Annotated in this window: 53 protein-coding genes and 1 tRNA gene (1 of these 54 running past the window's edge); 27 read left to right on the top strand and 27 right to left on the bottom strand. The window is 67.3% G+C overall.

What is annotated here, in order from left to right; all coding sequences use genetic code 11:
- Both EJ903_RS04945 and EJ903_RS04940 read right to left on the bottom strand, forming a co-directional pair.
- Positions 1-705, bottom strand: partial view of an efflux RND transporter permease subunit gene (locus EJ903_RS04945; protein WP_126612718.1) — the start only. It extends 2421 nt beyond the left edge of the window; the window shows 705 of its 3126 coding nt (coding positions 1-705); its start codon is at positions 703-705; the stop codon falls past the left edge of the window.
- Positions 702-1859 (bottom strand): efflux RND transporter periplasmic adaptor subunit, encoded by a 1158-nt coding sequence (locus EJ903_RS04940; protein ID WP_246015197.1) that lies wholly within the window; start codon positions 1857-1859, stop codon positions 702-704. The genes EJ903_RS04945 and EJ903_RS04940 overlap by 4 nt, the downstream gene beginning before the upstream one ends.
- 91 nt (positions 1860-1950) lie before the next feature.
- On the opposite strand from EJ903_RS04940, the gene EJ903_RS04935 reads away from it, so the two are divergent.
- The 13 genes from EJ903_RS04935 (at position 1951) to tssG (ending at position 18064) form a co-directional block, all read left to right on the top strand.
- Positions 1951-2607: a TetR/AcrR family transcriptional regulator gene (locus tag EJ903_RS04935; RefSeq protein ID WP_246015195.1), complete on the top strand. Its 657-nt coding sequence runs from the start codon at positions 1951-1953 to the stop codon at positions 2605-2607.
- Between the two features lie 149 nt (positions 2608-2756).
- Positions 2757-3320, top strand: coding sequence for a helix-turn-helix domain-containing protein (locus EJ903_RS04930; RefSeq protein WP_126612717.1), 564 nt, complete (start codon positions 2757-2759; stop codon positions 3318-3320).
- A 135-nt stretch (positions 3321-3455) separates the two neighbouring features.
- The gene (locus EJ903_RS04925) at positions 3456-4040 is read left to right on the top strand and encodes a hypothetical protein (protein WP_126612716.1); all 585 of its coding nucleotides are present in this window, start codon (positions 3456-3458) and stop codon (positions 4038-4040) included.
- A gap of 64 nt (positions 4041-4104) precedes the next feature.
- Positions 4105-5466: a type VI secretion system baseplate subunit TssK gene (gene tssK / locus EJ903_RS04920; protein ID WP_126612715.1), complete on the top strand. Its 1362-nt coding sequence runs from the start codon at positions 4105-4107 to the stop codon at positions 5464-5466.
- A 23-nt stretch (positions 5467-5489) separates the two neighbouring features.
- Positions 5490-6326, top strand: coding sequence for a DotU family type IV/VI secretion system protein (locus EJ903_RS04915; protein WP_126612714.1), 837 nt, complete (start codon positions 5490-5492; stop codon positions 6324-6326).
- A gap of 3 nt (positions 6327-6329) precedes the next feature.
- Positions 6330-10622 (top strand): type VI secretion protein IcmF/TssM N-terminal domain-containing protein, encoded by a 4293-nt coding sequence (locus EJ903_RS04910; protein WP_126612713.1) that lies wholly within the window; start codon positions 6330-6332, stop codon positions 10620-10622.
- Positions 10619-11827, top strand: a complete 1209-nt coding sequence (tssA, locus tag EJ903_RS04905; RefSeq protein WP_126612711.1) for a type VI secretion system protein TssA — start codon at positions 10619-10621, stop codon at positions 11825-11827. Before EJ903_RS04910 ends, tssA begins: the two co-directional genes overlap by 4 nt.
- Before the next feature lie 128 nt (positions 11828-11955).
- Positions 11956-12504 (top strand): type VI secretion system contractile sheath small subunit, encoded by a 549-nt coding sequence (gene tssB, locus EJ903_RS04900; protein WP_126612709.1) that lies wholly within the window; start codon positions 11956-11958, stop codon positions 12502-12504.
- An 81-nt stretch (positions 12505-12585) separates the two neighbouring features.
- On the top strand, positions 12586-14070 hold the full coding sequence (gene tssC, locus EJ903_RS04895) for a type VI secretion system contractile sheath large subunit (RefSeq protein WP_126612707.1): 1485 nt from the start codon (positions 12586-12588) through the stop codon (positions 14068-14070).
- Positions 14071-14191: 121 nt separating this feature from the next.
- Positions 14192-14692, top strand: a complete 501-nt coding sequence (locus EJ903_RS04890) for an Hcp family type VI secretion system effector (RefSeq protein WP_126612704.1) — start codon at positions 14192-14194, stop codon at positions 14690-14692.
- A gap of 9 nt (positions 14693-14701) precedes the next feature.
- The gene (tssE, locus tag EJ903_RS04885; protein ID WP_158627876.1) at positions 14702-15169 is read left to right on the top strand and encodes a type VI secretion system baseplate subunit TssE; all 468 of its coding nucleotides are present in this window, start codon (positions 14702-14704) and stop codon (positions 15167-15169) included.
- A complete protein-coding gene (tssF, locus tag EJ903_RS04880; RefSeq protein WP_158627875.1) occupies positions 15159-16982 on the top strand; it encodes a type VI secretion system baseplate subunit TssF in 1824 nt (607 codons plus the stop codon). The genes tssE and tssF overlap by 11 nt, the downstream gene beginning before the upstream one ends.
- A complete protein-coding gene (gene tssG, locus EJ903_RS04875; protein WP_158627874.1) occupies positions 16979-18064 on the top strand; it encodes a type VI secretion system baseplate subunit TssG in 1086 nt (361 codons plus the stop codon). The genes tssF and tssG overlap by 4 nt, the downstream gene beginning before the upstream one ends.
- Positions 18065-18127: 63 nt before the next feature.
- Here the strand turns inward: tssG and EJ903_RS04870 are convergent, their stop codons facing one another.
- The 7 genes from EJ903_RS04870 to EJ903_RS04840 form a co-directional block, all read right to left on the bottom strand.
- Positions 18128-18874, bottom strand: coding sequence for a TlyA family RNA methyltransferase (locus EJ903_RS04870; protein WP_126612696.1), 747 nt, complete (start codon positions 18872-18874; stop codon positions 18128-18130).
- Positions 18875-18879: 5 nt separating this feature from the next.
- Complete coding sequence (dxs, locus tag EJ903_RS04865; protein WP_126612694.1) at positions 18880-20793, bottom strand: 1-deoxy-D-xylulose-5-phosphate synthase; 1914 nt, start codon at positions 20791-20793, stop codon at positions 18880-18882.
- Between the two features lie 17 nt (positions 20794-20810).
- A complete protein-coding gene (locus tag EJ903_RS04860) occupies positions 20811-21740 on the bottom strand; it encodes a polyprenyl synthetase family protein (RefSeq protein ID WP_126612692.1) in 930 nt (309 codons plus the stop codon).
- Positions 21703-21993, bottom strand: a complete 291-nt coding sequence (locus tag EJ903_RS04855) for an exodeoxyribonuclease VII small subunit (protein ID WP_126612690.1) — start codon at positions 21991-21993, stop codon at positions 21703-21705. Before EJ903_RS04855 ends, EJ903_RS04860 begins: the two co-directional genes overlap by 38 nt.
- A gap of 125 nt (positions 21994-22118) precedes the next feature.
- On the bottom strand, positions 22119-23048 hold the full coding sequence (locus EJ903_RS04850; RefSeq protein WP_126612689.1) for a histone deacetylase family protein: 930 nt from the start codon (positions 23046-23048) through the stop codon (positions 22119-22121).
- Between the two features lie 148 nt (positions 23049-23196).
- Positions 23197-23424, bottom strand: a complete 228-nt coding sequence (locus EJ903_RS04845; RefSeq protein WP_126612687.1) for a sulfurtransferase TusA family protein — start codon at positions 23422-23424, stop codon at positions 23197-23199.
- A gap of 97 nt (positions 23425-23521) precedes the next feature.
- Positions 23522-24421 carry a hypothetical protein gene (locus tag EJ903_RS04840; protein ID WP_126612685.1) on the bottom strand — a complete coding sequence of 300 codons (900 nt, stop codon included), beginning with the start codon at positions 24419-24421 and terminating at the stop codon, positions 23522-23524.
- Positions 24422-24746: 325 nt separating this feature from the next.
- On the opposite strand from EJ903_RS04840, the gene EJ903_RS04835 reads away from it, so the two are divergent.
- On the top strand, positions 24747-25133 hold the full coding sequence (locus EJ903_RS04835) for an ArsR/SmtB family transcription factor (protein WP_126612683.1): 387 nt from the start codon (positions 24747-24749) through the stop codon (positions 25131-25133).
- Positions 25134-25184: 51 nt separating this feature from the next.
- Here EJ903_RS04835 and EJ903_RS04830 read toward each other — a convergent pair whose 3' ends face one another.
- Positions 25185-25577 (bottom strand): DUF423 domain-containing protein, encoded by a 393-nt coding sequence (locus EJ903_RS04830; protein ID WP_174237247.1) that lies wholly within the window; start codon positions 25575-25577, stop codon positions 25185-25187.
- Positions 25578-25737: 160 nt separating this feature from the next.
- Between EJ903_RS04830 and EJ903_RS04825 the strand changes: the two genes are divergently transcribed.
- Entirely contained in the window at positions 25738-26619 is an 882-nt protein-coding gene (locus EJ903_RS04825; protein WP_126612681.1) for a response regulator, read from the top strand.
- A gap of 33 nt (positions 26620-26652) precedes the next feature.
- Here EJ903_RS04825 and EJ903_RS04820 read toward each other — a convergent pair whose 3' ends face one another.
- The 4 genes from EJ903_RS04820 to petA form a co-directional block, all read right to left on the bottom strand.
- Complete coding sequence (locus EJ903_RS04820) at positions 26653-27207, bottom strand: DUF924 family protein (protein WP_126612679.1); 555 nt, start codon at positions 27205-27207, stop codon at positions 26653-26655.
- Between the two features lie 108 nt (positions 27208-27315).
- Positions 27316-28077 carry a cytochrome c1 gene (locus EJ903_RS04815; protein WP_126612677.1) on the bottom strand — a complete coding sequence of 254 codons (762 nt, stop codon included), beginning with the start codon at positions 28075-28077 and terminating at the stop codon, positions 27316-27318.
- A complete protein-coding gene (locus EJ903_RS04810; RefSeq protein WP_126612675.1) occupies positions 28077-29324 on the bottom strand; it encodes a cytochrome b in 1248 nt (415 codons plus the stop codon). Before EJ903_RS04810 ends, EJ903_RS04815 begins: the two co-directional genes overlap by 1 nt.
- Positions 29325-29352: 28 nt before the next feature.
- Positions 29353-29919, bottom strand: a complete 567-nt coding sequence (gene petA / locus EJ903_RS04805; RefSeq protein ID WP_126612673.1) for a ubiquinol-cytochrome c reductase iron-sulfur subunit — start codon at positions 29917-29919, stop codon at positions 29353-29355.
- 272 nt (positions 29920-30191) lie between these two features.
- Between petA and EJ903_RS04800 the strand changes: the two genes are divergently transcribed.
- From EJ903_RS04800 to EJ903_RS04790, 3 genes are all read left to right on the top strand, one after another.
- Complete coding sequence (locus EJ903_RS04800) at positions 30192-30668, top strand: tRNA (cytidine(34)-2'-O)-methyltransferase (protein ID WP_126612671.1); 477 nt, start codon at positions 30192-30194, stop codon at positions 30666-30668.
- Positions 30669-30683: 15 nt separating this feature from the next.
- Positions 30684-31595, top strand: a complete 912-nt coding sequence (gene hemF, locus EJ903_RS04795) for an oxygen-dependent coproporphyrinogen oxidase (protein WP_126612669.1) — start codon at positions 30684-30686, stop codon at positions 31593-31595.
- 202 nt (positions 31596-31797) lie between these two features.
- Positions 31798-32649 carry a DUF4238 domain-containing protein gene (locus EJ903_RS04790; protein WP_126612667.1) on the top strand — a complete coding sequence of 284 codons (852 nt, stop codon included), beginning with the start codon at positions 31798-31800 and terminating at the stop codon, positions 32647-32649.
- Between the two features lie 104 nt (positions 32650-32753).
- Here the strand turns inward: EJ903_RS04790 and EJ903_RS04785 are convergent, their stop codons facing one another.
- The 3 genes from EJ903_RS04785 to EJ903_RS04775 are packed head-to-tail and all read right to left on the bottom strand — an operon-like array spanning position 32754 to position 35361.
- Positions 32754-34061: a CCA tRNA nucleotidyltransferase gene (locus EJ903_RS04785; RefSeq protein ID WP_342772056.1), complete on the bottom strand. Its 1308-nt coding sequence runs from the start codon at positions 34059-34061 to the stop codon at positions 32754-32756.
- A 44-nt stretch (positions 34062-34105) separates the two neighbouring features.
- Entirely contained in the window at positions 34106-34780 is a 675-nt protein-coding gene (locus tag EJ903_RS04780; protein WP_246015193.1) for a CoA pyrophosphatase, read from the bottom strand.
- Positions 34777-35361 (bottom strand): DUF1285 domain-containing protein, encoded by a 585-nt coding sequence (locus EJ903_RS04775; protein WP_126612663.1) that lies wholly within the window; start codon positions 35359-35361, stop codon positions 34777-34779. Before EJ903_RS04775 ends, EJ903_RS04780 begins: the two co-directional genes overlap by 4 nt.
- Positions 35362-35534: 173 nt before the next feature.
- Between EJ903_RS04775 and EJ903_RS04770 the strand changes: the two genes are divergently transcribed.
- From EJ903_RS04770 to EJ903_RS04750, 5 genes are all read left to right on the top strand, one after another.
- Positions 35535-36524, top strand: a complete 990-nt coding sequence (locus EJ903_RS04770; RefSeq protein WP_126613042.1) for an AAA family ATPase — start codon at positions 35535-35537, stop codon at positions 36522-36524.
- 44 nt (positions 36525-36568) lie between these two features.
- Positions 36569-37468: a DUF58 domain-containing protein gene (locus EJ903_RS04765; RefSeq protein ID WP_126612661.1), complete on the top strand. Its 900-nt coding sequence runs from the start codon at positions 36569-36571 to the stop codon at positions 37466-37468.
- A gap of 62 nt (positions 37469-37530) precedes the next feature.
- Complete coding sequence (locus tag EJ903_RS04760; RefSeq protein ID WP_126612659.1) at positions 37531-40257, top strand: DUF4159 domain-containing protein; 2727 nt, start codon at positions 37531-37533, stop codon at positions 40255-40257.
- Positions 40254-42356, top strand: a complete 2103-nt coding sequence (locus EJ903_RS04755) for a hypothetical protein (protein WP_126612657.1) — start codon at positions 40254-40256, stop codon at positions 42354-42356. Before EJ903_RS04760 ends, EJ903_RS04755 begins: the two co-directional genes overlap by 4 nt.
- Before the next feature lie 119 nt (positions 42357-42475).
- Positions 42476-42550: transfer RNA gene (locus EJ903_RS04750), tRNA-Gln, on the top strand.
- 283 nt (positions 42551-42833) lie between these two features.
- Here EJ903_RS04750 and EJ903_RS04745 read toward each other — a convergent pair.
- Both EJ903_RS04745 and EJ903_RS04740 read right to left on the bottom strand, forming a co-directional pair.
- Positions 42834-44144: an MFS transporter gene (locus EJ903_RS04745; protein WP_126612655.1), complete on the bottom strand. Its 1311-nt coding sequence runs from the start codon at positions 44142-44144 to the stop codon at positions 42834-42836.
- A gap of 124 nt (positions 44145-44268) precedes the next feature.
- The gene (locus tag EJ903_RS04740) at positions 44269-45678 is read right to left on the bottom strand and encodes a M20 family metallopeptidase (RefSeq protein WP_126612653.1); all 1410 of its coding nucleotides are present in this window, start codon (positions 45676-45678) and stop codon (positions 44269-44271) included.
- Positions 45679-45900: 222 nt separating this feature from the next.
- Between EJ903_RS04740 and EJ903_RS04735 the strand changes: the two genes are divergently transcribed.
- The 4 genes from EJ903_RS04735 to EJ903_RS04720 all read left to right on the top strand — a co-directional run bounded on the left by EJ903_RS04735 (position 45901) and on the right by EJ903_RS04720 (position 49868).
- Entirely contained in the window at positions 45901-46794 is an 894-nt protein-coding gene (locus tag EJ903_RS04735; RefSeq protein ID WP_126612651.1) for a LysR family transcriptional regulator, read from the top strand.
- 188 nt (positions 46795-46982) lie between these two features.
- A complete protein-coding gene (kynU, locus tag EJ903_RS04730; RefSeq protein WP_126612649.1) occupies positions 46983-48176 on the top strand; it encodes a kynureninase in 1194 nt (397 codons plus the stop codon).
- Entirely contained in the window at positions 48173-49009 is an 837-nt protein-coding gene (kynA, locus tag EJ903_RS04725) for a tryptophan 2,3-dioxygenase (RefSeq protein ID WP_126612647.1), read from the top strand. The genes kynU and kynA overlap by 4 nt, the downstream gene beginning before the upstream one ends.
- A 25-nt stretch (positions 49010-49034) precedes the next feature.
- On the top strand, positions 49035-49868 hold the full coding sequence (locus EJ903_RS04720; RefSeq protein ID WP_126612645.1) for an alpha/beta hydrolase: 834 nt from the start codon (positions 49035-49037) through the stop codon (positions 49866-49868).
- A 79-nt stretch (positions 49869-49947) separates the two neighbouring features.
- On the opposite strand, the gene EJ903_RS04715 is transcribed toward EJ903_RS04720, so the two are convergent.
- From EJ903_RS04715 to EJ903_RS04680, 8 genes are all read right to left on the bottom strand, one after another.
- Positions 49948-50574 (bottom strand): LysE family translocator, encoded by a 627-nt coding sequence (locus EJ903_RS04715; protein WP_126612643.1) that lies wholly within the window; start codon positions 50572-50574, stop codon positions 49948-49950.
- 114 nt (positions 50575-50688) lie between these two features.
- Positions 50689-51570: a shikimate dehydrogenase gene (locus tag EJ903_RS04710; RefSeq protein ID WP_126612641.1), complete on the bottom strand. Its 882-nt coding sequence runs from the start codon at positions 51568-51570 to the stop codon at positions 50689-50691.
- A gap of 55 nt (positions 51571-51625) precedes the next feature.
- Positions 51626-53536: a bifunctional sugar phosphate isomerase/epimerase/4-hydroxyphenylpyruvate dioxygenase family protein gene (locus EJ903_RS04705; RefSeq protein ID WP_126612639.1), complete on the bottom strand. Its 1911-nt coding sequence runs from the start codon at positions 53534-53536 to the stop codon at positions 51626-51628.
- Between the two features lie 42 nt (positions 53537-53578).
- A complete protein-coding gene (gene aroQ, locus EJ903_RS04700; RefSeq protein ID WP_126612637.1) occupies positions 53579-54034 on the bottom strand; it encodes a type II 3-dehydroquinate dehydratase in 456 nt (151 codons plus the stop codon).
- Between the two features lie 71 nt (positions 54035-54105).
- A complete protein-coding gene (locus EJ903_RS04695) occupies positions 54106-54891 on the bottom strand; it encodes an amino acid ABC transporter ATP-binding protein (RefSeq protein ID WP_126612635.1) in 786 nt (261 codons plus the stop codon).
- A 109-nt stretch (positions 54892-55000) separates the two neighbouring features.
- Entirely contained in the window at positions 55001-55849 is an 849-nt protein-coding gene (locus EJ903_RS04690; protein ID WP_126612633.1) for a transporter substrate-binding domain-containing protein, read from the bottom strand.
- A gap of 78 nt (positions 55850-55927) precedes the next feature.
- On the bottom strand, positions 55928-56584 hold the full coding sequence (locus tag EJ903_RS04685) for an amino acid ABC transporter permease (RefSeq protein WP_126612631.1): 657 nt from the start codon (positions 56582-56584) through the stop codon (positions 55928-55930).
- 11 nt (positions 56585-56595) lie between these two features.
- On the bottom strand, positions 56596-57268 hold a 673-nt coding region (locus tag EJ903_RS04680; protein ID WP_210211377.1), incomplete at its 5' end, for an amino acid ABC transporter permease.

The following is a 57268-nucleotide window of genomic DNA, read 5'->3' as shown; positions in this document are numbered from 1 at the left end:
GCGGACGAAGACGCGCTGCGACCCGGTGTCGACGTCGCCCGCCGCCGCGACGGCGTTTTCGCGCTGAAGCGCCTGGATCACCGCATCCACCGGCAGGCCGAAGCTGGCCAGCCGCTGGCTGGAGATCTCGACGTAGATCCGCTCCTCCTGCGGGGCGATGGCCTCCACCTTCTCCACGCCGGGCAGCTTCAGCAGCCGCATCCGGGCCTGATCGGCGATCTTCTTCAATTGGGCCGGGGTGAAATCCTCGCCCATGAAGGCGTAGATGGCGGAATAGACGTCGCCGAACTCGTCGTTGAAGAACGGCCCCTGAACCCCGTCGGGCAGGGTGTAGCGGATGTCGCCGATCTTCTTGCGCACCTGATACCACAGGTCCTGGACCATCTTCGGCGGGGTGTAATCCTTCAGCTGGACGAAGATAACCGACTCGCCGGGCTTGGAATAGCTGCGGGTGAGGTCGTAATAGGGGACCTCCTCCAGCTTCTTTTCCAGGCGGTCGGTGACGAACTGCTCGACCTCGCGCGCGGTGGCCCCCGGCCATTGGGTTTGGATGACCATCACCTTGAAGGTGAAGGACGGATCCTCCGCCCGGCCCAGATTCTTGTAGGCGAGCGCGCCAGCCAACACGCTGGCCAGCATCATGAACAGCACGAGCGTCCGGTGGGACAGCGCCCAGGCGGACAGGTTGCCCCGGTGGTGGTTCATCGCGTCGGCTCCGTCCAGACGCGGACCTTCTGCCCGGCGTCGAGTTTGTGCACGCCCGCCGTGACCACCCGCTCACCCGCCTTCAGCCCGTCGGCCACGATGGCCAGATCCCCGGCGTAGGCGGCGATGGCGACCGGGCGCAGTTCCAACGTGTCGTTGGGGCTGCCCACCACCCAGACGGCGGGTTTCTGGTCGCGCTGGGTCAGGGCGCTGATCGGCAGACGCGCCACCAGCCCGCCGCGCTCCAGCGTGGCGGTGACGGTGGCGGTCATGCCCAGTTGCACGCCCGGCGGCGGGTTGGCCAGGGTGATCTTGGCCTGAAAGGTGCGGGTGTTGGGGTCGGCGCTGGGCGAGGTTTCGCGCAGCTTGCCCGCGATCGCGGTTCCCGGCTGCGCCCACAGCTCCACCGACAGGTTGCGTTGGGTGAGGGTGCCGACCTGCTGTTCGGGGATGTTGGCCACCGCCTCCACCGTGCCCAGCTTGGCGACGCGCAGCGCGGTTTGCCCCTGCGCCACCACCTGACCCGGCTCGACCAGCGCGGCGGTGACGACGCCCGCCTCGTCCGCCACCAGGGTGGCGTAGTGGGACGCGTTGTTGAGGACGCGCAATTGCGCCTCGACCTCGCGCACTTTCGACTCGGCCTTGTCCAGCGCGGTCTTGCGGCGGTCGTACTCCTGGCGGGTGGTCCATTCGCCCTGGCGCAGGGTGGCGTAGCGGGAAAAATCGCTGCGGGCGTTTTCCGCGTCGGATTGGGCGGAGGCGAGTTGCGCCTGCGACGCCCGAATCTGCAAATCGAGATCGGTCGGGTCCAGCCGGGCCAGCACCATGCCGGGTTCCACGCGGGATCCCACCTCCACCGTGCGGGCCACCACCTTGCCCGCCACGCGGAAACCGACGTCGGCCTCCACCCGTGGCCGGATCACGGCGGGGTAGCGCACGCTGTCGCTGGCGGGTTCCAGCGCCACGGTGGCGACGCGCACCGGGCGGATTTGCACCTCCGGCTGTGTGGCCGACTGGGATTCGTTGCAGCCGCTCAGGCTGGCGGCCAGCAGCAGCGCGCCGACCGCTCCCCCGACCGCTCCCCCGAACCCGCGCCCGATGATCCGCTTGCCGCGATAGGGCATTCCCTGGCTGGACATCACCCGACTGGCCATCGCCGTTAGCTCCCGCTGGACTGAACTGTATCGTACTGATAGACTCCTACCCCTGAGACCCATTCTCGTCAAGTGTGAACGGTACAGTTCAGTGCAGTCAGAAAACGACCCGGCCCAGCCCTCGGGGACCATGGTGACGGAGGCCCCGGCGAAGGACGCCAAAACGGCCCAGATCCTGGAGGCCGCCCGCGACATTTTCCTGGAGTTGGGCTATGCCGCCACCTCGATGGATTTGGTGGCGCAGCGGGCGCGGGTGTCCAAAACCACGCTCTACACCCGCTTTCCGTCAAAGGACGATCTCTACACGGCGACGATTTCCAACGAATGCGAACGGCATGGTATGCGCTTTTCACCGGAGTGCTTCGATGACCTGCCGTTGCGTGAGGTGCTGATCCGAGTCGGGACCCGCTTTGTCGAACTGATCTGGTCGGAGGCGGCGATCCGGGTCCATCAATCGGTGATGGGCGAGGCGCAGCGCGTGCCCGAAGCCGCCCGCCTGTTCGTGAAGGCCGGACCGGAGCAAGGCACAGCGGTTCTGGTGGCGCTGTTCGAGCGCCTGACCCAACGTGGACTGATTGCGGTCGACGATCCCGCTTTCGCCGCCCGACAGTTCTTGGCCGCGATGCAAGGCGGGCCGTACTGCCTGATGGCGGTCAGCCTCGCCCCCTCCCCGACGGCGGAGGAGCGCAGCGCCTTTGTCGCCAAGGCGGTTGATCTGTTTATCCGGGGCGTGGCACCCGGTCGTTGATCGCCGGTGCGTTGATCGGTGTCCAACCGGGGAGTCTGGTGTCCGGCGCGTGAATCGCGCTAGACTGTTGGCCGGACAACGCGAAGCACCGATTCCCGAGCTGTGCGAAGGCACGGTCGGGTGAGCGGTGACGACGGAGGGGTGCGGGGATGCAACGGGGCGACGGCGGGTACATGCGGGTCGTTGCCGGGATGCCCGACGCGAACGCCCGTTTGCCGGCAAGCGCCAACCGCCGTTTGAAGGAGGAGGAGCGCCGCGCCCTGGTGATCCGCCTGCGCGAACAGGGGTGGAGTTACCGCCGCATCTCCGATGAACTGAACATCAGCTACGCCGTGGTGTCGCGTTGGCTGGATGGCGATGACATGGCGACCCCGCCTTTGACCCCGTTGCCCATCCGCGTGACCCTGGTGTCGTCCCCTCAGACGGGAGACACGGTGCGGGAGGGGACGCACACAGCCCTCGTTCCCCAAACAGCGCCACCGCGTCCGATGGCTCCCGAGTCGCCCGCTCCTTTGCTGGAGCATCTGGTGGCGCAGAACCGCGCGCTGATGCATCGCGTGGATCAACTGGTGGCCGCCGAAGCGGCGCGCAAACAGGCGATGAACGACCTGGAGTTGCGACTCGTCGCCAACATCGAAGAACAGCACAAGAGATTGGGCGAGCGGCTCTTCGATTCCATCAAGTCCTTGTTGCGCAAGTTTTCTCGCGGCTGATGCCGTTCACGATCCGGTCATGCCGCCTTTCGGTTGCGGCGACTCGGGGTAAACTCCCACGCGAAAATCCGGGTGCGAAAAATTGCTGGCGGCCATGGACTCTTCGCGCGTTCTTCCCTAGCCTTGGCGTCCCGGATGAGCCGCATGCCGGGGCTGGTGATCGGTCGGGAAACCCGCGCAAGGGGGGAGGAACGCTTGGAGGTTCACGCCGCAATCCGACGGGCGGTCCACGGGACCGACGGTTCGGCTCTGGCGCTGGGGCGTTGGGCGCGGGGGACGGTGGGGGTCGTGTTGGCCTCGGTCGTGCTCCTGGCCGGATGCTCGACCTCCGAGCCCCGGATCAAGACGGAAACCATCCAATTCGTGGTTGCCCCCAACGCCAACGCCGACAACGCCGTCGCGGTTGACCTTGTGTTGGTCTACGAAACTCCGCTGCTGGCTTCCTTCCTCGATCTGGCCTCCGCCGCCTGGTTCCGCAATCGTGACCAGTTGAAGCTGGCGAATCCAACCGGGATCGAGGTGCTGTCCTTCGAGGTGATGCCCGGGCAGCGCGGGCCGCAGCACATCATCAGCGGTCGCGGTGCCAACGCCGTCGGGGCCTTTCTGTTCGCCAGCTACGACACCCCTGGCCCGCACCGCGCCCGTATTGACGGTCTGCCCACCGTGCTGCTGCGGTTGGGGGAAAAGGACTTCACGGTGTCGGCCCCGCCGCCCTCCTGATCGCACACACCAAATCTTCACCTTCGCCAATCCATAAAATACGCATCAAAACAGTCGAGACGGCATGAGCCACCCACCCCCCGATCCGATCCAGTGGTACGAGGGCATGCTGCTGACCCCGCAGCATTTCCAACAGGCGTGGCTGCGTCAGGACGCCGTGCAGCACTACCACATGGCCCGCCTGTCCCCGTTCCATTACGGGGTCGGACGGTTGAAGGTGGATCCGGCGACGCTGGTGGTGGGCATCTTCCGCGTGCTGGCGCTGGACGCGGTGCTGCCCGACGGGCTGATCGTGACCCATCCGGCGGAGGGGGCGGGGGATCTGCAACTCAGCCTCGTGCCTCACGCCGAGGCGTTGAAGGACGCGCCCGCCACCATCCATCTCGCGGTTCCGGCCTACAAACCCGGTTCGGCGGCGGGCGGGGAACTGGCGCGCTTCCGTTCGGTCGATGGTGCTCCGGCGGTCGATGAGAACACCGGCGACAACGAGCAGTCGATGCCGCGCCTGCAACCCCGCCCGATCCTGCTGATCGGGGAGGAGGTGCCGCAGAAATACACGGCCATCCCCATCGCCCGGGTCGTTTACCGCAACGAATCCTTCCAGCTCACCGACTATCACCCCCCCTGCTGCGCGGCGGGGCCGGAGTCGGCCCTGGTCGATGCCGGACGGGCTTTGGCCAAGCGCCTGCGCGAAAAGGCGTCCTTCCTGGCTGGGCGGATGCGGGCACCGGGCGGGGCGATGCAACCGGCGATGCTGGCCGACAGCCGTCACGCCGTGCAATGCATGGTCGCCGGGCTGCCGCCGCTGGAAGCGCTGCTGGGGGCCGGACCGCTGCATCCCTTTGCCTTGCACGGCGCCTTGTGCGCGGTGGCCGGGCATGTCTCCACCCTGGGGCCGGGCCTGCTGCCCCCGCTGTTCGACCGGTACGATCACGCCGATCCGCTGGGGTCGCTGCGCCCGGTGATCGATTTCATCGAACGGATGATCGACACGGTCAGCGAAAGCTACGCCACCATCCGTTTTGCCGTCGATGAGGCCGGATTCCGGCTGAAGATCGAAACCCCGTGGCTGGAGGGGGCGACCGGTTTGCTGGTCGGCGTCCGCCTCGCCCCCGGCCAGACGGAGGCGGAGGCCGAAAGCTGGATGACCGACAGCCTGATCGCGTCGACCGGGACGATGGGGGTTCTGCGCGAACGCCGCCTGCGCGGGGCCGCGCGCGCGCGGGTGGAGCGCGATGACCGGCTGGAAGTGACGCCCGAACGTGGCGTCCTGCTGTTCCGCATCACCGCCGACCCCGCCTTCCTCGAAGCCGGTCAGGTGCTGGAGATCGCCAACCCGAACGAACGCCACGGCGGTCGTCGCCCCTCGGAAATCGCCCTGTTCGTCGCACCGTCGGGCAGCCGCCCGGCGGGTGCGTCCGCCTGATCGCAGGCAGGGAGGAACCGCCCGTGCGCAGGCCGGACCAAGGTCAAGACGACGCCGACACGCCGGACGCAGGATCCGCCGTCGCCACGTTGCTGATGGGCAACCGGGGCGGCGACACCCTGCTGGCGCAGTTCGGCGACTTCTTTGCCGAGCTGCTGCGCCTGAAATACGCCCTGTCCGCCGGGCGTCTCGGGGCGGGGGAGGGCTTGACCCCGGTTGATCTGGCCGGGCTGGTCCACCAGCGCCTGCGCACCCTGCTGGAGGCGCAGGCGGTGCGTGCCCGTCATTGGGGCGGTGCCTATGGCGAGGCGCTGTACCACGAGGCGCAATACGTCATGGCCGCGCTGGCCGATGAAACCATGCTGCTGCGGGTCCATTGGGACGGGCGCACGATCTGGCAGGACCGGTTGCTGGAAACCGCCCTGTTCGGCACCCGGGTGGCCGGGGAACGGGTGTTCGAGCGGTTGGACGCCCTGCTGGCCGACGGGCCGCGCGCGTCCTCCGATCTGGCGACCATCTATCTCGTGGCGCTGGCTCTGGGCTTCCGGGGGCGTTGCTGGCGGGCGGAGGATGACGCCCAACTGGCCAACTACCGCACCGCTCTGTCGCGCATCATCGCGCGCGAGGATCCGGCCATCGCGCGGGAGGGGGGACCTGTCTTCGAACAGGCTTACGGCCATCTCATCGAACGGGGGCGGGCGGTGCGGTTGCCGCATCTGCGCCCCTGGTACATGGTGATGGCGGTGGTCTTTCTGTTTTTCCTGGTCAGCAGCCACGCCCTGTGGATCTCGCTCACCGCCGACCTCAACGACGCCCTTCTGCGCATCGAGCAGGCCGGGCGCGACGTGAACGGGAGGTAGGCGGTGCGGCCAGCCATCGATCTGCCCTTCCTGTTGCAGTACCCGCTGCTGTTCAGCGCCGTCCTGGTGACGCTGGCGGTGTCGGTGCTGTCCTTGGTCGTCTGGCTGTTCCGCCGGTCGGAACGGCTGGCGGAGGACGCCGCGAACCAAAGCGACGATGACATGGTGGCCGGTCCGAAGGGATGGCGGCGCTTGCGTCCGATTGACACGCGCGCCTTGTCCGCCAGCTTTGCCGCCGCGATGCGGGGCTTGAAGGCGGCGGTTCCCGGATCGGGCTGGCGTTACGAAGCGCCGTGGGTGCTGCTGTTGGGTGATCATGGGGCGGGCAAGACGACGCTGGCCTCCGCCATTGGTCTGAATCGCCCCTTTGACATCGACACCGATCCCGAATTGGCCGCCCAGGGCTGCGGTTGGCATGTGTTTGAGCGCGGAATCGTGCTGGATCCGGCGGGTTCGATCCTGTGGGGCGAGGAAGGCGCGAAGGGCAAGGCGACGGAAGCCGGGTGGCGCAAGCTGGTGGCGTTGCTGCTGCGCAACCGGGCTGAACGTGGCCTGGACGCTGTGGTGATCGCCATCCCTTGCACCGATCTGATCGGGCCTGACCGGTTGGACACGACGGCGCTGTTTGCCAAGGCCAAGAAGCTGCGGGCACGCCTGCGCGAGCTGCAACAGCAGTTGGGCCTGCGCCTGCCGGTGTATCTGGTCGTGACCAAATGCGACGCGATGCTGGGCTTTGCCAGCTATTGGAAGCCGCTGGCCGCCGAGCATGGGGTGGAGATGTTCGGCTGGTCGAACGGGCAGACTCTGGAAACCGGCCACAGCCCGCAACTGGTCAGCGAGGCGTTCGACATCATCGGGCGGGAACTGCACCGGACCCTGATCGGCACGGCGGTGTCCACCGGGGCCATCAGCGACATGGCCTTTCTGTTTCCGGCCGAATTCCAGAAAATGGCGCTGCCGCTGACTCGGTTGGCTGACGCCCTGTTCCGCGCCGACGCCTATCAGGACCCGCATTTCTTCCGGGGCCTGTATTTCACCGGCGACGGCAGCGCCCTTACCGGTGCTGCGGCGGGAAGCGCGGCGGGGGAACCGGTCCGCCGCGCGCTGCCGGTGCCGTTGATGGCGCAGGGGCCGGGGCCGTTGATCGACGACGCGGCGGACGCTCCGCCGTCGGTCCACCCCATCTTTGTGACCGGCCTGTTCAGCGACAAGATCTTCCGCGAGGGACGGATCGTTCAACCGGCGCGGCGCAGTCTGGTGGTGCGCAGCCGGGCGGTGCGCAACATGCAGCTCGCCACCGTCGCATTGGCGGTGTTTCTGGCGTTGGGTCTGCGCATCTCCGCCCGGATGGTCGATGCCGCCCAGCAGGATTTGGCGCAGCCCCTGACGGTGATCGAAAACGCCGACCGGATGATGAGCCAGGCGCGGCTGACCGGCGACACCCTCAACGCCTACAAGAAGCTGCGCGACGTCGCTCCCCAGATCCTCGGGGCCTTCAAGACGGTCAGCGGGCGGGAATTGCTGGTCCCCTTCATGCCAAGCTCCTGGTACAGCGGCTTGGCCGACGCGGTGAAGGGGGAGTTGGTCCAGGGCTTCCGGCTGGTCGTGCTCGACCCCATGCGGTTGGAACTCATCAACCGGTGGAAAGCGGTGCAGGACCGCTACGCCGGGCCGATGCCGCCCGGCACCGGGGATCTCGCTGCCTTCCAGCGCGTGCGCAACTATCTGGACGATCTGGACCGCGTGGCGAATGACATCACGCTCTACCGCAACGCCAAGGCTCTGCCGGTCCAGGAGTTTGCTGCGCTCGTCTCATCGCTGCTCGCCATCGATCTGGGGTCGACCTTGCGCAGCGACGAGAAGCTTTACGCCGACGTGATGAACGCGGTGGTCGTCCGCCCGCTCGACACCGATCAGAATCTGGCCCCATCGCTGGAAACCCTGACCCGGCTGGCCAACGATGCCGACACCCTGACCAACCGCAACGGCCCGATGGTCCGCCCGATGAGCACGCTGGCCTCCGCACTGGAGCGGGTGGAACTGGCCCGTTTCGCGGCGGCGGACGGTGCGGGGGCGGCGTTGCTGGATCTGAGCCAGGCGTTCCAGGAGGTTCAGGCGACCTTGGCCGATCCGGCGTTGCGCTGGTTGTTCGTCCGCCACCCCGACCAGGATCCGTTGTGGCAGCGCGTGCTGCCGCGCATTCGCAGCAATCTGTTCCTTGGCGATGCGGCGGCGGAGAGGGTGCTGAAGATCGCCATTGACGATGTGGACGATCTGCGCAAGGCGCTGCTGTCGATCCGCACCCCGGTGATGGGGCCGCTGATGGTGGAGGATGAGAGCGCGGACGGTTTGCTGCGGTTGTCACCCGCCCTGTCCGGTCTGGCGGCGGCGTTGCCCGAGATCCTGCGCTATGACTTCATGGCCGACGCACCGGTCAAGCAGCCCGAAGCGCTGGGGGTGCGCGGCGGCAGCATCATGTGGATGCCCGAACCGCTGGAAAAGGCGGTGCGCCAATACCGCGCTTTCGAGGCGATGGAGGCCGGTCCGATGACCCGCGTGCCGGAAACCCTGCGCCCGATGCTGCAGGCGCTGGTGGCTCAACGGCTGCAAGCCACCATGCTGACGGCGGTGGCGGACTCCCAGGTGATCGAACGGCGTGGCCAGGATTTCCGATTGACCGCCGACGAAACCGGTTTGCTGCGCGAGGTGCGGCAGTTCGCGCGCGCGTCCCGTCCGATGGGCGATCTGCTCACCGCGTTCAGCCGTCGCGGTTTCGAGCAGGGCTACGCCACCGTGTCGGCGATCTTCAGCCAGCATGTGCTGAGCATGATGGAGCAGGCCGACCGCATCGCCGAGGAGGGCGCGCCCTACCTGCCCGTGAACGAGTTCCGCGACTGGGAAGGGACCCTGCCGCTGAACGCCGAAGGTTGGCAGGCGTTGAGCGATGTGGAATTGGCGCAGTATCTCGACAACACGCGCGGGCGGTTCGATTGGCTGGGAACGGAGATCGCCGCCCCGCTCATCAATTTCGCCCTGCGCGAACAGATGCCCGCCACTCTGCGCAACGACCCGCACGTCACCAAATGGCAACGCATCCTGATTGAGCAGCAGCGTTACAAGGCGGGCAACCCGGGCAGTTCGCTGGCCGTGCTGGAGCGCTACATCCGTTTTGATCTGGGCGACGCGGTGAAGCCGGACAATTGTCTGGTGCAGTTGGCGGGTGGACCCTCCGCCTTTGGCAGCGGGGCCGATTTCTTCCTGCAACGGCGCGACAGCCTGCGGCGGATGGCGCTGGCGCAGTGCCAGCAGTTGGCGGCGCGCAACACCTCCACCGACTACGCGCGGTTGGCCGCCGACTTCAACAGCCTGTTGGCCGGGCGGTATCCCTTCGCCGATTACCAGGGAGCCGACACCGCCGAAGCCGATCTTGACGCGGTGACGGCCTTCCTGGAGCGGATGACCGCCGCCGAGCCGGGAATCCGCCGGGGGCTGGGCCACCCGACGCCGGGCAGCGCCAGTGCCCAAGCGCTGGAGTTTCTGAACCGTATGGCGGCGGTGCGGGAGTTTCTCTCACCCTTCCTCGGCGCGACCTCGGCGGCCCCGGCCGGGTACGACGTGGCTGCCGAGTTCCGGGTGAACCGCCCGCACGAAAGCGGCGGCAACCAGATCATCGACTGGACGATGGCGGTGGGCGATCAACGCCTGACACGCGGGGGCGAGGTGAAATCGGCCCGCTGGTCGCCCGGCCTGCCGGTGTCGGTGACGCTGCGCTGGGCCAAGGACGCGCCGGTCGTTCCCCTGTCGATCCTCAGCCCGGACGGCACGGTGGAGGCTGACCGCGCCATCACCGTGTCCTTCGGCAACCGATGGTCGCTGCTGCGGCTGTTGCAGGCCCAGCGCCCGGCCCCGGCCGATCTGCCGAAACTGACCGATCCGCAGCCGCACACGCTGAAATTCTCCGCCGACACCGCGACCGTTGCCGTGCCCGGACAACCGCCGGGGGGCGGCGCGCCCGCTGCGGCGGGCGGACCGGCGGTGGCCAAACCGGTGGCGGGGGGGCGGACCACGGTCTTTCTGCGCGTCACCCTGTCCACGCCGAACCCCGACGGCAAGAGCAAGACGGCGCGGGTGATGCCGGTCTTCCCTTACGCCGCGCCGCGTCTTGATGTGGGCGGGTCGATGGGGGCACGCCTGTCCTTCGCCCCGACCGACGGTTACGACGACGAGATTTACGACAGCGGCAAGCCGACCCGGCTGGTGCCGCGCAAACCCGTGGTGCGGAGGGCCAGCCGATGAGCGCCGAAACGACGACCACCGCCGGGCCGTTCGATGCCACCCTGTCGCTTCAACCTTTCCCCGGCGAGTCGCCGGTCGGTCCGTCGCTGCGCTACGATCCGGTCTATGACGCCATCCGCGAAGCCCGGCGTCAGGACGACCCTTCCCTGCCGATGGGCGTGTGGCAGAGCGCGCCCAAACGCGCCGATTGGGATCTGGCGATCCGCCTGTGCCGCGAGGTGCTGGAACAGCGGTCCAAGGATCTTCAGGTTGCCTGTTGGTTGACCGAAGCCCTGCTTCACCGCCATGGCTTTGCCGCGCTGGCCCCGTCGATCCGGCTGTTGGCCGATCTGTGCGAAGCCTTTTGGGACGATGGCCTGCACCCGGAGATGGATGAGGACGGCGACGTCGGTGCCCGGGTTGCTCCGCTGGAGTGGTTGAACGACAAGCTGCCGACGCTGTTGCAGACCTTGCCGCTCACCCGGTCGGGGGGGCCGCCGCCGGTTGGCCATTCCTTTGCCGAGTATGAGAACGCGCAGCGCAATCAACTGGCGGCGGTGCGTGACCCGCGCGGGGTGGTCGCCGCGCTCGCCCGGAGCGGTGGTCCGACCCTGGTCGAGATTGAGGCCAGCGCACAGGCCACGCCGGTGGCGTTCCACCGTGCCCATCACGATTGGTTGGGGCAGGGGTTGGTCGCCATCGACATTCTGGCGGCGGTGCTGGACGAACGTTGCGGGCGGCAGGCGCCGGGGGTGACCGGGCTGCGGGACACCTGTCTGGCCTTGCAGGCGTGGGTGGACACCGCTCTGCGCGCCAAGGGGGAGGAGCCGGTGGTGATGTTTGCGGCAGCGACTGAGGGGACGGAATCGAGTGGGGATGATGCGATGGCGGAGGACGGTTTGGGACCGGCCTACGACGCCTACGCCGACCCGAACGGGACGACCGGCGACCCAGCCGATGCGCCGATGTTCGGAGGCGGACCGATCCGCACGCGGGAGGAGGCCTATTTCTGGTTGGCGGAAGCCGCAGACTTCCTCATCCGCCACGAGCCGCACAGCCCGACCCCCTATGTGATTCATCGGGCCTTGAGCTGGGCAAACATGCCGCTTCATGAAGTTTTGATGGAAGTCAGCCGGGGGCGAAACGATTTGTCCACCATTTTTGACTTTCTTGGATTCAATTTCGCCGAATTGTCGCAACAGAAGGGAGGAAAATCGGGAACATGACCTGTGTCGTGGCGGGAATCATTCTTGTCACCGCGTGTAACTGCTTATAATCTTAGTTAAATTCTCTGGTTATCGCGCCTGATAGTCTCGTTGGGCGTGCGTCGCAACATTTGGCAGAGGTCAACATCATGGCCGAGAGCACTCAGCACAAACTCAGCCGAGTCCGCCCGCCGCGCGTCCAGATCACCTATGATGTGGAAATCGGTGACGCGATCGAAAAGAAGGAGCTTCCCTACATTGTCGGCATGATGGCCGATTTGTCGGGGAAACCGGCGGAAGCCTTGCCGCCGGTCAAGGATCGCAAGTTTGTCGAGATCGACCGCGACAACTTTCAGGATGTGTTGTCCTCCATCAATCCCCGCGTTGCCTTCCGCGTTCCCAACCGGCTGCAACCCGGAAGCGCCGATTCGCTGAACGTCGAGTTGAAGTTCAAGCATCTCGATGATTTCGGCCCGGTGGAGGTGCTGAAGCAGGTTCCGGCGCTGAAGCGGCTGTTTGAAGCCCGTTCGCGGCTGCGCGATCTGCTGACCAAACTGGATGGCAACGACGATCTCGACGCCTTGCTGAAGTCGGTGATGGCGAGCACGGAGGATCTGGCCGCGCTGAAGAAGCAGTTGGCTGGCCCTTCGGCGGCCCCGGCGGCGACCGAACCGCCCGCCGAACCGGCGGCTGAGTGACCGCTGATCCGGCCCATCGAGACAATCATGAGACGCCGTGGGTGGCACGACCCGACGGCATCCGCGTGAGGAGAGGATTCCATGGCTGACGAGACCGAAACGGCGGGCGGCGCGGCGGCGCAGACGCAAACCCTGTCCATCCTTGACCGCATCATGGTCGAGGGCAAGCTGGCCCGTGACGAAACGCAACGCGGTTACGCCCGCGATCTGGTGGGTGAGTTCGTCAATTCGGTGTTGGAGGAAACCGGCGGCACGGTCCCCGGCGACGTGGTCGCCGCGATTTCCGACCGCATCGCCGAGATCGACGATCTGATCTCGCTGCAGCTCAATGACATTCTGCACCACCCGGACTTCCAGAAGCTGGAAGCCTCCTGGCGCGGTCTGGCCTATCTGGTGTCCAACACCGAAACGGGCAGCATGCTGAAGCTGCGCCTGATGAACATCACCAAGGCCGAACTGCTGAAGGACCTGGAAAAGGCTGTCGAGTTCGACCAGAGCGCCTTGTTCAAGAAGGTGTATGAGGAAGAATACGGCACCTTCGGCGGCTATCCCTACAGCGTGCTGATCGGCGATTACGAGTTTGGCCGTCACCCGCAGGACATGGCGTTGCTGGAGAAGATCTCCAACGTCGCGGCCGCCGCGCACGCGCCCTTCATCGCCTCGGCCAGCCCGATGCTGTTCGACATGGGCAGCTTCACCGAACTGGGCGTGCCGCGCGACCTGTCGAAGATTTTCGAAAGCGCCGAACTCATCAAATGGCGCTCCTTCCGCGCCAGCGAGGATTCGCGCTACGTCACGCTCTGCCTGCCGCATGTTCTGATGCGTCTGCCCTACGGCCCGGACACCGTGCCGGTCGAGGGTATGAACTTCGTCGAGGACACCGACGGGCGTGAACACAACAAGTATCTGTGGGGGAACCCCGCCTGGATGCTGGGCGCGCGCATCACCGACGCGTTTGCCAAGCATGGCTGGACCGCCGCGATCCGTGGGGTTGAGGGTGGCGGCAAGGTCGAAGGTCTGCCGACCCACACCTTCCACACCGACGAGGGCGACATCGCCCTGAAATGCCCGACGGAAATCGCCATCACCGACCGCCGCGAAAAGGAGCTGAACGATCTCGGCTTCATCGCGCTGGTCCATTGCAAGGGCACGGACTACGCCGCGTTCTTCGGCGGTCAGACCACCAACAAGCCCAAGATCTACAACACGGCGGCGGCCAACGCGAACAGCCGCCTGTCGTCGATGCTGCCCTACATCCTGAACGCCTCGCGCTTTGCCCATTACATCAAGGTCATCATGCGCGACAAGGTCGGCAGCTTCATGACCAAGGAAAATGTTCAAAGCTATCTGAACAGCTGGCTGATGGATTACGTCCTGGGCAAGGACGACGCCGGTCAGGCGCTGAAGGCGCAGTATCCGCTGCGCGACGCCCGCGTCGACGTCACCGACATTCCGGGCAAGCCCGGCTGTTACAACGCCACGGTCTTCCTGCGGCCGCATTTCCAATTGGAAGAGCTGACCGCGTCCATCCGTCTGGTTGCCGAACTGCCGCCGCCGGCGGCCTAAGGCCTTCTCGTTCGCTTTCCTGTACCCCGGCGGTGTGATGCCAAAGGGGTGCGGGGGCTGCATCCGCGTTGAGTTTCGGCGCGCGGGCCTCCGGCCCCGCCAGCACTAGGGAGATGTGACCGTGGCCACCAATATGTTCATCGCTTTCAAGACCCCGGACATCGTGGGTGAAAGCCTCGACAGCAGCAACACCAACTCGATTCAGGTTCTGTCCTGGAGCCACTCCTTCAACCAACCGACCTCGCCAACCCGCAGTTCCGCCGGTTCGGGCACGGTCGAACAGGCCAACCACTCCGATTTCTCCTTCACCAAATACATCGATGCCTCGACCGATGATTTGCTGAAGATGTGCTGGAGCGGCAAGCAGATCGGATCGGCGACTTTTGCGGCCTACCGTTCCGACGGTGACAACAAGGCGATCAAGTATTTGGAAGTCGTAATGACCGGCGTCGTCGTCTCCAACTTCTCGATTGGTGGCGGAACCGGTGACATTCCGACAGAAACCGTAACCTTGAGCTACAACTCGGTCCAATACACCTACATCCAGCAAAAGACGGCGGACGGCACGGCGGGCGGCAACCAACCGGTCAAGCACGACCTCGGCGCGCAGACCGTTTCGTAACGGCTGGCCGTGTCGGGGCCTCGGGCCACGCAGGGTGTCCGGGCACCGCTGTTCGACCGTCTGGCCGCTCCGAATGGGGCGGACGGGCGGCGTGATCCGCGCCTGCTTGACCGGGACGGGTTGCTGGCCTCGATCCGGCGGGAGTTGGATCGTTTGCTGAACACGCGCACGCCGCTGGCCGCCGACCAACTGGGTCAGCGGCCACGCGGCACGCTTGATTACGGCATACCCGATTTGTCGCTGTTCTGGCCGTTCGACGCCGACAGTGAGTCCCGGTTGGCGACCCTGATGACCAGCACCATCGCCGCGTTCGAACCGCGCTTGCTCCGCCCCTCCGTCGCGCTGGAGCGGGTGGGCAACGAGCGGTCGCGGCTGCGCGCGCGGGTGACGGGGGCCATCGCGCTTGACGAAGTCGTCGAATCCGTCAGTTTCCCCATCCTGCTGAGCGACAGCGTGGGGGATGGCGATGAGCGGTGATGATCGCAGCGATCTGCTGGACTATTACCAGCGCGAGTTGGACTATCTGCGGCATGAAGGGGCGAATTTTGCCGCCCGTTACCCGCGTGTCGCGGCGCGGCTGGACCTGTCCGGGGCCGAATCGCCCGATCCGCATGTGGAACGGCTGCTGGAAAGCTTTGCCTTTCTGACCGCGCGCATCCAACGCACGCTGGATTCCGATTTTCCGCAAATCCCGGCGGCGCTGTTGGGGGTGCTCTACCCCCATTTGGTCGCTCCGGTGCCGAGCATGGCGGTGGCCCAGTTCCTGGTCGATCCCGATCAGGCCCGCGCGTCCACCGGCTTCACCCTGCCCGACGAAACCCCGCTGTTCGCCGAGGCGACCGACGGTTTGACCTGCCGTTTCCGCACCGCCTACCCGGTGGAGCTGTGGCCGATCGAGGTGGCGGAGGCGACGATCCAGGCGCCGGCGGCCTTTCCCTTTCTCGACCGACGGTCGGACGTGGGCGCGGTGCTGCGCCTGACCCTGCGCGCCCAAGGCAAGCTGACCTTCGCCGACATCGCCCCGAGTCGACTGCGCCTGCATCTCAGCGGGGCGGCGGCGGGGGTGCTGTACGAGGCGTTGTTGAACGAGGCGCGCGGCGTTGCGCTGCGTCCGGTCGGCGCGCCCGCCCCGTTGCGGGAGCTGCCCGCCGGGTGCCTGCGCGCCGTCGGTTTCGCGCCGGACGAGGATGTGCTGCCGTGGCCGCGCCACGCCCATCAAGGTTATCGGCTGATCCAGGAGTATTTTGTTTTTCCGGAAAAATACCTGTTCATTGACGTGGAGGGGCTGGGCGACGGCGTGACCGCCGGGCTGGGGCAGGGCAAGGAGGTCGATCTCCTGATCCTGCTGGGCAATCCGCCGCGCCGGTCGGTCACGGTGGATCGCAGCGCCTTCCGGCTGAATTGCGCGCCCATCGTCAACCTGTTCCGCAAAACGTCCGAACCGGTGCGGCTGGACCAGACCCAGGTCGAATACCGCCTGCCGCCGGACAGCTACCGCGAGCGCTCGACCGAAATCCACTCGATCCTCAAGCTGTCGGCCAGTTCGGCCTATGAGGACGACAGCCGGGTGTTCCAGCCCTTCTACTCCTTCGATCACGACAGCCAGCGTACCGACGCCCGCGCCTTTTGGCTGGCCCGGCGGCAGCCGACCGGGCGGGCCGACCTGCCCGGCACCGATCTGATGCTGTCCTTCCTGGATTTGGATTTCAAACCGACCCGTCCCCCGGCCCAGGTGGTGTTCGCGCACACGCTGTGCACCAACCGGGGGGTGGCGGAGCAGATGCCCGCCGGGGCGCGGATGGAGATCGAGGTGGACGCCCCCTTGCAGGGCATCGTCTGTCTGACCAAACCGACGCGGCAGGCCGCCCCGCCGCTGGGCGGACAAACGCTGTGGCGGCTGGTGTCGCACCTGTCGCTGAACCAACTGTCGCTGGATGGCGACGCCGGTCTGGCCGCGCTGCGCGAGATCCTGCGCCTCTACGCCGTGTTCGACGACGCGACGGTGACGGGGCAGGTCGCCGGTCTGTCGGGCCTGTCCAGCGGCCCTGTGGTTCGGCGGGTCGGCGGGGAGGCGTGGCGCGGTTTCTGCCGGGGCACCGAAATCCGCCTGGAACTGGACGAGGAGCGCTTCGTCGGCAGCCACCCCTTTCTGCTCGCCTCCGTCCTCAACCGCTTTTTCGGGCTGTACGCGGCGGTCAACTCCTTCACCCAACTGGTTCTGACCAGTCGGCAACGCAACGGGATCTGGAAGACATGGCCCCCACTGGCTGGCGATCGACCCGTTCTGTGATCGAACAACTGGCCGCCGAAGCCCACCGCTTCGACGCGCTCCAGGCGATCACCGTGATCGAGCGGCTGTTTCCGCTGGCGGCGAGCGTGGCTGAGGGCGGCAACGCCGCGCATGAGGTGGTGCGTTTTCGCTCCAGCCTGACCACCGCCTTTCCGGCCAGCGACCTCAGCGCCGCCCACCCGCCGCGCCCGGACGCGGCGCAATGGGAAATCCTGGTCAATTTCCTGGGGTTGGCCGGGGGATTCGGGCCGCTGCCCGCGCCCTTCACCGAAGCGATCATCCAGCAGACGCGGGCGGGCGACACCGCAACCCGCGATTTCCTCGACATCTTCAACCACCGTCTGGTGTCGATCCTGTATCGGGCGCGACGGCTGCACCGACCGGCTTTGAGCCGTCAGGCCCCGGACGTTGGGCCGATGGCCGAGCATCTCTACAGCCTGATCGGGTTGGGGACGCCGGGCCTGCGCGGGCGCATGTCGGTGCCGGACCGGGCGCTGTTGAACCACGCCGGGGCGTTGGCCCAGCAGCCGCGCAGCCTGCACGGGCTGGAATGCCTGCTGAACGACCATTTCGGCGTGCCGATCCGTGTGATTCCGTTGCAGGGCGGCTGGTTGCGGTTGGACGACAGCCAAGTCACCCGCTTGGGCCAGCGCAACGCCGTTCTGGGTGATGGCGCGGTGTTGGGACGACGGGTGTGGGACCAGCAGGCGGCGGTGGCGGTCGAGATTGGGCCGCTGGATCTGGACGGGTTTCGCGCCTTTCTGCCGGGGGGGCATGCCGCCCGTGCGCTGCGCGATCTGGCCGGGTTCTACGCCGGCGCGGGCACCGAATTCCGCGTCCGGCTGCGGCTGCGTCCTGCGGCGGTGCCGGGAACCCGGTTGGTCGGAGCCAATCGTTTGCATCTGCAATCCCCGCGCAGGCTGGCCGCGCAGACGCGGGCATCGGGGGTGCGGCTGGGCGGTGAGGGGCGCTTGCTGACCCACAGCGCCGCCCCCGACGCGCCGCGCCTGGGCTGGACCAGTTGGCTGACCTCCCGCCCGCGACAGAGTGAGGGCGTGGTCACGCCAAGCTCCTCCCGATGACGACAAGACGACCCGCAATCCTGAGAGGGACGGTTTTGTGGATGGTCCTTGGCCCTTCCACGATCAGGCGGTTGGTTCCTTCACCGCCCCGATCAGGAACTCCTTGTTGCCTTCCGGTCCGGTGATCGGGCTTTCGGTGATGTCGAGCACACGCCAGCCGTCCAACCCATCCAGCCACGCCCGGATGCGGTCGCACACCTCCTGGTGCAATTCCGGCTCGCGCACGACGCCGCCCTTGCCGACGCGGCCCTTGCCCACCTCGAACTGCGGTTTGATGAGTGCGACCAGACGACCGCCGGGAACCACCAGCGACAGCGCCGCCGGAAGCACCACCTCCAACCCGATGAAGCTGGCGTCGCAGACGACGAGATCAACCGGATCGGGGATGTCGGCGCTGGTCAGGTGGCGGGCGTTGGTTTTCTCCAGCACGACCACGCGGGGATCGTTGCGCAGCTTCCAGGCCAATTGCCCATGGCCGACATCGACGGCGAAGACCTTCGCCGCTCCGCGCGTCACCAGCACATCGGTGAAGCCGCCGGTCGAGGCCCCGACGTCGATGGCGGTCAGGCCGGTGGGGTCGATGGCGAACACATCCAACCCCTTCACCAGCTTCAACCCGCCGCGCGACACCCACGGGTGATCCTGCCCCTTCAGCGCCAGCGGCGCGTCTTCGGCCAGCAGGTCGCCCGCCTTGTCGATCCGCTTGGTGTCGGAATAGACCAGCCCGGCGAGGATGAGCGCCTGCGCCTTGGCCCGGCTTTCGGCAAGGCCGCGTTCGACCAGGGCCACATCGGCCCGCTGCTTGGCCATCCCCGTTACGCCCGCGCCGCCGCGTGTTCCAGGCCCAGCGCCTGCACGGCGGTGGCGACGATGTGGCGCGCGGTCAGCCCCGCCGTGTCGTACTGCTTGGCCGGGTTGTCGTGGTCGAGGTAGGCGTCGGGCAGCACCATCGGGCGAATCTTCAACCCGCCGTCCAGCGCGCCGGAGGTCGCCAGGAACTGCAACACGAAGCTGCCGAAACCGCCGACCGAGCCTTCCTCGATGGTGATGAGCACCTCATGCTCGCGGGCGAGTCGGCGCACCAGATCCTCGTCCAGCGGCTTGGCGAAACGGGCGTCGGCCACGGTGGTGGACAGGCCGCGCGCGCCCAGCTCCGCCGCCGCCTTGCGGGCCTCGCCCAGACGGCCGCCGTAGCTGAGGATGGCGACCTTGGTCCCTTCCTGCAGGATGCGCCCCTTGCCCAGCGGCAGGACCGATCCACGATCCGGCATCTCCAGCCCCACCCCCTCGCCGCGCGGGTAGCGCAGGGCGGACGCGCGGTCGTCGATGGCGGCCTGGGTCGCCACCATGTGCATCAGATCGACCTCGTCCGCCGCCGCCATCAGCACGATGTCGGGCAGGCAGCCGAGATAGGCGACGTCGAAGGACCCGGCGTGCGTGGCCCCATCGGCCCCCACCAGCCCGGCGCGGTCGAGCGCGAAGCGCACCGGCAGATGCTGCAACACCACGTCGTGGATGACCTGATCGTAGGCCCGTTGCAGGAAGGTGGAGTAGATGGCGCAGAAGGGCTTGAATCCCTCCGTCGCCATGCCTGCCGCGAAGGTGACGGCGTGCTGTTCGGCGATGCCGACGTCGAAACAGCGGTCGGGGAAGCGTTCGGCGAACAGGTCCAGCCCGGTGCCCGACGGCATGGCCGCGTTGATCGCGACGATGCCGGGATCGGCCTCGGCCTCCTTGATCAGGGACTGGGCGAACACGCGGGTGAAGGTGGGGGCGTTGGATTTCGGCTTGGCCTGCGCGCCGGTCACGACGTCGAACTTGGCGACCGCGTGCAGTTTGTCCGCCGAGGCTTCCGCCGGGGCGTAGCCCTTGCCCTTCTTGGTCACGACGTGGATCAGCACCGGCTTGCCATCGTCGGCGTCCCGCACATTCTGCAACACCGGCAGCAGATGGTCGAGGTTGTGACCGTCGATCGGGCCGATGTAGTAGAAACCCAGCTCTTCGAACAGGGTCCCGCCCGTCACCATGCCGCGCGCGTATTCCTCCGCCCGGCGGGCGACGTTGCGCAGCGGGCGCGGCAACTGGTCGGCGATCTCCTTGGCGAGATGGCGCAGGCTGAGATAGGGCTTGGACGAGATCAGGCGCGACAGATAGGCGCTCATCGCGCCGACCGGCGGGGCGATCGACATGTCGTTGTCGTTCAGCACCACGATCAGCCGCGATTTGGTCGAGGCGGCGTTGTTCATCGCCTCATAGGCCATGCCGGCACTCATCGCGCCGTCGCCGATCACGGCGATCACGTTGCGCCGTTCGCCCTTCATCGCGCTGGCCACCGCCATGCCCAGCCCGGCGGAGATCGAGGTGGAGCTGTGGCCCGCGCCGAACGGGTCGTATTCGCTTTCCGTCCGTTTGGTGAAGCCGCTCAGCCCATCGCCCATGCGCAGGGTGCGGATGCGGTCGCGCCGCCCGGTCAGGATCTTGTGTGGGTAGCACTGGTGGCCGACGTCCCAGATCAGGCGGTCATAGGGGGTGTCGAACACGTAATGCAGGGCGGCGGTCAGCTCGACCACGCCCAACCCGGCCCCGAGATGGCCGCCCGTCACCGACACGGCGTCGATGGTTTCGGTGCGCAGTTCGTCGGCCAATTGCCGGAGCTGTTCGGGTTTGAGCGCGCGCAGATGGGCCGGGGTCGGGCAAAGGTCGAGCAGCGGAGTCTTGGTGCCGGTCACGTCGGTGCTCCTTCCCCTCAGGTCCGCCGCGCGACGACGAAGTCGGCGACCGCTTCCAAGAGATGGGCGCGGCCCTCGAAAATGTCCAAATGCGCCACCGCCTGCTTGGCCAGCAGGTCGGCTTGCGCGCGGGCGCGGTCCACCCCCAGGATCGACACGAAGGTCGCCTTCCCGGCCTCGGCGTCGCGACCGACGCTTTTGCCGGTCTCGGCCTCCGTCCCCTCGACGTCCAGCAGATCATCGACGATCTGGAAGGCCAGGCCCAGATCATGGGCGTAGGCGCGTAGCGCGGTGCGGTGCGGTGGGGCCGCCCGGCCCAGAATGCCGCCCGCCTCGCAGGAAAAGGCGATCATCTCGCCAGTCTTCATCCGTTGCAGCCGGGTGGTCGCCCCCAGATCGAAGCGTTCGGTTTCGGCGATCAGGTCCAGCATCTGGCCGCCGACCATGCCGTGGCCGCCCGCCGCCTTGGCCAGCGCCGTCACCAGTTGGCAACGGATGTTCGGATCCTCGTGGGTGGCGGGATCGGCCAGCACCTCGAACGCCAGGGTCAGCAGGCCGTCGCCCGCCAGCACGGCGGTGGCCTCGTCAAACGCCTTGTGGCAGGTCGGCTTGCCGCGCCGCAGGTCGGAATCATCCATCGCGGGCAGGTCGTCGTGGATCAGCGAATAGCTGTGGACCATTTCCACCGCCGCCGCGACGCGCTCCGCGCATTCGGGGTTGACGCCGAACAGATCGGCCGACTGAATCACCAGAAAGGGGCGCAGCCGCTTGCCGCCGTTCAGGCAGCCATAGCGCATGGCGTCGAACACGCGCGCCTCGGCCAGATCGGTGGAGGGCAGCAGCCGCCCGATGGTGTCCTCGACAGCCTGCGCGCACGCGGCCATCGCCTGTTTCAAGCTGGTCTGCACGTCAGTCCATCCGGGCGGGTTCGGCACCGATGGTTCCATCGGCGCTGACGGTGATGCGGTCGATCTTGGCCTGGGCGTCGCGCAGCTTGGCTTCGCAATGGCGCTTCAGGGCGGTCCCGCGTTCGTAGGAGGAAATGGCGTCGTCGAGCTTGCCGCGCCCATCCTCAAGCTGGCGGACGATCCGTTCCAATTCGGCGAGCGCGTCCTCAAAGCTGAGGGCGACGATGTCGGGCGGAAGGGCCGCCGTCGGGGCGACGGGGGCGGACGGGGTGATGCTGCTGGAAGAGGACATGGCCGAACCGTGGTGAACCTGCGTTCGCGAAGGTAGGCCCCCCCATCGCCCAGCGCAAGACCCGTGGCGCGTCGCCCATCGCTTATCCCCCGCTCGGCCCGGATGCCTGCGGCGTCAGCGAGGACTCAACAATACATCAGTTCCCGCACATGCGCCGAGCTGGCCGACGCGAGCGCGCGCAGATTGTAGCCGCCCTCCAGAACCGACACGATCCGCGCGCCGCAATGGGTGCGGGCCAGTTCGCCCAGCTTGCGCGTGGCCCAGACGAAATCATCGTCGATCAGATGCAGCCCGGCCATCGGATCGCGCGAATGGGCGTCGAACCCGGCGGAGATGATGAGCAGGTCCGGTTTGAAATGGTCGATGGCGGGCAGAACGATGTGGGTCATCGCGTGGCGGAATTCCGGCGAACCGGCCATGGCGGGCAGGGGCGCGTTGACGCAGTTGCCATACTCGCCCTTTTCACCCGCGTCGCCGGTCCCCGGATAGAGCGGCGATTGGTGGGTCGAGCAATAGAGCATGTCGGGGTCGTGCTGAAAGATGTCCTGGGTCCCGTTGCCGTGGTGGACGTCGAAATCCATCACCGCCACCCGTTGCAGACCGTGAACGGCGCGGGCGTGATAGGCCCCGATGGCAACGTTGTTGAACAGGCAGAATCCCATCGCCTTGTCCCGTTCGGCGTGGTGGCCCGGCGGGCGCACGGCGCAAAAGGCGTTGCGCGACTGGCCCGACGCCACCGCGTCCACCGCCGCCACCACCGCCCCGGCCGCCCGCAAGGCCGCCTCCCCCGATCCCGGCGACACGACGGTGTCGCCGTCGATGCCGACATGCTCGGTTGTGGGGATGGACGCCATCACCCGATCAATGTGCGATTGCGGGTGCGCCCGCAGGATCTGCTCCACCGTGGCGCGTGGGGCCTCCTGTCGGTCGAGCATGTAAAACTCTTCCGTTTCCAGCGCGGCCAACACGGCGCGCAGGCGGTCGGCGCATTCGGGATGGCCCAGCCCCGTGTCGTGATTCAGGCAAGCCGCGTGCGTGAACAGGGAGGTCAACATGGCGATTTTGGCCGTTATCGTTGGTGTTCAGGGCGTTTCCGACCACCATTCTTCCCGGATCGCTGATGAAAGTACAGGTGGAATCCGGGACGATTCGTCACAGCCGCACCGCACCGCCGGGCGATCACGCGCCCTGCGGCAAATGGCCTCAAACGATCCGTTCGATGACGAAACGATAAACCCCGTCCACCTCGTCGCTGGCCCGCAAGACGTTGCCGGTGGCCTCGCAAAAGGCCGGAACGTCGCGGACGGCGGCGGGGTCGGTGGCCTCCACCGTCAGGGTGTCGCCGATGGCGATGGCCTTCAACGCCTTGCGCGCCCGCAGCACGGGCAGGGGGCACTGCAAGCCCTTGGTGTTCAACGGATGATCGGCCATGGCCGCAGTCTATCCGACCCTTCGGTTGGAAGTCCAGGCCATGGTCCGGGCAAGGCGGGGGCATAGACCACCCCCGCTTCGCGCACCAGGACGCGGATCAGCCGTAAACCAGATCGCTGGCCGTGATTCCGGTGGTGGATGTGTACAGGCCCAGCAACCGGATCTCGTTGGCGGCAACCGTGCCATCGCCGTTGCTGTCGACAATCAGATAGGCTCCGGTGTTGGTGCCGTCCGTGGCCAGAACCAACGCGTCGGCCCCCTTGGAACTGTTGGACAGGGATCCAAGCGCGGTGCGCACCGACGCGTAATCGGTGTCGGTCAGGCTGGCGACGGTGGTGGTCAACTGCACCACCTCGTCCGTCGACAGATTGATCGCGCCGGTGGCCCGGGCCGCCGAGGCGATCGTGCCATCGCTGTTGTCGTCCACCCGCGCGCGCAACGCGCCGCTGACAACGATCTTGTCCGTTCCGGCCTGGAAATTGGCGATCTGCGCGTAGCCGTTGCTGTCGCCGTAGGGGCGATACCCGGCGTCCTGCAACACCACCTGATCGGCCCCGTTGGCGGCGGCCAAGGTCAGCGTGTCTCCGCCATTCACCAACGCCGTGACGGTCCCGGAGGTGATGGTGATGGTGTCCGCCCCGCCGCAGCCGACGAGCGTTTCAACCCCGGACACGGCGATGGTGTTGCCGAACCCGGCCAAAAACACCACGTCGGTGCCAGCGCCGCCGGTCAGCGTTTCAATGCCCCGGACCGACAGCGTGTTGCCAGCAGCGGACAGCGTGACCACATCGGTGCCGACGCCGCCGATCAGATATTCGATTGCGGAGACGGTGATGGTCCCGCCCGCGCTGTTCATCGTGACCACATCGAAGCCCGTGTCCCCGGTCGCCGTGGTTGCCCCCGCAGCCAACGTCGTCGCGGTCGTGCCCCAACCCGCATCACCCCATCCGCCATTGTGGCCGCCAAAACCGCTGCCACCACCCATTCCATGCGCCATATCGGCCTCCTGTGGTTTGTCAGCCCCCCAAAGGCATCCTGCCCACACGCGGCACGGAGAGACGGCCAAAGCCGTTTTCACCTCCCGGACGGATTGTGAGTGATTCCCGATGGATTAAGCAACCGAATTAACCGGTGCCACCCTGGCCACGCGGTTGCCGGTGGGCGCTCTGGTCATGGCTGGTCATGGCGGATTTCCACAGGTGGACAAATATGTGTCACACGGAATATAAACGCACACTAAGCAATTGCTTCGGGCCAGGCGACCGCGCCGTGATCCCAAGCGTGCAACGCATTGTGCGGAACGGTCAGGGCGACGGACACCGATGAAGATTGAGGATTTGCAAGCCAACGCCCGGCGCGCCAGCGCGTTGTTGAAGGCGATGTGCAACGAACGGCGCTTGCTGATCCTGTGCTATCTCAGTCAGGGGGAACGGTCGGTTGGCGAGCTTGAGGATTTGGTGGGGTTGAGCCAGTCGGCCTTGTCGCAGCATTTGGCCCGTCTGCGCCGCGACAAGCTGGTGCGGACCCGGCGCAGCGCCCAGAACATCTATTATTCCCTGAATGGGCATGAGGCGCAGACCATCATGGGCACGCTGCATGGCCTGTATTGCCAACCATCCGAGCCGTTGGCGGACGACGCCATTGAGGAGGCCGCCGAGAGCGCGGCGGCACCGTCCACCACCGGTGCCGAAACCCACGCACGCGCGTGATTGTGCCGGGGCGTGTTTTGCCCCGTCGCGTTTTGACCCGGTGTGATGCGATCAGGCGGACCAGCGCCCGATCAACGCCGCGACCGTCACCATCAACCACCCGGCGATGAAAGCCACGCCGCCCAACGGGGCGGTCATGCCGATGGGCAGCGTCACGGCCAGAGCGTTCGCGTAGAGCGTGCCGCAAAACAACAGGGTTCCTGTTGCGAAAAGCCCAGCGGCCCCGCGCAGGGCGACCGCCCCCGCCCCCTGGTTTCGGCGGTTGAACAGCCCAAGCGCCAGCAGCGCCAGCGCGTGCCAAAGCTGCTGGTCCCCGGCGATGCGAAACAGTTCCTGCGCGTGCGGATCGCCAACCAAGGCGTGACGGCCATAGGCCGCCGCCGCCACGGCCACGGCGCCGCTCACCCCGGCGAACGCAACAAATCCCCGGTCCAACAGGGTCATATCCGCTCCTGAAATGTGGGGGGCTGGCGCATGGTCCTGACCGATCACCCGTTGGCCTGCAAATTGCTGAGAACAGCTCGCAACCCCGGTTTTCGTCGCCGCACTGTGCGGATTTCGAGTCGGATGTGCAACCTGATTTGCATTTTGCCAAAGACCCGCCATGGACGGTGACATTTTGCATCATGGGGCGACCAAAGCCGGGGCGATGTTCGACCCTGCCACCCTTCTTCGGCTGGCGTCGGCCACCGCCCGCCCGGCCGCCGAGGCGCGGGGCGTCGTACTGGATTTGGCGGTGCTCCCCGGCACGCCGCCCGGTCTGGTCGGCGATGTCGGCGCGGTCGGATCGATGGTCAACGCCTTGCTGTTGAGCGCGATCGAGCGCAGCGCGGGCTGCGTGGTGGCGCTGCGCCTGTCCACACAATCCGGGGCAGCGGGTCCCGGAAAGCCCGAAGCGACGCAGTTGCGAATCTCTCTGACCGGCGGCTTTGAGGTGGCGGACAGCTTCTGTCTGGATCTGGCCCGGCGGTTTGTTGCCCCCCTGGGTGCCCGCCTGACGCTGGAGCCATCGGGCAGCGGTGGGGCGGCCGTGGTGTTGGACCTTCCGGTTGGCCTGCCCGGCCGGATGACCGACGCCGAACGTCTGATGAGCTGGGCGCGCACGCGCGGCGGACGGCTGTTGGTGGTGGATGACAGCGCCACCAACCGGATGGTCACGGCGGGCCTGCTGTCCAAGGTCGGTTTTTCGGTGGAGATGGCCACCGGTGGGGCGGAGGCGGTCGCCGCCATCGCCCAGGCCAACGTGCCGCCGGAAGCGGTGCTGATGGACGTTGCCATGCCCGACGTGGACGGCATCGCGGCGACGGAAACCATCCGCTCCCTGTCGGGGGAGCGCGGGCGCATCCCGATCATCGCCGTCACCGCCAACGCCCACCCCGACGACCGCAGCCGGTGTCTGGCGGCGGGGATGAACGATTACGTGACCAAACCGGTCCGCCGCGCCGATCTGCTGGCGGCGCTGGAACGTTGGCTGACGCCGTCGTAACGCGGCAAGGGCAACGCGGCAAGGCGGGGCGGATCAAAAGGACGAGTTCGGTCCCTGCAGGAAGGCCGTTTCCTCCGCCGTGCTGGGGCGACCCAAGATCGCGTTCCGGTGGGGGAAACGCCCGAATCGGGCGATCACATCGCGGTGCCGGTGGGCGTACTCCACCGTCAGCGCGTCGCCCACCCGTTCGGTGAACAGCGCGACGGAGCGGTCCTGGCTGCCCATGTCCTCGTGATGCTCGAAGGGCAAATAGAAAAAGGCACGGCGGTCCAGCGGAGTGGCCAGATCATATCCCTGATCCACCGCGTGCCGGGCCACCGCCCGCGCCGGGGGATCGGTGGCGAAGCTGCGGGGCGTGCCCCGGAAGATGTTGCGCGGGACCTGATCCAGCAGCACGCAGAGCGCCAGGCAACCGTCGGCGCTGCCCATCCAGGCGTCGCAGTCGCCACGCGCGGCGGCTTCGTGCAGCGGCCCCAACCGGGCGGCGACCTCCTGGTCGAAGGCGGCGGATTTGACGAACCAGAAGGGCTTGGCCGACTCGCCGAACCAGAAATCCAGAACCGCAGCGATTTCCTTCGCGTCATCCATCGCGCCCTCCGCCGTTGACGGGACCCCAGAACCAAACAGGGCACCCCAAGGGGTGCCCTGTCCAGTCGAAAATCAACGGTCGGCATCAGCCGGGGGACGGTGCACCGGTCAGTGCAGCGTGCTCCACAGCTTGCGCTTGGACGCGTACATCAGACCCGCCAGCACGAGCAGGAACAGGATGACCTTGACGCCCATCTGCTTGCGCGCGTCGTGGTGCGGTTCCGCCACGAAGGTGAGGAAGGTCGAGACGTCGCGCGCCTGCTGCTCCACCGTGGCCTTCGTGCCGTCGGCGAAGGTCACGCCGTCGGGCTGAAGGATGTTCGGCATGCCGACCTGATGGCCGGGGAAATACTTGTTGTAGTTCATGCCGGCCATCAGGTTGACGCCCGCAGGCGGTTCCTCGAAGCCGGTCAGGAACGCGTACAAGTAATCTTCACCACCGACGCGAGCCTTGGCGATCAGCGACAGATCGGGCGGCAGCGCGCCGTTGTTCGCCGCGCGGGCCGCTTGCTCGTTGGCGAAGGGCGACGGGAAGCGGTCGGCCGGAATGGCCGGACGCATGAACATCTCACCGGCGTCGTTCGGGCCACCCTGGACCTCGTACCCGGCGGCGAGCGCCTTGAGTTCGTCGTCCTTGAAGCCGATGCCGCCCAGCGTGCGGATCGGGACCAGACGCATGGAGTGGCAGGCCGAGCAGACTTCCTTGTAGATCTGGAAGCCGCGCTGGGCCGCCGCCTTGTCGATGGTCCCGAACATGCCCGCGTGCGGCCAGCTCTGCTTGGGCAGATGAATCGCTTCCGACGCCTGCGCGGCCCCGGCGAGGCCGAGAGCCAGCGCCGCCGAGAGGATTGCAGTCTTCAACGCGCGCATCAGGCCTTCTCCATCGACTTGGCGTGGGCGCCCTTCAGAACGGCTTCGCTGATGCTGTTGGGCAGCGGCAGGGGACGTTCCAGCTTGCCCAACACCGGCAGCAGAACCAGGAAGTGGAAGAAGTAATAGAAGGTGCCGATCCGGGCGATCAGCAGCCAGGAGCCTTCGGCGGGCATGGCACCGGCATAGCCCAGAACCAGGGCGTCGATGGCCAGGATCCAGAAGAACTGGCGGTAGATCGGACGGAACTTGCAGCTGCGGACCTTCGAGGTGTCGAGCCACGGCAGGGCCAGCAGCAGGGCGATCGAGCCGAACATGGCGATGACGCCGCCCAGCTTGTCGGGGATCGCGCGCAGGATGGCGTAGAAGGGCAGGAAGTACCATTCCGGCACGATGTGCGCGGGCGTCACCAGCGGGTTGGCCGGAATGTAGTTGTCCGGGTGGCCCAGATAGTTCGGCATGAAGAAGACGAAGAACGCGAACACGATGAGGAACATGACGACCGCGAAGCCGTCCTTCAGCGTGACGTAGGGGTTGAACGGAACGGTGTCCTGCGGACCCTTCGCGTCGATGCCCAGCGGGTTGTTCGACCCGCAGACGTGCAGCGCGGCCGTGTGCAGGATCACCAGACCCAACAGCACGAAGGGCAGCAGGAAGTGCAGGGCGAAGAAGCGGTTCAGCGTCGGGTTGTCGACCGAGAAGCCGCCCCACAGCAGGGTGACGATCGGATCGCCGACGATCGGGAAGGCCGAGAACAGGTTCGTGATGACGGTCGCACCCCAGAAGCTCATCTGGCCCCAGGGCAGCACATAGCCCATGAAGGCGGTGCCCATCATGACGAGGAAGATGATGACGCCCAGGATCCACAGGATCTCGCGCGGGGCCTTGTAGGACCCGTAATAGAGACCACGGAACATGTGGATGTAGACGGCGATGAAGAACATCGACGCGCCGTTGGCGTGCACATAGCGCAGCAGCCAGCCGTAATTCACGTCGCGCATGATGCGCTCGACCGAATCGAAGGCCAGCGAGGTGTGCGAGGAATACTGCATCGCCAGGAACAGGCCGGTGGCGATCATGATCACCAGCATGATGCCGGCAATCGCACCGAACGCCCACAGATAGTTGACGTTCCGGGGCATCGGGTAGTGGTTGTACTCGTGATCCAGCATCGTGAAGATCGGCAGGCGGCTGTCGATCCAGTTCACGACCGGATTCTTGAATTTCGAGGCTTGAGCCTGAGCCATCTCGGGGTCTCCTGAACCTTAAGGCCGCTTAACCGAGGCGGATCTTGGTATCGCTGGTGAAGGCGTACGTCGGAACCACGAGGTTGGCCGGGGCCGGACCCTTGCGGATGCGCCCGGCGGTGTCGTAGTGCGAGCCGTGGCAAGGGCAGAACCAGCCCTCGAAGTCGCCGCGCGGATCCGTGACCTTCTGCCCCAGCGGGACGCAGCCGAGATGCGTGCAGATGCCGACGACGATCAGCCATTCCGGCTTCTTGACGCGGGCCTCGTCGGCCACCGGGTCGCGCAGCTCACCGAGATTGACCGTCTTGGCCTGCTCGATTTCCTTGGCGTTGCGGTGACGGACGAACACCGGCTTGCCGCGCCAGGTGACGGTGATGGCCTGCCCCTCGGCGACCGGGGCCAGATCGACGTCGATGGACGCCAGCGCCAGGGTGTCGGCGGCCGGGTTCATGCTGCTGATGAAGGGCCAAGCCGCCGAAGCGGCCCCGACAACGCCAACCGCGCCGGTGGCAAGGTAGAGAAAATCGCGGCGGTTGGAACCGTCGCCGGAGGCCGCGTGGCCACCCGTCCCGGGCGGATGCGTGGTCTGAGCCATAAGCCTGTTTCTCCTCAAGGCATGCCCGACGTGCGCAGGTTCACGCCGGACGACCGATGGACCGTTCTGTAGCACGACTTGACGGGCTTGTCCGTCGGGTCGATGAACCTCGGGCACGCCACGTCACCCAGAGTTCGAGACTCTGGTGTTTCGGGGTTGCGGTATACCGTTGCGCTGCCCACTTGAAAAGGCTTTGTCGCCGGACACGGTGTCGCGCGCTGCGTTGCAGCATGATTTTGTACGCCTACGGATGGTTTTTCAGAGGGATTCCAATGCGCCTCGTCCTGTTCCAACCCGACATCCCGCAGAACACCGGCACGCTGATGCGGCTGGCGGCGGGGTTGGGCGTCCCGCTCGACCTGATCGAGCCTTGCGGATTCGTTTTGGACGACCGCCGTCTGCGCCGGGCCGGGATGGATTATCTCGATCATCTGGATTGGGTCCGCCATCCCTCGTGGGACGCCTATCGCGCCAGCCCGCAGGCCGGGCGTCTGGTGCTGCTGACCACCCGCGCGGCCCAGCCCTACACCGGTTTCGCCTTTGCCCCCGACGACCGGATCATGGTGGGGCAGGAGAGTGCTGGCGTGCCCGACGCGGTGCATGAGGCCGCCGACGCCCGTCTGGTCATCCCGCTGCGCCCGCCCGCCCGTTCCTTGAACGTTGCGATCAGCGCCGCGATGGTGTTGGGTGAGGCGCTGCGGCAAACCGCCTCAGCCGACTCCGTTGCCGCCCCTGTCCCCGTCCTTTGAGCCTGCGAGCCTGCCATGACCGCCCCCGTTCCGCCCGTCGCCTCCGCCGTTGCCGCGACCGATCCGGCCCTTGTCGAGGCGCGCAAGGCCCGCGCCGCCGCGTGGTTCGCCAGCCTGCGCGACCGGATTTGCGCCGGGTTCGAGGCGCTGGAGGACGAGTTGACCGGGACGCACGCCGATCTGCCCCCCGGCCGATTCGAGCGCAAGAGCTGGACCCGCCCCGATCACGAGGGCGGCGAGGGCGGCGGCGGAACCATGGCGGTGATGAAAGGCCGGGTGTTCGAGAAGGTCGGCGTCAACATCTCCGTCGTCCACGGCGTGTTCAGCCCGGAATTCCGCGCCAACATCCCCGGCGCGGCGGACACCGGCGAATTCTGGGCGGCGGGCATCAGTCTGGTGGCGCACATGCGCTCCCCCCTGGTCCCGGCCACTCACATGAACACCCGCCATCTGGTCACGACGAAAAGCTGGTTCGGCGGCGGGGCCGATCTGACGCCGATGATCCCGGACGATCAGGACACGGCGGATTTCCACGCCGGTCTGAAGGCCGCCTGCGACCGCCACGACCCGGATTATTACGCGAAGTACAAGGAGTGGTGCGACCGCTACTTCTTCTTGCCCCACCGGAATGAGGCGCGCGGCGTCGGCGGCATCTTCTTCGACGGCCTCGATTCGGGGAATTGGGAGGCGGATTTTGCCTTCACCCAGGATGTCGGGACCGCCTTTTTCGAGACCTACGCCGATCTGGTCCGTCGCCACATGAACCGCCCCTGGACGGCGGAGCAACGCGAACACCAGCTCATCCGCCGGGGCCGCTATGTGGAGTTCAACCTGCTCTACGACCGGGGAACCACCTTCGGCCTGAAGACCGGCGGCAACACCGAAGCCATCCTGATGAGCCTGCCGCCGGAGGTGAAGTGGCCGTAAACTTCGGGGCGGGGGTGAATGTCCACAACAGAACTGAAAATTTTGGTGTTGAATCGGCTCTAATATGGAAAAGTAAGCCGTTTCTAGGAGTGAATGGTTATCTGCCTGCGCGTCGGGCAACGCTGCTTCCCAAAAGTACGGACGAGCGAGATATTAACAATATAGATTTGCATTTGAGGAAGAAGACACATAGGTTCATGATATGTCAGCCAATCAAGAACACCATTACCTTCCTCAGTGTTACCAGCGCGGATGGACCGGCGGTGATGGGAAGTTGTTTGTTTACAAGTGGGTACGCAGTAGAATTGAGTGCAAAAGAAGGTCGCCAAAATCAACTGCCTGGACTCCTGGACTGTATTTTGCTCCCGGACTTCCTCCCAATTTAAAAAATGTATTAGAAGACGAGGTGTGGAGACGCATTGATCAATGGTTAAGCGATGGATTGGAAGTATTACGATCCAATGACGTTAATGATATTGAGAAAATTGACAAATCTTGCTGGTCTGTAGTCATTACGGCTATGATTTTTCGTAACCCATCAATGATAAAATATATCAATGATCAGGCAAATAGGCATATTCTTGAAATGATTAAGAGGTGCGGATTTGAAAAATACCGTTCCAGTGATGAGCCGGATTCTCAAGAAAGATTCGAGAATTTTCCAATACAAGATGGAATGTTAAATATTTCTGTGCAATCTATTTTACGAATTATTATAAACTCTGGTATTTATCAGCAAATTTATTCAATGAAGTGGGGTGTTGTAAATATTGATCTAGACTTTTGTTCTATAATCACATCAGATAATCCAGTAACCATATATTCTGGATTAAAACAAGATGATGGTTTTCTTGTTTTTCCCATAAATAAGGATAGATTTTTCATTGCCTTCAACGATAATCACAACAAATCAGAGTCGTCAATGATGAAATTATTCACGTCAAATAATTTTGTTAGAATAATCAACAAAAGAGTAATTGAGCAAAAATATTGCTACGTTTATGCATTTGACGATAGTATGACAGATTTTATTAATAATAATTTTAAGGAATAGCCTTGCATAAATTTCATCAATGTCGCTAAAAATTTTTTAATTTTGGCAGTTCCTGGCTCTACAGCCTGCTTGTTTTCGAAGGGCGAGAAAAACGCAGGTTGGCGTCAAGCTTCAAACGCCCCAAAACCCCGCGCTTGGTCCAGGCAGGCCGCGCGGTCGGCCTGGAAATCCCCGGCGATCCACCACGCCTCCACCCGTTTCAGCAGCGCGCCCAGCGCCGGGCCGCGCTCCACCCCCAGCGCCAGCAGGTCGCGCCCGGCGATGGGCAGGCGCAGGGTCGGCAAATCCGCCGCCACCGCCAGGGCGGCGCGCGGATCGGCGAGGTCGAGCGGTCCGGGGGCGTCTGTGGCGGCCAGCAGAACGAGATCCTGGTAGAGCGCGGCATCGCCCACGCGGTAGAGGGCTTGGCGCAGCGCGGTGCCTTGGTGTTCGGTGGCGTGGATCGGCAGGGCCACCGGCGGTTCGGTCAGGGCCGCCAGCCGGTCGCGCTCCGGGTTGGACAGGCGCAACCGCTCGGCCACGCGCAGCGACTCGGCGCGGTCGGCGTCGAGAACGGCGGCCAGACGGCGGGTCGGGTCGGCGGGGATGCCGAGGTCATGCTCCAGGCGGGCCAAGCGGGCCAGGCGATGGGTGCGGGTGGCGCTGGGCAGCAGGTGGGTCATCACGCCGTGATCGATCATCAGCCGCCAGACCTCTGCGGCGCTGTTGGCGGCGGCGTCCGGGGTGGTCAGCAGGCGGAACAGCTCGCCGCGCACCCGTTCCCCCGACAGGGTGGGCAGGCGGGGGGCGAGCGCGACGCAGGCGGCCAACGCGTCGGCGTCCGGCGCGCCGCGCCCGTAATGGGCGTAGAAGCGGAAGAAGCGCAGCAGGCGCAACACATCCTCGGTCACGCGGCGCATGGCGTCGCCGACGAAGCGCACCCGCCCCGCCGCCAGATCGGCCAAGCCGCCGAACGGGTCATGGACCACGCCGTCGGCGGTGCAGCTCAGGGCGTTCATGGTCAGGTCGCGGCGGGCGGCGTCCTCCTCCCAATCGTCGGTGAAGACGACTCGGGCGTGGCGGCCGTCGCTGTCCACATCCCGGCGCAGGGTGGTGATCTCATAGGGTTGGCCGTCCGACAGCGCCGTCACCGTGCCATGGGCGATGCCGGTGGGGATGGCGCGCAGCCCGGCGGCGGTCAGCAGCGCCATCACCCGGTCGGGCGGGGCGTGGGTGGCGATGTCGATGTCCTTCACCGGCCGCCCCAGCCACGCGTCGCGCACGCAGCCGCCGACAAAGCGCGCGTCGGCCCCGCCAGCGGCGAGCGCGGCGAACACCGCCCGGCTGGCGGGCGCGGTCATCCAGGGTTGCGGGTCCAGGCGGGCGGCGGCGGTCATGGCCCGATCCTGCCCGGCGGCGGCGGACTTCGGCAAGCTGCTCGTCAGCAAACTGGTCTGCGGCAAGATGGTGCCCGCACTCAATCGGCCCGTTCCAGCGCCCCGCCCAGCGTCACCCCCAGCGCGTCGCGCAGGTTCACCAGCATCCCGGCGGTCGCCCCCCAGATGAAGCGCTCCTGATAGGGGAAGACGTAAAAGAAGCGGTCCTTGCCGAGAAAGACCCGGCTGTGCCGTTGCGGGTTGTCGGGGTGCAGGAAGACCGACAGCGGAACCTCGAACACCTCCGCCACTTCGACCGGGTCGGGAGCGAGCGTGAAGGGGGGTGAGACCAGTCCGACGACCGGCGTCACCCGGAAGCCGGTGCGGGTCACATAGGTGTCGAGCCGCCCGATGATCTCGATCCGCTCGTGCGACAGGCCGATTTCCTCCGCCGTTTCGCGCAGGGCGGCGGCCTCGGCGGAGGGATCCTCCGGCTCCAGCCGTCCGCCGGGGAAACTGATCTGCCCGGCGTGGGCGCTCAGCGTCGTCGTGCGCTGGGTCAGGATCACCGTCACCCCGTCCGCCCCCCGGTCCACCAGCGGGACCAGCACGGCGGCGTCGCGCAGCGCCGGGGTGTGCGCCGGGTTGGAATCGGGGGCGAAATCGGGGTTCAGATCATGGTCGCCGCGCAGGCCGCGCGCGCCCCGGCCCGCCGCCAGACGGCGGCGGATTTCGGTCAAACTCAGGGCCGTCACGATCCTGTCGGTTCCGGTCATTCCTCCGGCAGCGTCCCCAGCGCGAAAAACACCCCGTTGCTCCATACACCCACCTCGGACTCGCCGGATTCGGTGGCGCGGGCGTCGCTGCGCGCCACCATGTCGTAAAACACGGGCCGCGCGATCCGCGCCTCCAGCCCCTTCGACGCAACAATGTAGGGCGTCGGCTCCCCGCTGTCAGGGTGCACGGCCACACGGATCGGGTGATCGGGGCCGGCCGCCACCCATTGGTCCAGATTGGTGCGGAAGGACAGGGCCTGTTCGGCCCCCTCACCCGCCACCGTCATCTCCACGGCGACGAAGGGCGCGTCCTCCACCCAAATCCGGCCATGCTCGACCGGGGTCATCAGCCAGTAATCGCCAACCGCGTCGCGTTGCAGGATGGTGGCGAACAGCTTGGCCAGCTCGATCCTGTGGATCGGCTCGCCGTTGTGGAACCATGTGCCGTCGCGGGCGATGCGGATGTCGTAGGCCTCCTCCCCCGGCAATCGGTCGGGCAGAGGGGGGGCGCCGACCGGCGGCGTCAGCGCGGCCCGCCGCGCCGCGCGCGCCTCGTTCGCTGTGTCGTCGCCGCTGGTCATGCCGTTCCATCCCTTGCGTGTTTTTTTGGGTCGCTCCGCTGCGTATTTTCGCCACACTCGGGGCGCAGGTCCACTAGAGTTGATGGGGTGGGGTGCGGCAGCCCCCGGATCGCCAGACAGAGGAGCGCCAGACGTTGAACGCATCGGAGATCCCGCACAGCCTGTCATCGACGATGGCGGAGGACCCCCGCCGCCTGCTGGCCGAGATCGAGGAGCTGGGCGCGCGGCTGGCGGAGGTGCGGGCGGGCGTGGCCCGGATCATCTTCGGTCAGCAGGAGGTGATCGACCGGACGCTTGTCACCCTGCTGGCGGGCGGCCATGTGCTGCTGATCGGCGTGCCGGGGCTGGCGAAAACCCGGCTGGTCGAAACGCTGGGCGCGGTGCTGGGGCTGGGGGAAAAGCGCATCCAATGCACGCCCGACCTGATGCCCGCCGACATTCTGGGGTCGGAGGTGCTGGAGGAAAGCGAGAGCGGCCGCCGCTCCTTCCGCTTCCTGCCCGGCCCGGTGTTCAGCCAATTGCTGATGGCCGACGAGATCAACCGCGCCAGCCCGCGCACCCAATCGGCCCTGTTGCAGGCGATGCAGGAGCATCGCGTGTCGGTCGCCGGGCACTATCACCCGCTGCCGCAACCCTTCCACGTCCTGGCCACCCAGAATCCGTTGGAGCAGGAGGGGACCTATCCGCTGCCCGAGGCGCAGCTTGACCGCTTCCTGATGCAGATCGACGTCGATTACCCCGACCGCGACGCCGAACGCCGGATGATGATCGCCACCACCAGCGCCGACAGCGCCCACGCCCGCCCGGTGCTGTCCGCCGACGACCTGCTGGCGGCGCAGAGGCTGGTCCGCCGCCTGCCGGTGGGCGACGCGGTGGTGGACGGCATCCTCGATCTGGTCCGCCGGGGCCGCCCCGACAGTTCCGAGTTGGAGGCGGTGCGCCGTCACGTCGCCTGGGGGCCGGGGCCGCGCGCCAGCCAGGCGCTGATGCTCGCCGCCCGCGCCCGCGCCGTGCTGGACGGTCGGCTGTCGCCCTCGCTGGACGATGTGCTGGCGCTGGCCAAGCCGATCCTGAAGCACCGCATGGCGCTGAATTTCGCCGCGCGGGCCGACGGGGTGACGCTCGACGGCATCATCGACCGCCTGTGCGAACCGTTGGCCTGATCCCGCGCCCGATCCAAAAGCCCCCATCCGAAAGCCCGCGCCCCGTGCCCCAGCCCCCCGGATCCCCCAACCCCCTGCACGCCCGCCACCGGGCGGAAGCGCTGTCGGCGGCGCTGCCGCCGCTGCTGGTGGCGGCGGAGCGGGTGGCGGCGACGGTCGCGCCCGGCGTGCATGGCCGCCGCCGGGTCGGGCTGGGGGAAAGCTTCTGGCAGTTCCGCCGCTACCAGAGCGGCGATTCCCCGGCGATGATCGATTGGCGGCAATCGGCCAAATCCCAACCGGTCTATGTCCGTGAAAACGAGTGGGAGGCGGCGCAAAGCGTCTGGCTCTGGCGCGACCGCTCGCCCTCGATGGAGTTCCGTTCCGCGCCCGGCCTGCCGACCAAGCGCGAGCGCGCCGACCTGCTGCTGCTCGCCACCGCCGTGCTGCTGGCGCGCGGGGGGGAGCGGATCGCCCTGCTGAACTCCGGCGTCCGCCCCGACCATGGCAAGGCGGCGGTGGATCGGCTGGCCCGGCTGATGACCGATCCACAGACAGCCAGCGACGCCGATCCCCTGCCACGCCCTGAGTCCCTGCCGCGCCACGCCCAAACCCTGCTGATCGGCGATTTTCTGGCCCCGCTGGACCGCATCGCCGCCACCGTAGCGGCGCTGAGTGGGCAGGGGCTGCGCGGCCATCTGCTGCAGGTGCTGGATCCGGCGGAGGAAAGCCTGCCCTATGAGGGCCGCGTCGCCTTCGATGGGATGGAGGGGGACGGGCGGTTGCTGGTCCCGCGCGTGGACGCCATCCGCGACGCCTACCGCGCCCGGCTGCAGGCCCAGCGCGACGGGCTGGCGGCGCTGGCGCGCGGTGTGGGCTGGAGCTTCGCCACCCACCGCACCGACCGGCCGCCGACCAGCGCGCTGCTGGGTGTGTGGAGCGCCTTGGCGCGGGAGGTTCCGTGACCCACACTCTTTCCCGGCCTCTCCGCCGTTTCCTCCTTCCCGCAACCCCGTAAGACGCGCCGATGCTGGGTCTTGGACCGATCGCCTTTGCCGCCCCCTGGGTTCTGACCGCGCTGGCCGCCTTGCCCGCGCTGTGGTGGCTGTTGCGCCTGACGCCCCCGGCGGCCAAGCGGGTGCGCTTTCCAGCGCTGCTGCTGCTGCGCGGCCTGATCGTGGCGGAGGAAACCCCGGCGCGCACACCCTGGTGGCTGCTGGCGCTGCGGCTGCTGCTGACCGGTCTGGTGGTTCTGGCGCTGGCGGGGCCGTTGCTGAACCCGCGCGCCGCCCTGCCCGGCGCTGGGCCGCTGCTGCTGGTGGTGGACAACGGGTGGGCGTCGGGGCGCGATTGGCCCGCCCGGCGGCAGGCGATGGAGGCGCTGATCGCCCAGGCCGAACGGCAAAGCCGCCCGGTGATCCTGCTGCCCACCGCCCCGCTGCCCGGCGGGGAGGCCCGCCCGCCCGCCCTGGCCGTGCCCGCCGCCGAGGCCCGGCGCCTGGCCCAGGCGTTGGAACCGTTGCCCTGGCCGACCGACCGCGCCGCCACCCTGGCGTCCGTGCGCGCCCTGACCGCGCAGGGGGCGATCCAGGGAACGGCGCACGCGGTGTGGCTGGCCGATGGGGTGGGCGACCGTTCCGCCCGCGCGCTGGCCGAAAGCCTGCAGCGGCTGGGGGCGGCGGAGATCCTGGATGATTCGGCGGACAAGCCGCCCCACCTGCTGCTGCCCCCCGCCACCGAGGGCAACGCCCTGGTCGCGCGCGTCCTGCGCGCCGACGCCGCCCGGCCCGATCCGGTGACGCTGCGGCTCTCCGCCGCCGACGGGCGGTTGCTGGCCCGTGAGACCCTGGTGATGGAGGTTGGCCAGAAGGCCCGCGACCTGCGGCTCGACCTGCCGACCGAATTGCGCAACGACGCCGCCAGCCTGCGAATTGAGGGCGACACCACCGCCGGGGCCACGGTGCTGCTGGACGAGCGCTGGCGTCGCCGCCCGGTCGGGCTGGTGTCGGGACGGCCGGAGGGCGAGAGCCAACCCCTGCTGTCCGATCTGCATTACCTGGACCGCGCCCTGTCGCCCTACACCGAGGTGCGGCGCGGCACGACGGCGGAGCTGTTGAAACGCGATCTGGCCGTGCTGGTCCTGTCCGACGTTGGCGCGCTGACCGGGGTGGAGGCGCAGAGCGTCGATGGCTGGGTGCGCAAGGGCGGGGTGCTGCTGCGCTTCGCCGGGCCGCGTCTGGCCCAGCACGCCGATTCCCTGATTCCCGTGCGCCTGCGGGTGGGCGACCGCGCGCTGGGCGGGGCGCTGTCCTGGTCGGAACCGGCCAGCCTGCAACCCTTCCCCGCCAAGTCCCCGTTCGACGGGCTGGCGGTCCCCCCCGACGTGACGGTGAACCGGCAGGTGTTGGCCGAACCGGCGCTCGATCTCGCCGAACGTACCTGGGCGCGGCTGGCCGATGGCACGCCGCTGGTCACGTCCGAACGGCGCGGCGACGGCTGGCTGGTCCTGGTCCACACCACCGCCAGCCCCGATTGGTCCAACCTGCCGCTGTCCGGCCTGTTCGTCGACATGCTGCGCCGGGTGCTGGCGTTGAGTGGCGGCGTGGCGGGCGGAAGCGGTGCGGGGGGCGGGGCGGCGCTGGAGCCGGTCAGCCTGCTGGACGGGACCGGGCGTCTGGTCGCGCCGACCGCCACCGCCTTTCCCATTCCCGGCAATGCGGCGGCGGACATCGTCGGGCCGCGCCATCCGCCCGGCTTTTACGGTGGGGAGGAACGCCGCCGCGCCGTCAACCTGTCCCCGGCCATCGCCGGGTTGGAGCCGCTGGGGCCTTTGCCGACTGGCGTGGCCCGTTCCGGCTATGGCGGGCGGGGCGAGCTGGCGCTGAAACCGGCGCTGCTGGCCGCCGCGCTGGCGCTGTTGACGGTCGATCTGGTGATCGCGTTGGCCCTGCGCGGGCTGTTGATCCCGGCGGCGTGGCGGCGGCGCGGCGGGGCGGTGGCCGGGCTGCTGCTGGCGCTGGCGCTGTTGATGCCAGACGTGGCCCGCGCGTTGGAGATCGATCAAGCGGTGAAGGTCACGGCGGAAACCCATCTCGCCCATGTCCTGACCGGGGACGGGGCCGTGGACGACACCGCGCGCGCCGGGTTGGAGGGGCTGGCAGCGGCGCTGAACCTGCGAACGGCGGTGGACGCCATGGGCGTGGTCGGCGTCGATCCCGAACGCGACGAGCTGGCCTTTTACCCGCTGCTCTATTGGCCCGTTTCGGATCGTCAAGGTTCCTTGTCCGACGCCGCAAGGTCGCGGGTGAACGCCTATCTGCGCGGCGGCGGGGCGATCCTGTTCGACACCCGCGATCAGGCGGCGGGCGGCGGATCGCGCGTGTTGCAACGGCTGGTCGATGGGCTGGACATTCCGCCGCTGGCCCCGGTCCCGCCCGACCATGTGCTGCGCAAGTCCTTCTATCTGCTTCAGGATTTTCCGGGCCGCTCCACCGGATCGGACCTGTGGATCGAGGCGCGGGAGGGGCGCGGCAACGACGGCGTGTCGCCCGTGGTGATCGGCGGCAACGATTGGGCGTCGGCCTGGGCGGTCAACCGCAACGGGCAACCGATGTTCGCGGTCGTTCCGGGTGGCGAACGGCAGCGTGAAACCGCTTATCGTTTCGGAGTCAATCTGGTGATGTACGCGCTGACCGGCAATTACAAGGCCGATCAGGTCCATGTCCCCGCCATTCTGGAAAGGCTTGGCCAATGAGTCCCGCCGATCCCTGGTCGGGCGCGTCGATCGCCTTCGCCCCGCTGCTCCCCTGGGGCCTGCTGGTCCCCCTGGTCGGGGTGGCGATTCTGGTTGTGCTGGTTGCGCTGCTGCGGCGGGCGCGGGGGGCGGGCTGGCGGCTGCTGGCGGCGCTGGTGCTGGCGCTGGGCTTGGCCAACCCCTCCCTGATCCAGGAAAAGCGGGAGCCGATCAAGGATGTCGTCGTCGTCGTCGTTGATGACTCGCCCAGCCAGTCCATCGGGCAGCGGCGGGCGCGAGCCGAATGGGCGCTGGCCGATCTGACCGCCAAGCTGAAAACCGCGCCGGACCTGGAACTGCGCGTCGTGCGCGCCGGGGGGGATGAGAGCGGAACGATCCACGAAACCCATCTGTTCGACGCGCTGAACCGCGCCATGGCCGACGTGCCGCGCCGCCGCATGGCCGGGGCGGTGTTGATCACCGACGGGCAGGTGCACGACATTCCCGACCCGGTCAGCAAACTGGCGGGCATCGGACCGGTTCACACCCTGCTGACCGGCGACCATGACGAGGGCGACCGCCGCATCGCCATCGTCCAGGCCCCCAGCTACGGCCTTGTGGGCAAATCGGTCGATCTGACCATCCGGGTGGACGACATGCCGGGCCGCCAATCGCCCGACGCGGCGGTGACGCTGCGCCAGGATGGCGGGGCGGGGCGCCGCTTCCGCGTGCCGGTCGGGCGCGATTTCCGCATCGACCTTGCCATCACCCACGGCGGCCAGAATGTGTTGGAACTGGAGGTGGAGGCGGCGGCGCAGGAACTGACCCTGGCCAACAACCGCGCGGCGGTGGTCGTGAACGGCGTGCGCGACCGGCTGCGGGTGCTGCTGGTGTCGGGAGAGCCGCACGCCGGGGAACGGACGTGGCGCAATTTGCTGAAGGCCGACCCGGCGGTCGATCTGGTCCATTTCACCATTCTACGCCCGCCCGAAAAGCAGGACGGCACGCCGATCCGCGAATTGTCGCTGATCGCCTTCCCGATCCGCGAATTGTTCGAAGTGAAGCTGGACGAGTTCGACCTCATCATCTTCGACCGTTACCGGCGGCGCGGTGTGCTGCCGCAAATGTATCTGGAGAACATCGCCGACTACGTCCGCAAGGGCGGGGCGTTGCTGGAGGCGTCGGGGCAGGGCTACGCCTCGCCGCTGTCGCTGTACCGCACGCCGCTGGGGTCGATCCTGCCCGCCGCCCCCACCGGGCGGACGCTCGACCAACCGTTCCGCCCGCGCGTGACCGACACCGGACGCCGCCACCCGGTGACGGCCGATTTGCCGGGCGACCGGATCGACGGCGAACCGGCCTGGGGGCGTTGGTTCCATCAGGTCGCGGTCACGCCCAACAGCGGCACCGTGGTGATGCAGGGGGCCGACGGTCACCCCCTGCTGGTGCTGGACCGGGTGGGCAAGGGCCGGGTGGCGCAATTGGCCTCCGATCAGATTTGGTTGTGGAGCCGTGGTTTCGAAGGCGGCGGCCCGCAGGCCGAACTGCTGCGCCGTCTGGCTCATTGGCTGATGAAGGAACCGGAGCTGGAGGAAAACGACCTGCGCACGCGGGTGGATGGCAACCGCATCACCGTGGAGCGCCGCGCGTTGGAGCCGGACCCGCGCCCGGTGACGTTGACCACCCCATCGGACGAAACCAGCCCGCTGACCCTGACCGAAGACGCCAGCGGCCACGCCACCGCCACCGTGCTGGCCAAGGCACCGGGAATTTACCGGGTGTCGGACGGCACGCGCACCGCTTTGGCGGTGGTCGGCACGGTCAACCCGCCCGAGTTGGCCGACGTGCGCGCCACCGGCGACCGGTTGAACCCGGTTGCCAAGGCCACGCGCGGCGGCGTGCATTGGATCGTGGACCACCAGACCGGCCCGCGCGCTGGTTTGGACATCCGCCGCACCAACCCCGACCGCGACCAAAGCGGCCCGACCTGGATCGGCCTGCGCGCCAACGGCGATCACACGGTGACGGGCGTGACCGACACGCCGCTGGTTCCGGTGCCCGCGCTGCTGGTCCTGGCGCTGGGGGCGCTGGCCTGGGGGTGGCGGCGGGAAGGGCGCTGAACCGTCCGTGCGGAGAGCGCCGAAAAAAATGCGTGAACGCAATCAAACACCTGTTGCGTTCCCCATCGCTTCCGACTATGGTGCCGCTCCCGCCGGTGATTGAACTTCACCGTGTCGGTTGGGGCGTCGCCAAGCGGTAAGGCAGCGGTTTTTGGTACCGCCATTCCCAGGTTCGAATCCTGGCGCCCCAGCCATTTATCTCATTGAAAAAATAAAAGATTTTCCGATCATCGCTGCGCAGAAACTGCGTGCGCTGATCTGTGTGATTTTGTGCATGGGCCCGTTGGAAATCCTCACTTTGCAAATTTGAAGCACAGTTTCCTGTGCACGTGAGCCGGTCTATGTTTTGCCGAACATGCGCCCCTTCAAGGCGACCTGCACCGCGCACCACTGATGGGGGCGCGGTGCGGTGTCTGTATGGGGGGTTGCCCGTGGTTTTCCGGTGTCAGGGCGCAGGCGCGGTGGTTTCCGGGGCTGTTACGAAATTCTGAAGCGGCGGCGGGCGGCGATCAGGGAGGCGAAGCTCATCGCCGCCAGAACCATCAGGTAATAGCTGGGCGACAGCTTGCTGCCGGTGACGTCGGTCAGCCAGGTCATGGCCAACGGCCCCAGCCCGCCGAACATCGTCACCCCCAGATTGTAGCTGAAGGACAGGCCGGTGGCGCGGGTGGCGCGGGGGAACAGGTCGGACATCAGGGCGGGCAGCGCGCCGAAATAGACCGACTTCAGCGTTGCCAACCAGATCACCACGCCGATGATGACCATCGCCGTCGGGTTGGCGGTCAGCAGCAGGAAGCAGGGGAAGAAGGACACGAACAGCAGCGCCGACGCCACCAGCATGGCCCGCGTCCGCCCCAATTGGTCGGACATGTGGCCGACATAGGGCGTCAACACCGTCAGGATGATCGCCCCGGCAAAGGTGCTGGTGTAGCCGATGGTCGGTGTCAGGCCCAGTTGTTTGACCGCGTAGGTCGGCATGTAGACCAGCAGATAATTCACCGCCGTGGAGATGATGAGGCAGCCGATGGCGACCACGACGTTGAGCTTTTGCGAGGCGAACACGGTGGCGACCGCCGCGCGTTCCGATCCATGCGCATGGTCGTTGGGGTCGGCGGGCGGCTCATCGAGGTGGCGGCGGATGTACAGGCCGACCGGGCCGACCAGCAGGCCAAAGGCGAAGGGCAGACGCCATCCCCAATCCTGCAAGGCGTCGGCGGGCAGGTAGACGGTCAACAGCACGCCGAACAGGGCGGCGAGCGCGCTGCTCAGGCCCTGGCTGGCGAATTGCCAACTGGCGATGTAGCCGCGCCGGTCGGGCGCGTGTTCGACCAGGAAGGCAGTGGCGCTGCCGAACTCGCCACCGGCGGAAAAGCCCTGGATCAGACGGGCCACCAGTATGCCCAGCGGGGCGAAAACACCGATGCTGGCGTAGGTCGGCATGACGGTGATCATCGCCGTGCCCAGCACCATCAGCAGGATGCAGGCCAGCATCGCCGCCTTGCGCCCGACCCGGTCGGCGTAATTGCCCAACACCAGCGCGCCCAGCGGACGGGCAAGGTAGGAGATGGCGAAGGTGCCGAAGGCCAGCAGCAGCCCCACCGTTTCATCGGCGGCGGGAAAGAACGCCTTGGTGATGTAGAGCGCGAAAAATCCGTATACCGCGATGTCGTACCATTCCAGCGCGTTGCCGATGGAGGTGGCGATCAGCATGCGGGTCAGGTTGAACGGCTTCCCGGTGCCGTCAACATTGGCCGCTGCGTGCGGTGTGGTGGCCGTCCCTGTGGTCATCTGTCGAAGTCTCCCCGATGATCGGCTGTCGATGGCGGCGGCGGTCCCTTTTGCGGGTTTTGCCGCTTGTTCGGCGTTTGCTCGTTGCCGCCGCGTCCCTGTTGGGTCGTGTTGGTTTGGTTGGTTACGCGCGGTGCGGTGGAATCTCTCCCAAATCCCAGAACAGCCCGGCCATGATCCGCAGCGCCTCGTCCGCCACCGGCATCAGCAGATGCTCGTTGGGGGCGTGCTGGTTGCAGCCGGGGTAGGAATGGGGAACCCACAGGGTGGGCAGCCCCAAATCCACCGCGAAACAGTCGTTGGGCAGCGACCCGCCGAAATTCGGCAGCAGCGCCACCGGGCGGCCCGTCGTCCGCTCCATCGAGGCGGTGGCCCAATGAACCCACGGGTCGTCCAGGTCCAGCCGGGTGGCGGTCGCCATCACGTCCACCCGCACGGCGACGTCGTCGAAACCATGGGCGGCCAGATGGGCCTTGACCGAATCCTCCGCCCCGGCGGTGTCGGTGCCGACGACGAAGCGCAGTTGCAGCACGGCTTCGGCCTTGCCGGGGATGGCGTTGACCGGGCGCTGGGTGTTGCCGGCGGAAAAGGCCAGCACCTCCAGCGTGTTCCAGCCATAGACCCGCTCGGCCGGGGACAGGCCGGGTTCGCCCCAGCCTTCGGCGATCTCCGGTTCGTCGGGGCCGGGCACCACCGGGATGTCGGCCAGCGCGCGGCGCACGGTGTCGGGCATCGGGGCCGGGCGCAGACCATCGACCAGGATGCGGCCCCGCCCATCGACCAGGCAGGCGATGGCGGCCGCCAACCGGGTGGCCGGGTTGACCAGCAACCCGCCCCAATTGCCGGAATGATGCCCGCCGGGCCGCAGATCCAACGTCAACCGGATGTTCAGACCGCCGCGCGCGCCCAGAAACAGGGTGGGGCGGTCGGCGGCGACGCGCGGCCCGTCGGAACTCAGCATCACATCGGCCTTGAGCTGGTTGCCCCGTTCGCGGCAGATCGCTTGCAGGTCGGGAGAACCGATCTCCTCCCCCATTTCCAGCAGAATCTTGAGGTTGAAGCCGACCTTGCCCCGGCGCGCCTTCAGCACGGCGGCGAAGGCGGCGAGATTCAGGCTGTGCTGTCCCTTGTTGTCGGCGCTGCCCCGGCCATACAGGCGATCCCCGCGCACCGTCGCGCGCCAGGGCGACAGGCCGTCGGCCCACCGCTCGTCCATGCCCGGCACGACGTCGCCGTGGCCGTACATCAGCACGGTGGGGCGGCTGGCATCCTCGTGGCGTTCGGCGATCAGGAACAGGTTGCGGCTGTCGCCCGACACCCGGCGGATGTCGGTGGTGAAGCCCAGCGCGTGCAGCGTTGGCGCGATTTCGTCGGCGAGATAGCCGTACAGCGGCGCGGGGTTGCCCGCCGTGCTGTCGGTCTGGTGGGCGATGCGCCGGTCGAGGTCGGCGAGGAAGGAGCCGTCGGTCAACGCCGCCGCCGCGTCGGTCAACACGGCGTGACGTAAGGCGTCGGTGGGTGCGCCGCGATCCATGCGCAAACTCCTGTGTGCGGGGTGGCCGCTTGCAAAAGGGGCGGGCGGAAGCCGGGCGGGAGGCAAAGCGGAGCCGCCGCCACCCGCCGGTCCCGGGCTGCGCCGCGCGCTTTGACATCACTGGCTTGCTGAACAAGGGTGATTGTGGGTGACAATCGGCGATGATGACAATTTCAATATTCTCAAGCACGCTTTGACTTTTCAGCAAACCGGGGACCGACCATGCTCAGCACCGCCCTGCGCTATTTTCTGGAGGTTGCCCGCACGGGATCCCTCAGCGACGCGTCGGACCGCCTGCACGTCACCGTGTCCGCCGTCAGCCGCCAGATCGCCAAGCTGGAGGATCAGATCGGCGCGCCGCTGTTCGAACGGCACCCGCGCGGGATGCTGCTGACGGCGTCCGGCGAGTTGCTGGCCGATTACGCCCGCCGCAGCGCGTTGGAGGCCGAACGGGTGGCGGTGGAGCTGCGCGAGGGGGTGGGGCTGCGCAAGGGCGCGGTGCGCATCGCCGCGTCCGACGGGGTGGCCCTGATCGCCGTGCGCGCCATCCGCGCCTTCCAGGCCGAACACCCCGACGCGGTGGTCGATCTGACCGTCGCCGCGTCCGACGCGATCGTAACCCAACTGCGGCAGGGGGAGGTGGATTTGGGGCTGGTCTACACCTGGTTGCCCGAATCCGATTTGCGAATCGAGAAAAGCTGGTCCACCCACACCTGCCTGTTCATGCGGCGCGATCACCCGCTGGCGACGCGGGCCAGCGTGACGATTGAGGACCTGCGCGGGGTCAAGCTGGCGCTGCCCACCCACAACACGATTGCCCGCGTCGTCGCCCTGCTGCGGGTGGACGAGCAGACGATGGGGGCCAGCACCTTCACCTCCAACTCCTTCACCATCATCCGCGATTGGGTCCAGGCGGAGGGGGCGGTGGGCATCGCCAGCGACATCGCCATCCGCAGCCTGAACGATGATCTGTTCGTCACGGTCCCCTTTGCCGAACCCGATCTCTACAAACGCACGGTCCAGCTGTACGGCAGCGGTGGGCGCATTTTGTCGGGCAGCGGCATGATGCTGCGCAACATGCTGGTCGCGGCGATGGACACGGCGGCGGTGGCGTGACGCCCGGCGGTTTTTCGCTGGACAGGGTGGCGTGACGCGGGTAAGGACAAAAACAGGTGGTGCAAACGATCGCTGGTTGTTGGCCGGTCTCCGACACCAGGGTTGCCACCGATACCCGCTTCCGCGTTCGCAGCGGTGCCGCCTTTTGCGCGCCGTTGTCCCGTGGCCTGAATGGAGCAGGCAGACCGATGACCGATTTCCAGAAAACCCGCGCCCGCTTCCGCATCCCGGACGGCGTGATCTATCTCGACGGCAATTCGCTGGGGCCGCTGCCGCTGGGGGTGGAGGAGCGGGTCGCCCGCACCGTCGCCCAGGAATGGGGTGGCCAGCTCATCCGGGGCTGGAACAGCGCCGGGTGGATGGTGCAGCCGCGCCGGGTCGGCGACCGCATCGCCCGCCTGATCGGGGCCGCCCCCGGGACCGTGGTCATGGGCGACACCCTGTCGATCAAGGTCTATCAGGCCTTGGCCGCCGCGCTGGCGATGCGCCCCGACCGCCGGGTGATTCTGTCCGACAGCGGCAATTTCCCGACCGATCTTTACATGGCCGAGGGGCTGATTGACAGCTTGGGCCAGGGCCACAGCCTGTGCGTGGTCGATCCCGAGGCGGTGGAGGACGCCCTCACCGACGAGGTGGCGGTGCTGATGCTGACCCAGGTCGATTACCGCACCGGGCGGCTGCACGACATGGCGGCGCTGACCGCCAAGGCTCACGCGCTGGGCGTGGTGACGGTGTGGGATCTGGCCCATTCGGCAGGCGCGCTGCCGGTCGATCTGGCCGGGGCCGGGGCGGATTTCGCCGTCGGCTGCACCTACAAATATCTGAACGGCGGGCCGGGTGCTCCGGCCTTCATCTATGTGGCCCCGGCGCACGCGGATTGCGCCAAACCGGCCCTGTCGGGCTGGATGGGCCACGCCGCCCCCTTCGCCTTCGATCCATCCTACCGTCCCGGCGAGGGTGTGGAGCGGATGCGCGTCGGCACCCCGCCGATCCTGGCGCTGGCGGCGCTGGACGCGGCGCTGGACGTGTGGGACGGTGTGGACATTCAGGACATCCGCCGCGCGTCCATCGCGCTGTGCGACCTGTTCATCGAGCGGGTCGAGGCGGCCTGTCCGGCGCTGGTTCTGGCCTCCCCGCGCGACAGCGCCCGGCGCGGCAGCCAGGTGTCCTTCCGCCACCCGCAGGGCTACGCAATCATGCAGGCCCTGATCGACCGGGGGGTGATCGGCGATTTCCGCGCACCCGACGCCCTGCGCTTCGGCTTCACCCCGCTCTACATCGGCGAGGCCGAGGTGCTGGCGGCGGTGGAGGTGTTGAAACAGGTGATCGACGGCGCGCTGTGGGACCGTCCCGCCTATCACGAGAAGGCGATTGTCACATGAGCAAGCCCTATGATCCCGCGACCGAAGGCGCGCAGATGGCCTTCGACGGCCGCATGTCCTACGGCGATTATCTGCAACTGGACCAGATCCTGGGGGCGCAGCACCCGCGTTCCACCGCGCACGACGAGATGCTGTTCATCATCCAGCACCAGACGTCGGAGCTGTGGATGCGGCTGGCGATCTACGAGATCCACGCCGCCCGCGCCGCCATCCGCGCCGACCAATTGTCGCCCGCCTTCAAGATGCTGACCCGCGTGGCCCGCATCTTCGAACAGCTCAATTCCGCCTGGGACGTGCTGCGCACGATGACGCCCAGCGAATACACGCGCTTCCGCGACGATCTCGGCCAATCCTCCGGCTTCCAATCCTACCAGTACCGGGAGATCGAGTATCTGCTGGGCAACCGCAACGGGGCGATGCTGCGGCCGCACGCCCACCGCCCGGAGATCCTCGCCCGGCTGGAGGAGGAGCTTGCCCGCCCCAGCCTGTACGATGAGGCGCTGCGCCTGCTCGCCCGCAGCGGCATCGCCGTCCCGGCGGAGGTGCTGGAGCGCGACGTGCGCGACACCCACCAACCCCATGATGGGGTGACGGAGGCGTGGCGGCAGGTCTACCGCGATCCCGAACGCCATTGGTCGCTGTATGAGCTGGCCGAAAAGCTGGTGGATTTCGAGGATTACTTCCGCCGCTGGCGCTTCAACCACGTCACCACGGTGGAGCGGGTGATCGGCTTCAAGCGCGGGACCGGCGGGACCGGCGGCGTCTCCTACCTGCGCAACATGCTGGCGGTGGAGCTGTTCCCGGAACTCTGGCGCGTCCGGACCGTGCTGTAACGGTTTTGTGGGAAAGGGTGTTCCGATGATCGGGTTGCAGTCCATCAACGATTGGGATGACGCCTACAGCAACAGCGCCCACATTCCGGGCAGCGGCGGTTATCTCACCAGCTGGCCGGAACAGGCGACGGCCTTCCGCGCGGCGATGACAACGGCGGGGCGGGCGGTGCTCGACCAGCCCTATGGCGATCACGAGCGGGAGCGGTATGACCTGTTCCTGCCGGACGGGGCGGTGCGGGGAACCATCCTGTTCGTCCATGGCGGCTATTGGATGGCCTTTGACAAGAGCGTGTGGTCGCATCTGGCGGCGGGGCCGCTGGCGCGCGGCTGGGCGGTGGCGCTGCCCAGCTACACGCTGTGCCCGCACAGCCGCATCGGCGGCATCACCGCCCAGATCGGCCGGGCGGTGGAGGCGGTCGCCGCGCGGCAGGCCGGGCCGCTGCGGCTGACCGGCCATTCCGCCGGCGGGCATCTGGTCAGCCGCATGGCCTGCGCTGACGCCCCGCTGCATGCTGCGGTGGCGGAGCGGGTGACGGGGGTGGTGTCGATCAGCGGCCTGCACGACCTGCGCCCGCTGATGGCCACCCGCATGAACGACACCCTGCGGATCGACGAGGCGGAGGCGTTGGCCGAAAGCCCGGCCCTGCTGCGCCCGCGCGCCGACACCCGCATCGTCTGTTGGGTCGGGGCGGCGGAACGGCCGGAATTCGTCCGGCAGAACGATCTGCTGGCCAATGTCTGGCGCGGGTTGGGGGCGGCGACGGCGGCGGTTCAGGCCCCCGACCGCCACCATTTCGACGTCATCGACGCCTTGACCGATCCGGCATCCGCCCTGGTGGACACGCTGTTGGCGGACTGAGAACGAGCGAAAGAGAACGGGGGGCGGTTTGGAAAAGCCGCCCCCCGTTCGTATTTGTCCGGGTTTCTGCTGTCTTGCTTTACGTGTGGCTGGCCGACGCCATCACCCCGCCGATGCCGACGAAGGTCCCGCCGGTGATGCGGTTGAACCAGCGGCCATGGCGCGACAGCCACGGCGCGATCCGCTGCGCCATACCCGCCAACACCAGTTCATAGCAGAATTCGGTGAAGGCGAAGGTCCCGCCGAGAACGGCGAACTGCATCCAAAAGGACGCGCCGGGAATCATGAATTGCGGCAGGAAGGCGGCGAAGAAAATCAACGCCTTCGGGTTCGACACCGCGACCAGGAAGCCTTCGGCGAACAGGCGGACCGGGCCATGCTGCGGCCCGCCGCCGTCGCCCGCCTCGGCCGACACGCTGGCCGCCGGGGTCCGCCACAGCCGAACGCCGAGATAGACGAGGTAGGCGGCACCGATCCATTTCGCGATGGTGAAGGCGGTTTCCGACGCCGCCAGCAGCGCCCCCATCCCGGCCAGCGACGCCGCCACCAGAACCAGGAAACCAACCACCCCGCCCAGCACCGTGGCGATGGTGCGGCTGAAGCCGTAACGGACGCCGTGCGTCAGCGACAGCAGGCCGTTCGGCCCCGGCGTCAGGGACAGGCCGATGGCGGCGAACGCGTACAGGAACCAGAGGTCAAGCGTCACGACGAACCACTCCCGGTGTGGAAAGGAGGATGCGGAAAGGGCGGACGCAGTCTGCCACTCTCGTCAACACTCCGCCAGCCATCCGTTTGGCGGTTCTGGATGGTGCCGCAGGCCTCAGTCGGTCCCCATCGCGGCGAAATGGGCGCGGATGCGCTCCGGGTCTGGCTCCACCCCGGTGAACAGGCGGAACGCGTCGCTGGCCTGGAACACCGCCATGCCGCCGCCGTCCAGCGTGCGGCAACCGCGCGCGCGGGCCTCGCGCAGCAGCGCGGTTTCCAGCGGGAAATAGACGATGTCGGCCACCCACAGGCCGCTGTGCAGCAGATCGGCGGGCAGGGGCAGGCCGGGAAACTTCGCCATGCCGGTCGGGGTGGCGTGGATCAGGCCGTCGGCCTGCGCCACCGCCGGGGCCAGATCGGTGATCGCGTCCGCCCGCCCGTCGCCGAACCGGGCGTTGAGCTGGTCGGCCAAGGCCGCCGCGCGCGCCGGGTCGGCATCGAACAGGCTCAGCCGCTCCACCCCCAACCCGAGGGCGGCGTGGGCGACGGCGGCCCCGGCCCCCCCGGCCCCCAACAGCACGACGCGGGCGCGCGGCGCGTCGGCCAAGCCGCGCCGGAAGCTTTCGGCGAAGCCCGAACAGTCGGTGTTGTGGCCGATCCGCCGCCCGTCGCGCAGCACCACCGTGTTGACCGCGCCAATCGCGCGGGCGTCGTCCGACAGCTCGTCCAGCAAGGGAATCACCGCCTGCTTGCACGGGTAGGTGATGTTCAGCCCGGTGAAGCCCATCCGCTCCGCCCCCGCCAGCAGATCGGGCAGCGCGTCCACGCCCACCCCCAACCGATCCAGGTCGATCAGGCGGTAGATGTAGCGCAGCCCCAACGCGTCGGCTTCCTGCTCGTGCATCGGCGGGGTGCGCGACGCCTGGATGCCGGCACCGATCAGGCCGACGATGATGGACGGGGCGCGAACGCGGGCGGTTTGCGGTGCGTGGGTCATGATGGTCGTCTTTCCGTAAAAGCCCGAGGAAGCCCGTCGGAACACAGGGTCGGAGTCAGTCGAGGTAGCGTTCGGGCCAGCGGTCTTCCCGCAACTGCGCCTGGATCGCCATGCGCACCGGGGCGTTGACCGCGCCGAACTGGCGGTAATCGCCGCGCCGCTCCACCACCTCGAAAAAGAAACGCTCGTCAAAGCTGTCGGTGTAGGCGTGGAGGAACTCGCCCGCGCCGTCGCGGTCGTAGAGCAGCTCGCGCCGCTTCAGCCCGTCGAGCGCGTCGTCGTCCAGCGGGTGTTTGACCGCGAGATCGTCGTAATAGTTGGCCGGGATCGGCAGGAAGGGCACGCCCGCCGCCAGACCGCCTTCCACCACCGGGGCGATGTCGGGGCTGGCAAAGGCGATGTGATGCACGCCCGCCCCGGCGGTGGCCCCGACAAACCGCCCGGTCGCCGTCCGGCGGCTTTCGGAGATGTTCAGCGGCAACCGCACCCCGCGTCCCGGTGCGGCGTCGGGGCTGACCAGCGCCCGGCTGCGGATCAGGCCGTAGGGGTCGGGCAACTCCCACAGCCCATCGGGCAGGAAGCCGAAAACGGTGCGGTAGAACAGGACGAACCCATCCATCCGCCCGAAGGGCAGGGCCTGGGCGATGTGGTCGATGCCGGACAGGGTGCCGGTGGCCGGGCTGTCCGCGTCGTCGGCCCCCGGCAGCAGGTGGAAATCATCCTCCCAGATGCTGCGCCCGGCGGGGTCGTCGTTGACCAGATAGATCAGTGTGCCGTCGGGCGCGCGCAGCGCCGGGATGCGGCGTTCGCCTTCGCCGACGCGCTCGCGCCAGAACAGGCATTTCAGGGCGCTGGCCCGCTCCATCGTGCGCTGCGCGTTGTCCACCCGGAAGGCCATGGCGCAGACCGAGGGGCCGTGCATCTGGAAATGCTCCGACGCCGCCGAATCCTCCTCGCCGTTCAGCACCAGATTGACCCCGCCCCGGCGGTAGAGATCGACCGCCTTGGAGCGGTGATGACCGGCGTGACGGAAGCCCAATTGCCCCAGCAACCGGGCCAGCGCCGCCCCGGTCGCCGCATCGACGGCGAATTCCAAGAACTCCACCCCGTCGCACTGCGGGGCGGCGGGCAGGCCGGGGCCATAGCCCGCCTCCGCCTCCGCGTGGATGAGGGAACGCAGGCCGTCCAGCGCAGTCAGCCGGGCGGGCGCGGCGCGGAACTCGTCGTTGAACACCTCCAGCGACAGCGGGCCGCGATAACCGGAGTCCAGAACCGCTTTCAAAAAGCCCGTGACCGGCAATTGCCCCTGTCCGGGGAAGTTGCGGAAATGGCGGCTCCAGGACAGCACGTCCATCGACAGCTTCGGCGCGTCGGCCAACTGCACGAAGAAGATCCGCTCGCCCGGCAGATCGGCCAATCCAGCAAAGTCATCCTCCAGCGCCAGCGTGTGGAAGCTGTCGACGATCAGGCCCAGGGCCGGATGGTCGGCCCGCTGCACGATGTCCCACGCCTGACGCCAGCGGTTGACGTGGCGGCCCCAGGCCAACGCCTCGTACCCCACGCGCAGGCCCCGGCGCTGGGCGCGTTCGGCCATCTCCGCCAGATCGGCGGCGGCACGGGCGGGGTCGTCGATGGCGTGCGGCTGCACGTTCGAACAGACCAGCACCAGATCGGTGCCCAGCGCCTCCATCACGTCGAACTTGCGTTCGGCGCGGTCGAGGTTGCGGGCGCGGATCGGGTCGGGCATCGCCTCGAAATCGCGGAAGGGCTGGAACAGGGTGATCGCCAGCCCCAGCCCGTCGGCGATGCGGCGCACGTCGGCGGGCGATCCGTCGAAGGTCAACAGGTCGTTTTCGAAGATCTCCACCCCGTCAAACCCGATGGCGGCGGCGGCCTCCAGCTTTTCCGGCAGGGTCCCGCTGAGGGAGACGGTGGCGATGGATTTCACGAAAGGCGGGGTGGGCATGGCGGTCTCCGCTGGCCGTCTGTGGACCGGGTGCGCGGCGGGTCAGGCGTGCGCCGCCCGCGCGTCGATCAGGTGGGCGACGCGGCGCAGCGCCAGCCCATAGCCCTGGGTGCCGAACCCGGCCATCACCCCATCGGCCCGCGCCGAGACGAAGGAGTGATGGCGGAAGGGTTCGCGTTTGTGGACGTTGGAGATGTGCAACTCGATCACCGGCCCGTCGAAGGCGTTCAGCGCGTCGAGGATGGCGACGGAGGTGTGGGTGAAGGCGGCGGGGTTGATGACGATCCCGCCCGCGTCCTCGCGCGCCTCGTGGATCCAGTCGATCAGCTCATACTCGCGGTTGCTCTGGTGGAAGCGCAGCGACAGGCCGAGGTCCCCGGCCAGCGCGCGGCACTCGGCCTCCACATCGGCCAGCGTGGCCCGCCCGTAAATCTCCGGCTGGCGCTTGCCCAGCAGATTCAGGTTCGGCCCGTTCAGAATGTAGACAAGGCGGCTCATGCGATCTCCTGCCGGGGCTGGATCGGTCGGGGCGAAACGGATGGATCGGGGAAAGGAACCCGACGTGCGGCTCAGTGGTGGGCGAGGATCTCGCCGAGGAAGCTGCGGGCGCGCGGGTGGGTCGGGTGGCGGAAGAAGCTTTCCGGGTCGGCCTGTTCCAGGATCTGGCCGTCGGCCATGAAGATCACGCGGTCGGCAACCTGCCGGGCAAAGCCCATCTCGTGGGTGACGCAGACCATGGTCATGCCGTCGCGGGCCAGCGACACCATGGTGTCCAGCACCTCCTTGACCATTTCGGGATCAAGCGCGGAGGTCGGTTCGTCGAACAGCATCACCTTGGGTTCCATGCACAGCGCGCGGGCGATGGCCACGCGCTGCTGCTGCCCGCCCGACAGTTGGGCCGGGTATTTGTGGGCGTGTTCGGCGATGCGCACCCGTTCCAGAAAGCGTTTGGCGGTGGCTTCGGCGGCGGCGACCGTCACCCCGCGCACCCGCATCGGAGCCAGCGTGCAGTTCTGCAACACGGTCATGTGCGGGAACAGGTTGAAGTTCTGGAACACCATGCCGACCTCGCTGCGCACCGCGTCCACGCTGCGCGTGCTGTCGTCCAGCCGCACGCCGTCCACGGTGATCCGCCCGGATTTGATGGTTTCCAGATGGTTGATGCAGCGGATCAGCGTGCTCTTGCCCGACCCGGACGGGCCGCACAGCACGATCTTTTCCCCCCGCCGCACCGACAGGTTGACGTCGCGCAGGGCGTGATAGGCCCCGTACCATTTGTTGACGTCCTCCATCACGATCAGGGGCGCGTCGGCGGCGTGGGGGGCGTCAACGGTGTGGGTGGCGGTGGACGGCATGGCGCGGGTGTCCTGGACGAAAGGGGGGCACGAAAGGGGGCGCGAAGCGGACAAGGCTCAAGCGCGGAGAGTGTCCGCGCCGTCGGTGGCGCGGACACCCGGCGCAGGATCAGCTCACCGTGAAGGGGATGCCCTCCAGCGAGGTCGGGAATTCGGGCGGCTGGAAGCCCATCCAGGTTTGGTAGACCTTGGCCAGCTCGCCGTTCGCTTTGATGGTGTCGATGAAGGCGTTGACCGTCTCGTTCCATTCCTTCTGTCCCAGACGGGTGCCGGCCCCGTTGTATTGCCGCACGAAGTCCAGCTTGCGTTCATAGGCACCGGGCTGCGACTTGTTCAGGCGCTGCGGGTAGAACTGGTTGGCCCCGACCGCCTGCACCTGACCGGACAGCAGCGCCTGAATGGTGGCTGCGTCGTCGTCGAAGCGGCGGATCGTCGTGCCTTCCGGGGCGACCTTGGTGACGGCGGTGTCCTGCGCGCTCGACCGGGCGACGCCGATGGCGAAGTTCTTCATGTCGGCGGGGGTGGTGATCGCCGTGCCCTTGGCCGCCACCAGGATGATGTCGTTGGCGGCGTAGGGCTTGGAAAACTGGATCGACTTGGCGCGGTCGGGGTACATGCCCATGGTGGCGAACAGGATGTCGACGCGGCCCGTCACCAGGGCGGGAATGCGGTTGGCCACCGCCGTCGGCACGAACTCCACCGGCAGGCCCAGTTGCTTGCCGAACAGCTTGGCGATGTCGGCGTCAAACCCCTCCTGCACGCCCTGGGTGTTGACGAAGCCCCACGGCGCGTTGTCGCCCTGGATGCCGACGACCAGCTTGCCCTTGCTCTTGATGTCGGCGAGCGACTGGGCGACGGCGTTGCGCGGCAGGCCCAGAATGGCCGGGGCGGCGAGCGCGGCGAGGCCAGCCCCCAGAACGCTGCGGCGGGACGGGCGGAAAATCGGCGTGTCGGTCATGATGGCGCTTCCTCGTGGTTTTTCTGTTGCGGGGTGACAGCAAGGAACAGGAACAGCGAACAGGGATGGCGAACAGGATCAGCGGGCGGTGGCGCGGGCGATCCGGCCTTCGATGCGCGAGCCGTAGAGCGACAGCGGCCAGCACAGGGCGAAATACAGCGCGCCGACGACGGTGAAGACGAGCAGCGGGGCGTAGGTCTGGTTCGACACGATCTGACCGGCGCGGGCCAATTCGATGAAACCGACGATGGCGGCCAGCGAGGTCCCCTTGATGAGCTGGACCAGAAAGCCGATGGTGGCGGGGAGCGCGATGCGCAGCGCCTGCGGCAGGATCACGTCGCGCATCCGGGGCACGTAATGCAGGCCCAGGGCGCGGGCCGCCTCGAACTGGCCCTTGGGCAGCGCCTCGATCGCGCCGCGCCAGATTTCACCGAGAAAGGCGCTGGCGTGCAGGGTGAAGGCGATGGCGACGGCGACCCAGGCGGGCAGCATCAGCCCCATCAACCCCAAGCCGTAATAGATGACGAAGAGCTGCATCAGCAGCGGCGTGCCCTGGAACAGCGCGATGTAGCCGCCGGTGATCCGCCGCAGCGGCTTGGAGGTGGAGACGCGCGCCAGCGCCACGCCCAACCCGCCGATCCCCCCGCCGACAAAGGCGATGGCCGCCAGCAGCACCGTCCATTTCAGGCCCTGGATCAGAAAACCCAGTTCGCCCAGACCGAATGTGGTTCCCATCGCGGCCGCTCCTATCGGGTCGGGTAGTTGAAGTAGCGGCGGGAGAAGACCGAGAAACCGGTCATCATCAGCCAGGAAATCGCCAGATAGAGGCCGGTGATGGTGAAGTAGACCTCGAAGCTGCGGAAGGTGTCGGACTCGATCCGCTGGGCGACGGAGGTCAATTCATAGGCCGCGATGGCCGAACAGATGCTCGATGTCAGAGTCAGCATGATGAATTGGCCGGTCAGCGACGGGTAGATCGCCCGCAAGGCCGGTTTCAGCACGATCATGCGGAACACCTGCCCCTTGTGCAGGCCCAGCGCCAGACCGGCTTCGATCTGCCCCTTGTCGATGCTTTGCACCCCGCCCCGGATGATTTCGATGGCGTAGGCCCCGCCGTTCAACCCCAGGGCCAGGATCGCCGTGACCGTCGGGTTCAGGGTCAGGCCGATGTGGGGCAGGGCGAAGAACAGGAAGAAGATCTGCACCAGAAAGGGCGTGTTGCGGATCAGCTCGACAAAGCCGATCACCAGCCCGCGCAGCCAGCGTTGGTTCGATCCCCGCGCCACCACCCCGGCCACGCCGATGACCAGCGCCAGGCTCATGCCGGACTGCGCCAGGCCGATGGTGGCCAGACACCCCCACAGCAGGGAAGGCAGCGCGTCGATGACGACGCTGAAGTCAAGCGTATAGCCCAAAGGC

Origin of the sequence: Azospirillum griseum (genome assembly GCF_003966125.1) — a bacterium.
GTDB lineage: Bacteria > Pseudomonadota > Alphaproteobacteria > Azospirillales > Azospirillaceae > Azospirillum > Azospirillum griseum.
Note: the sequence above shows the minus strand (reverse complement) of the source record. Positions and strands in the feature narration are given on the sequence as shown.

Bases quoted from the DNA above. Each gene is read 5' to 3' on its own strand.
- tssC (WP_126612707.1), top strand. From the start codon at position 12,586: ATGGCTGACGAGACCGAAACGGCGGGCGGCGCGGCGGCGCAGACGCAA.
- EJ903_RS04800 (WP_126612671.1), top strand. From the start codon at position 30,192: ATGCGCCTCGTCCTGTTCCAACCCGACATCCCGCAGAACACCGGCACG.
- EJ903_RS04720 (WP_126612645.1), top strand. From the start codon at position 49,035: ATGATCGGGTTGCAGTCCATCAACGATTGGGATGACGCCTACAGCAAC.
- EJ903_RS04745 (WP_126612655.1), bottom strand. From the start codon at position 44,144: ATGACCACAGGGACGGCCACCACACCGCACGCAGCGGCCAATGTTGAC.
- EJ903_RS04790 (WP_126612667.1), top strand. From the start codon at position 31,798: ATGTCAGCCAATCAAGAACACCATTACCTTCCTCAGTGTTACCAGCGC.
- tssF (WP_158627875.1), top strand. From the start codon at position 15,159: ATGAGCGGTGATGATCGCAGCGATCTGCTGGACTATTACCAGCGCGAG.
- EJ903_RS04740 (WP_126612653.1), bottom strand. From the start codon at position 45,678: ATGGATCGCGGCGCACCCACCGACGCCTTACGTCACGCCGTGTTGACC.
- EJ903_RS04705 (WP_126612639.1), bottom strand. From the start codon at position 53,536: ATGCCCACCCCGCCTTTCGTGAAATCCATCGCCACCGTCTCCCTCAGC.
- petA (WP_126612673.1), bottom strand. From the start codon at position 29,919: ATGGCTCAGACCACGCATCCGCCCGGGACGGGTGGCCACGCGGCCTCC.
- tssK (WP_126612715.1), top strand. From the start codon at position 4,105: ATGAGCCACCCACCCCCCGATCCGATCCAGTGGTACGAGGGCATGCTG.
- hemF (WP_126612669.1), top strand. From the start codon at position 30,684: ATGACCGCCCCCGTTCCGCCCGTCGCCTCCGCCGTTGCCGCGACCGAT.
- EJ903_RS04755 (WP_126612657.1), top strand. From the start codon at position 40,254: ATGAGTCCCGCCGATCCCTGGTCGGGCGCGTCGATCGCCTTCGCCCCG.
- tssA (WP_126612711.1), top strand. From the start codon at position 10,619: ATGAGCGCCGAAACGACGACCACCGCCGGGCCGTTCGATGCCACCCTG.
- EJ903_RS04770 (WP_126613042.1), top strand. From the start codon at position 35,535: ATGGCGGAGGACCCCCGCCGCCTGCTGGCCGAGATCGAGGAGCTGGGC.
- EJ903_RS04815 (WP_126612677.1), bottom strand. From the start codon at position 28,077: ATGCGCGCGTTGAAGACTGCAATCCTCTCGGCGGCGCTGGCTCTCGGC.
- EJ903_RS04845 (WP_126612687.1), bottom strand. From the start codon at position 23,424: ATGGCCGATCATCCGTTGAACACCAAGGGCTTGCAGTGCCCCCTGCCC.
- EJ903_RS04760 (WP_126612659.1), top strand. From the start codon at position 37,531: ATGCTGGGTCTTGGACCGATCGCCTTTGCCGCCCCCTGGGTTCTGACC.
- EJ903_RS04870 (WP_126612696.1), bottom strand. From the start codon at position 18,874: ATGGCCAAGCAGCGGGCCGATGTGGCCCTGGTCGAACGCGGCCTTGCC.
- EJ903_RS04835 (WP_126612683.1), top strand. From the start codon at position 24,747: ATGAAGATTGAGGATTTGCAAGCCAACGCCCGGCGCGCCAGCGCGTTG.
- EJ903_RS04710 (WP_126612641.1), bottom strand. From the start codon at position 51,570: ATGACCCACGCACCGCAAACCGCCCGCGTTCGCGCCCCGTCCATCATC.
- EJ903_RS04855 (WP_126612690.1), bottom strand. From the start codon at position 21,993: ATGTCCTCTTCCAGCAGCATCACCCCGTCCGCCCCCGTCGCCCCGACG.
- EJ903_RS04830 (WP_174237247.1), bottom strand. From the start codon at position 25,577: ATGACCCTGTTGGACCGGGGATTTGTTGCGTTCGCCGGGGTGAGCGGC.
- tssB (WP_126612709.1), top strand. From the start codon at position 11,956: ATGGCCGAGAGCACTCAGCACAAACTCAGCCGAGTCCGCCCGCCGCGC.
- EJ903_RS04860 (WP_126612692.1), bottom strand. From the start codon at position 21,740: ATGGAACCATCGGTGCCGAACCCGCCCGGATGGACTGACGTGCAGACC.
- EJ903_RS04940 (WP_246015197.1), bottom strand. From the start codon at position 1,859: ATGGCCAGTCGGGTGATGTCCAGCCAGGGAATGCCCTATCGCGGCAAG.
- EJ903_RS04850 (WP_126612689.1), bottom strand. From the start codon at position 23,048: ATGTTGACCTCCCTGTTCACGCACGCGGCTTGCCTGAATCACGACACG.
- EJ903_RS04735 (WP_126612651.1), top strand. From the start codon at position 45,901: ATGCTCAGCACCGCCCTGCGCTATTTTCTGGAGGTTGCCCGCACGGGA.
- EJ903_RS04825 (WP_126612681.1), top strand. From the start codon at position 25,738: ATGGACGGTGACATTTTGCATCATGGGGCGACCAAAGCCGGGGCGATG.
- EJ903_RS04690 (WP_126612633.1), bottom strand. From the start codon at position 55,849: ATGACCGACACGCCGATTTTCCGCCCGTCCCGCCGCAGCGTTCTGGGG.
- EJ903_RS04695 (WP_126612635.1), bottom strand. From the start codon at position 54,891: ATGCCGTCCACCGCCACCCACACCGTTGACGCCCCCCACGCCGCCGAC.
- EJ903_RS04820 (WP_126612679.1), bottom strand. From the start codon at position 27,207: ATGGATGACGCGAAGGAAATCGCTGCGGTTCTGGATTTCTGGTTCGGC.
- EJ903_RS04840 (WP_126612685.1), bottom strand. From the start codon at position 24,421: ATGGCGCATGGAATGGGTGGTGGCAGCGGTTTTGGCGGCCACAATGGC.
- EJ903_RS04775 (WP_126612663.1), bottom strand. From the start codon at position 35,361: ATGACCAGCGGCGACGACACAGCGAACGAGGCGCGCGCGGCGCGGCGG.
- EJ903_RS04925 (WP_126612716.1), top strand. From the start codon at position 3,456: ATGAGCCGCATGCCGGGGCTGGTGATCGGTCGGGAAACCCGCGCAAGG.
- EJ903_RS04810 (WP_126612675.1), bottom strand. From the start codon at position 29,324: ATGGCTCAGGCTCAAGCCTCGAAATTCAAGAATCCGGTCGTGAACTGG.
- EJ903_RS04685 (WP_126612631.1), bottom strand. From the start codon at position 56,584: ATGGGAACCACATTCGGTCTGGGCGAACTGGGTTTTCTGATCCAGGGC.
- kynU (WP_126612649.1), top strand. From the start codon at position 46,983: ATGACCGATTTCCAGAAAACCCGCGCCCGCTTCCGCATCCCGGACGGC.
- EJ903_RS04780 (WP_246015193.1), bottom strand. From the start codon at position 34,780: ATGACCGGAACCGACAGGATCGTGACGGCCCTGAGTTTGACCGAAATC.
- kynA (WP_126612647.1), top strand. From the start codon at position 48,173: ATGAGCAAGCCCTATGATCCCGCGACCGAAGGCGCGCAGATGGCCTTC.
- EJ903_RS04930 (WP_126612717.1), top strand. From the start codon at position 2,757: ATGCAACGGGGCGACGGCGGGTACATGCGGGTCGTTGCCGGGATGCCC.
- aroQ (WP_126612637.1), bottom strand. From the start codon at position 54,034: ATGAGCCGCCTTGTCTACATTCTGAACGGGCCGAACCTGAATCTGCTG.